This is a genomic window from Streptomyces sp. NPDC107562 (assembly GCF_055657325.1).
Genome location: NZ_JBVKBE010000007.1, coordinates 332,732 through 380,141 on the forward strand (window position 1 = coordinate 332,732; position 47,410 = coordinate 380,141).

Sequence of the window (47,410 nt, forward strand, 5' to 3'; positions counted from 1 at the left end):
ATCAGGGGGGAGCCCTGGAGCTTCACGCCCCAGCGGGCGCGCACCATGGGGCCGATCTGCGGGACCGAGGCGCCGGTGGGGACGGCCGCCGCGAACAGCGCCCACAGGGGGGCGTCCGCGAGGGCGAGCGCCGTCAGGGTGAGGCCCGCCAGGGCGTGCACGAGCACGCCCGGGAGCAGCACCGCGCGCTGTCCGAAACGGTCGGCCAGGCGCCCGGTCCAGGGCGCGAACAGAGCCAAGGAGACGCCGGTGACCGCCGCGGCGGCGCCTGCCGCGCCGTACGAGCCGGTGGTGTGCTGCACCAGCAGCACGATGGAGATCGTCAGCATCGCGAACGGCTGGCGTGCCGCGAAGCCGGGGAGCAGGAACGTCCAGGCGCCGCGGGTGCGCAGCAGTTGCCCGTAGCCGGGGCGGGAGGACTTCGACGAGGTGACCGTGGACGCCACGGCCCTTGCCTTTCTGCCGCCTGGTAGCGCGACCCTCTCGTGGGGGGCCGGGGTGCCGAGAGCTGTCCTCTTGCGCTGACTGCGGTAGATACCGGCGCGCACTGCGTCGAGGAGCGTTTCCGGCCGCCATACGGTCGCGCCAGCTCTGCGTCAGGCAGAGTTGGTTCGATCTGGGTGACACCTGCATCGTACAGGGGTGGACGGCTGGTGCGCCTGTGAAAGCGAGCACCATCGGCCCGTCGACCTGCGATCAGCTTGCCCCGTTCGTTCCCAGCCAGCCGGCCAGCTTGCCCCCGCGCCCGACCGCGCGCAGCCGCCGCTCGGCCGCGTCCCGGACCGGGTCGGTGGCCACCACCAGCAGTTCGTCGCCCCGGCGCAGCACGGTGGTCGGCAGTGGCACGAACGACGTGCCCTCCCGGACGACGAGGGTGACCGCGGCCCCGGCCGGGAGCCGCAGCTCGTTGATCTCGACGCCGTGCATCTTCGACCCGCGCGGGATGCTGACGGAGAGCAGGTGCCCGCGCAGCTGTTCCAGGGGCGCGGACTCGATGCCCAGGTCGGCGGCGGCCTCCGCGCCCTCGCGCAGGCGCAGGGCGCGCGCCAGCCAGGGCAGTGTCGGCCCCTGGATCAGGGTGTAGACCACGACCAGTACGAACACGATGTTGAAGATGCGACGGCTGCCGTCGACGCCGTTCACCATGGGGATGGTGGCCAGGATGATGGGCACGGCGCCGCGCAGTCCGGCCCAGGACATGAGCGCCTGTTCCGGCCATGGCACCCGGAACGGCACGAGGCACAGGACGACGCTCAAGGGGCGCGCCACCATGGTGAGCACCAGCCCGATGACGAGGGCGGGCAGGATGTCGTCGCCGAGCTCGTGCGGGGTGACCAGCAGGCCGAGCAGGACGAACATGCCGATCTGGGCGATCCAGCCGAGGCCTTCGGCGAACCCGCGCGTGGCCGGCCAGTGCGGCAGGCGGGCGTTACCCATCACCATCGAGGCGAGGTAGACGGCGAGGAAGCCGCTGCCGTGCGCCAGGGCGCCGGCCGCGTAGGCGGCGACCGCGATCGCCATCACGGCGATCGGGTACAGGCCGGAGGCGGGCAGGGCCACGTGCCGCAGCCCCCAGGAGCCCAGCCAGCCCACCGCGAGGCCGATGGCGGCGCCGATGGCGAGTTCCAGCAGTATCTTGCCGACCAGCACGTACCAGTGCTCGAACGGTCCGGCCGTGGAGAACGAGACGACCAGGATGACCACGGGGGCGTCGTTGAAGCCGGACTCGGCCTCCAGCGTGCCGGTCACCCGCGGGGGCAGCGGGATCTTGCGCAGTACCGAGAAGACCGCCGCCGCGTCGGTGGAGGAGACCACCGCCCCGATGATGAGCGCCTGCCGCCAGTCCAGTCCGACCAGGTGGTGCGCGGCCACCGCGGTGACCCCGACGCTCGCCGCGACGCCGACCAGCGCCAGTGCGGTGGCGGCGGGCAGGGCGGGCTTGATCTCCTTCCACTTCGTGCTGAGACCGCCCTCGGCCAGGATCACGACCAGGGCCGCGTACCCGATGACCTGGGTCAGGGCGGCGTTGTTGAAGTGGATGTCGCCGATCCCGTCCTGGCCCATGAGCACGCCGATGCCCAGGTACACGAGCAGGCTGGGGAGCCCGCTGCGCGAGGAGATCCGGACCGCGGCCACGGCGACGAGCAGGACGAGCGAGCAGACGAGCAGGAGTTCGTTGAGGTCGTGGATGTTCAGCGGCCGGTTCCTTCCCCTCACGCAGGTACTTCGTTACCTTACCTAACTCTTGACGATTCCTTGACGCTCGCCCGAGCGAGATCGAACGTCGGTCCGCGCTGGTTCCCCACTCCGCGTCAAGGGCCGCCGGGCCCTGCGCCTATGGTTGCTCCAGCACTCCAGGACCGCCTGCCGCTCGCGTTAGGACAGCAAGGACAGCGATGCCCCCCAACACCACCGCCTCAACGGGTCAGCAGCCCGGCAAGTCCGGCAGGAAGAAGGGGCGAAAAGCCCGACTGTTCGTACTCGTCCTGGTGCTGGCCGTCCTCGGCGGCGTCGCCTACGGCGCGTACTGGTCCATCAGCACGGTGCGTGCCTCCTTCCCGCAGACCAAGGGCTCGATCACATTGCAGGGCCTGACCGCGCCCGTCGACGTGAAGCGCGACGGCAACGGCATCCCGCAGATCTATGCCTCCTCCGACGACGACCTGTTCATGGCCCAGGGCTATGTCCAGGCCCAGGACCGTTTCTACGAGATGGACGTCCGCCGGCACATGACATCCGGGCGCCTGTCGGAGATGTTCGGCAAGAGCCAGGTCGACAACGACGAGTTCCTGCGCACGCTGGGCTGGCAGCGGACCGCGCAGAAGGAGTACGACACCAAGCTGTCCGACGCCACCAAGAAGTACCTCCAGGCGTACGCCGCCGGGGTCAACGCCTACCTGGAGGGCAAGGACGCCGAGGACATCTCCCTGGAGTACGCCGCGCTCGGCTTCAGCAACGACTACAAGCCCGGGAAGTGGACCCCGGTCGACTCGGTGGCGTGGCTGAAGGCGATGGCCTGGGACCTGCGCGGCAACATGCAGGACGAGATCGACCGCTCCTTGATGACCAGTCGCCTGGGCCCGAAGCAGGTCGAGGACCTGTATCCGCGCTACCCGTACGACCGGAACCGGGTCGTCGTCCAGCAGGGCCGCTACGACGATGTCTCCGGGACGTTCGACGGCGGCGCGGACGGCGGCGCCGAGGAGGGCACGGGCGACGGCTCCACGGACGGCACGTCAGAAGTCCCCGCGGGCGACACCGGGACGTCCGCGGACGCCTCGGGGCTGCAGAGCCAGCTCGCGGGCCTCTACGACGAACTGGAGGACCTGCCCGAGGCCGTCGGTGTCAACGGCAACGGCATCGGCTCCAACTCGTGGGTCGTCGGCGGCGAGCACACCATCACCGGCAAACCGCTGCTCGCCAACGACCCGCACCTGTCGGCGTCGCTGCCGTCCGTCTGGTACCAGATGGGCCTGCACTGCCGCACGGTCTCCGACAAGTGCCAGTACGACGTCTCCGGCTACACCTTCGCGGGCATGCCGGGCGTGATAATCGGTCACAACCAGGACATCTCCTGGGGCATGACCAACTCCGGTGCCGACGTCACCGACCTCTACCTGGAGAAGCTCACCGGGGACGGCTACCTCTACGACGGCAAGGTGAAGCCGTTCACCACGTACGAGGAGACCATCCAGGTCGCCGGCGGCACCCCCAAGAAGATCGTGGTCCGCGAGACCAACAGCGGCCCCCTGCTGTCCGACCGCGACGACGAGCTCGTGAAGGTCGGCCGCAAGGCCACCGTCGACACCGCGGCCCCCGACCGCGGCGACGGCTACGGCATCTCACTGCGCTGGACCGCGCTGGAGCCGGGCAGGACCATGGACGCCCTGTTCGCTCTGAACAAGGCCGCCGACTGGGACGACTTCCGCGCCGCCTCGGCCCTGTTCGAGGTGCCCTCGCAGAACCTCGTCTACGCCGACACCGAGAACCACATCGGCTACACCCTGCCGGGGAGGATCCCCACGCGCGCCAAGGGCCACGACGGCTGGGTCCCGGCGCCCGGCTGGGACTCGCGCTACCGCTGGACCGGCTACGTCGAGCAGGACGAACTGCCCCACGAGTACGACCCGGACCGCGGCTACATCGTCACGGCCAACCAGGCGGTCGTCGGCGAGGACTACCCGTACACGCTGACCACGGACTGGGGCTACGGCACCCGCAGCCAGCGGATCACCGACCTCATCGAGTCCAAGCTCAAGGGTGGCGGCAAGGTCTCCACCGAGGACATGCGGCAGATGCAGATGGACAGCAGCAGCGAGATCGCCAAGCTGCTCGTCCCGCAGCTGCTGAAGATCGACGTCGGCAACAAGGACGTGCGTGACGCCCAGAAGCTCCTGGAGGGCTGGGACTACACCCAGGACGCCGACTCGGCGGCCGCCGCCTACTTCAACTCGGTCTGGCGCAACGTCCTCAAGCTCGCGTTCGGCAACAAGCTGCCCAAGGAGCTGCGCGTCCAGGGCCAGTGCCTGTGGGTCGAACCGGTCGACACCACCGGCCCGGTGGACGACGACCGGCGGGTGCGCGAGTGCGGACAGCGCGACGCGGACCAGGCCCAGCCGGACGGCGGCGACCGCTGGTTCGAGGTGGTGCGCACCCTCATGGCCGACGAGGACAGCGAGTGGTGGACGACCCCCAAGTCGGGCACCCGCCCCGGCGCCGACGACCGTGACGGCCTGTTCAAGCGCGCCATGATCGACGCCCGCTGGGAGCTGACCGCCAAGCTCGGCAAGGACATCGACAGCTGGAGCTGGGGCCGGCTGCACCGGCTGTTCCTGAAGAACCAGACCATGGGCACCAGCGGCCCCGGCTTCCTGCAGTACGCCCTCAACCGCGGCCCCTGGGAGCTCGGCGGCGGCGAGGCGACGGTCAACGCGACCGGCTGGAACGCCGCGGGCGGCTACGGCGTCGTCTGGGTGCCGTCGATGCGGATGGTGGTCAACCTCGACGACTTCGACAAGTCGAGGTGGATCAACCTCAGCGGCGCCTCCGGGCACGCCTACAACGCCCACTACACCGACCAGACGGGCAAGTGGGCCAAGGGCGAGCTGCTGGACTGGTCGTTCACGAAGCAGGCGGTCGACTCGCACACGGACGACACCCTCGTCCTGAAGCCCTGACCTCCTGCCGGCGACGTCGAAGGGCCCTCCACGCGCGCGTGGAGGGCCCTTCGGGCGTCCGGGGTGTCTCAGCTTCCGGGGCGTGAGAAGCGGCGCACGCCCGAGGGCGTCACCACCGCGTGCACGGGCCGGTCGTGCGGCTCGGCGGGGACGCGCGCCAGGACCTCCGCGTCGTACAGCAGCACCACCAGCGCCGGACGGCCGCCCGCGCGCTCCAGCCGCGCCAGGACGCGGTCGTAGGACCCGCCGCCGCGCCCCAGCCGCATCCCGCGCGCGTCCACCGCCAGTCCCGGCAGCAGCACCGCGTCGGCGTCCGTCACCGCGTCCGGGCCGAGGCGCTCGCCGGCGGGCTCCAGGAGCGCCATCCTGCTCCCGTGGCGTACGCGTGTCAGGGCGTCCTCCCCGGCGTAGACACCCCAGTCGAGGTCGTTGTCGGGCAGCAGCACCGGAAGCAGGACGCGCACGCCCCGCGCGCGCAGCGCGTCCAGGAGCGCGAGCGTGCCGGGTTCGGCGCCCACGGACACGTACGCCGCCACCGTGCGCGCGTGCGCCAGCTCCCCCAGTTCGCGCGCGTTCCGCGCCAGCGCGGCCGCCGCATCCTGCACGTCACCTGCGGTCAACCTGTTCCTCACCGCGAGGAGCTCTGCGCGCAATGTGCGCTTGTCAGGCTCGCTCGTGTGTCCGAGGTGACTCATGGGTGACTCCCGTTCCGTAAACAAAGTGCTCATATGAGTGCGTACTGACCGGAGCGGCGGATTCCCCGCAAAGTCACCGGATATGGTGGCGAGCATGACTCAGGCGCAACCACGGATCAGCAAGGCTGTCATTCCCGCAGCAGGCCTCGGCACCCGGTTCCTGCCGGCCACCAAGGCCACTCCCAAGGAGATGCTGCCGGTGGTCGACAAGCCGGCGATCCAGTATGTGGTCGAGGAGGCCGTGGCGGCCGGTCTCGACGATGTCCTCATGATCACCGGCCGCAACAAGCGCCCTCTCGAGGACCACTTCGACCGCAACTACGAGCTCGAGTCGGCCCTCGGGAAGAAGGGCGACGCCGCGCGGCTGGCCAAGGTCCAGGAGTCGAGCGACCTCGCGACCATGCACTACGTCCGCCAGGGCGACCCCAAGGGTCTCGGCCACGCCGTCCTGTGCGCGGCCCCCCACGTGGGCGACGCGCCCTTCGCGGTGCTCCTCGGCGACGACCTCATCGACCCGCGCGACCCCCTCCTGCAGCGCATGATCGAGGTCCAGGAGCAGCACGGCGGCAGCGTGATCGCGCTGATGGAGGTGGCGCCCGAGCAGATCCACCTCTACGGCTGCGCGGCCGTCGAGGCCACCGTCGACGCCGACGTGGTGAAGGTCAGCGACCTGGTGGAGAAGCCGGACGCCGCAGACGCCCCCTCGAACTACGCGATCATCGGCCGCTACGTCCTCGACCCGCGTATCTTCGGCGTCCTGCGCGAGACCGAGCCCGGCCGCGGCGGTGAGATCCAGATCACGGACGCCCTCCAGCAGCTCGCCGCCGACGAGAAGGTGGGCGGCCCGGTGCACGGCGTCGTCTTCAAGGGCCGCCGCTATGACACCGGTGACCGCGGCGACTACCTGCGTGCCATTGTCCGACTCGCGTGCGAACGTGAGGACCTGGGCCCGGACTTCCGGACCTGGCTTCGCAGTTACGTCACCGAGGAGATGTAGCCCCTTGAGCACCGCCGCGCCCCGTGCCACCGGCCAGGACCACCTGTGGTCGGTGGACGAACACCTGGAGGACATCCTCGAGACCGTCCGCCCCCTAGAACCCATCGAGCTGCAACTGCTCGACGCCCAGGGGTGCGTCCTGGTCGAGGACGTCACGGTGCCGGTCTCCCTGCCCCCGTTCGACAACAGCTCCATGGACGGGTACGCGGTACGGGTCGCGGATGTCGCGGGCGCGAGCGAGGAGTTCCCGGCGGTCCTGGAGGTCGTGGGGGACGTCGCCGCGGGCCAGGCGGACCTGTCGAGCGTGGGGCCGGGCCAGGCCGCCCGCATCATGACCGGCGCCCCGCTGCCGCCCGGCGCGGAGACGGTGGTGCCCGTGGAGTGGACCGACGGGGGCCTCGGTGAGGGCCCCGTCAGCGGCATGAGGGCGCGCGGCCTCGGACCCGAGGACGCCTCCGGGCAGGTGCGTGTGCACCGGCCCGCCGCAGCACGCGCGCATGTGCGCGCGAAGGGCAGCGACGTGAAGGCCGGCGACCGTGCCCTGGACGCGGGCACCGTCCTCGGCCCGCCGCAGATCGCGCTGCTGGCCGCGATCGGCCGCGGCACCGTGCGCGTGCGCCCGCGCCCGCGCGTGGTCGTCCTCTCCACCGGCAGCGAGCTGGTCCCGCCCGGCGAGGGCCTGGGCGACGGCCAGATCTACGACTCCAACAGCTTCGCCCTCACCGCGGCCGCCCGTGACGCCGGCGCCATCGCCTACCGGGTGGGCGCCGTCGCCGACGACGTCGAGACGCTGCGCACCACGATCGAGGACCAGCTCGTCCGCGCCGACCTGATGGTCACCACCGGCGGCGTGAGCGTCGGGGCCTACGACGTCGTCAAGGAGGCCCTGTCGCACGTCGGCGACGAGGACGAACCCGGCAGCGGCATCGAGTTCCGCAAGCTCGCGATGCAGCCCGGCAAGCCCCAGGGCTTCGGCTCCATCGGCCCCGACCACACCCCGCTGCTCGCTCTGCCGGGCAACCCGGTGTCGTCGTACGTCTCCTTCGAACTGTTCGTCCGTCCCGCGATCCGGACCCTCATGGGGCTGCCCGAGGTGCACCGCCCGCGGACCCGGGCGACCCTGACGGCCGACAAGGCCCTCACCTCGCCGAAGGGGCGCCGGCAGTTCCTGCGCGGCAGCTACGCCGAGGGCCGGGTGACGCCGGTCGGCGGCGCCGGCTCCCACCTGGTCGCCGCCCTCGCGCACGCCGACGCCCTGATCGTCGTACCCGAGGACACGGAGTCCGTGGCGCCGGGCGCCGAGGTCGAGGTGGTCCTGCTCGGCTGACCGCCCCAGGTTGGCGGTACCGTGTCGCGCACAACAGGTCCGTGCGCCGCACCGCGACGGGCCCGGACCGGGAGCGCCACACCATGACCGTGCCTTCCCGGGGGGAGACCCCCGGACCGCCTGCGCAGGACCATCTGACGCACCTCGACGACGCGGGCGCCGCCCGCATGGTCGACGTCTCGGACAAGGACGTCACCGCGCGCACCGCGCGCGCGAGCGGGCGGGTCCTCGTCTCGCCCCGTGTGATCGAGCTGCTGCGCGGTGCAGGGGTCCCCAAGGGCGACGCGCTCGCCACCGCGCGGATCGCGGGGATCATGGGCGCCAAACGGACGCCGGACCTGATCCCGCTGTGCCACCCGTTGTCGGTGTCGGGTGTGACACTGGATCTGTCGGTCGCGGACGACGCCGTGGAGATCCACGCGACGGTGCGCACGACGGACCGCACGGGCGTCGAGATGGAGGCGCTCACCGCGGTCTCCGTCGCCGCGCTGACCGTGATCGACATGGTGAAGGCGGTCGACAAGGGAGCGGTCATCACGGACGTGCGGGTGGAGGAGAAGACGGGCGGCAAGTCGGGCGACTGGAGCAGGGCATGACGGACGACTCGACACTCGGCGGCGCGCCGCCGACGGCGTACGCCGCTCTGGTGGTGACGGCGTCCAACCGGGCGGCCGCCGGGGTCTACGAGGACAAGGGCGGCCCGCTGATCGCCGCCGCCCTCAAGGGTCTCGGGTTCGCCGTCGACGGACCGCGGGTCGTCCCCGACGGGGATCCGGTGCAGGCCGCGCTGCGGGCGGGCGTCGAAGCCGGCTACGACGTGATCGTCACCACCGGCGGCACCGGCGTCTCGCCCACCGACCGCACCCCGGAGGCCACCCGCGCCGTACTCGACCGGGAGGTGCCGGGCATCGCGGAGGCGATCCGGGCCCACGGACGGGACAAGGTGCCCACCGCCGCGCTCTCCCGGGGTCTGGCCGGGGTCGCGGGCGGGACCCTGGTCGTCAACCTGCCCGGTTCGTCCGGCGGGGTGCGCGACGGACTCGCCGTACTGGAACCCCTGCTGGTCCACGCCGTCGACCAGATCCGCGGCGGTGACCACCCCAGACCCTCCGATGGGGGTGCGAGCTGAACAGCCCGTCCTGGCCCGTCGTACTGGTGGACGGCGAGGTCGTCCTCCGGCCGATAAAGCTGCGCGACCAGCGGGCCTGGCGCGAGGTCAACCGGCGCAACCGCGACTGGCTGCGTCCCTGGGAGGCGACCATCCCGCCGCCCACGCCCGCCGGCCCGATCACCCACCGGCCGACGTACCGCCAGATGGTCCGCCATCTGCGGTCCGAGGCGAACGCGGGGCGGATGCTGCCGTTCGTCATCGAGTACCAGGGGCGTCTCGTCGGGCAGTTGACGGTCGCCGGGATCACCTGGGGCTCCATGTGCTCGGGACACGTCGGCTACTGGGTGGACGAGTCGGTGGCCGGCCGTGGCGTGATGCCGACGGCCGTGGCGCTCGCCGTCGACCACTGTTTCCGGACCGTCGGCCTGCACCGCATCGAGGTGTGCATTCGCCCGGAGAACGGGCCCAGCCGCCGGGTGGTGGAGAAACTCGGATTCCGCGAGGAGGGGCTCCGGCCCCGTTATCTCCACATCGACGGTGCCTGGCGGGATCATCTGGTCTTCGCGCTCACCGCGGAGGAAGTCCCCGAGGGGCTGCTCGCGCGCTGGCGACGCGCCCGCGCGCGGAACGCCCCGGGGAACGCGCGGGACCTGCCCCGGAACTCGCAGAACGCGCCCGGGAATCCCGCCTGACCCTGAAATTGAATAAGTGTTCGAAAATGATCGGTTGGTGACCGGTCCGGAGGCATTGAATTCGCGGGTGCGCCAGCCTGGTGATCGCATCGGTCACAAAAAAAGCTCGAAATATCAGCCAGATCGTGCGACACACCGGCTCAATTGGCAGATGGCCTCACACAAACCCCTCTACCGTGTGAGGCGTGAGCAGCAGCGGCCTCATCTACGCAGTCATTGTCGGGGCCTGGGCCGCCTACTTGGTGCCGATGTGGCTCCGTAGGCAGGACGAGCTGAACGAGGCCCGTCCGACGGAACGCTTCAGCACGGCCATCCGGTTGCTGTCCGGACGGGCGGGCATGGAGCGCCGATACGCCAAGGACCTGCGGGCGCGCTCCACCGACGAGGGGGAGCCCGGCTTCGACGACCCGGACGCGGTCACCGACTCGGTGGACGTCCGGGCCTTCGCCATGCCCCCGACCCGCCCGCAGACGGGCGCGGTCGTCGAGGCGGCGAAAGCCGTGCCGGCGTCCGGGTCCCGCGAGGCCGGCACCGCCCCGGCCCGTGCGGACGTTTCCGCGTCCGAGCCCCCGCGGGGGCAGATCCCGCCGGCCCGTCGCGCACCCGGTGCGGAGGCGGCCGCGGCACGCGCCCGGCGCACGAAGGTGCTGGCGCGCCGCAGGCGCACCACCATCATGCTCTTCCTCGCCTTCACGCTCGGCGCGGTCGTCGCGGCGGTCGGCGGCCTGACGTTCCTGTGGGCGCCCGGGGTGCCCGCCGTGCTGCTCAGCGGGTACATCGTGTACCTGCGGGCGCAGGAGCGCCGTCGGTTCGCGTACCAGATGGACCGGCGCCAGGCGGAGGCCGCGGCGCAGCGGCTCCGTGAGCGGACGCGGCAGCCGCGCCGGCACGCGGTGGCCGAGACGGAGGCCGACGAGCCCGAGGAGGGGCACGAACCGGAGACCGACGCCGGGCTCTCGGCGCTGGCCGCGGACCGGCGGGCGCTGGTGGAGCAGACCGACCACGCCGAGTGGGTCGACCAGCAGCGGGAGCGGCAGCGCCGGCCCGGGCACGGTGAGAGCTGGGATCCCGTGCCGGTGCCGTTGCCGACGTACGTGACGGCGCCGGTCGCGCCGCGCGCCACCCCGGAGGTGGATCTCGGGGCCCTGGACGCCTGGAGCTCGGCGCGGTCGGGTCCGGCGGCGCAGGGGCAGGAGGCCCCCGTGGGCTCGCCGGAGCGCGCCTCCGGGACACCTGCCGCCTCCGCCGCCTCCCCGGCCGACGCCGGGGAGCAGGGGCGGTCGCGGGCGGCGGACGGCGCGGCGGACGGCGCGTCCGACAAGGCGGACGGTGAGGGGCGCGGGGACGCGCGGCGCCGGGCGGCCTCGGCGCGGCGGGCACGCGAGCGTGGTCGTACGCCGCTGTTCGACCAGTACGAGGAGGGGGAGCGGCCGCGGGCGGCCAACGAGTAGCCCGCACCGCCGCGGCCCCGGGTCCTGCGGGAACGGATTTCCAAGCACCCCGATCGGGGTGCTAAAGTTTCACTCGTTGCAAGGGCCTGTGGCGCAGTCTGGTAGCGCACCTCGTTCGCATCGAGGGGGTCTGGGGTTCAAATCCCCACAGGTCCACGCAGCATAGAGCCCCGTCGGGAATCCCGACGGGGCTCTAGCGCGTCTCCCGCGTCCGCGAGGGCCCGGTGACGGGCCCTCAAGTGGCGCGCGTCACAGGGGCTTCGCGAAGCAGCGGCTCGACTCGTGGAAGCGGTAGTAGCCGAACTTGGTGCACGGCTCGTAGCCGCTGGAGCTGTACAGGGCGATGGCCTCGGGCTGTTCGGTGCCGGTCTCCAGGACCATCCGGACGCGGCCGGCGGCGCGGGCATCCTCCTCCAGCGCGGTGAGCATCCGCCGGGCGAGGCCGCGGCCGCGCAGCTCCCTGATCACGTACATCCGCTTCAGTTCCGCGTCGCCGTTCTCGTTGCCCTCGGCGTTCTTGTCCTGGCTGCGCCAGCCGCCGGTGGCGACGGGGCGGTCGGACTCGTCGTAGGCGATCAGGTACACGCCGTTCGGCGGCCGGAAGTCCGACGGGTCGAGAACGGTGGCGTCGCCACCGTCGCCGTAGCGCTCGTGGTACTCGGCCTGGACCTCGTCGTTGAGCTTCACGGCGTCGGGATGGTCGAAGGGGACGCGGCGTATATTCATGCTGCGGATCGTACACCTATGCAGAGAGTGGGAATCTGGACTTCGTCCAGTGTGCCGGTAGGGTGCGGCCCGTGCTCACTGTGACCTCTGTGAATGTGAACGGGCTGCGGGCCGCGGCGAAGAAGGGCTTCGTGGAATGGCTCGCCGCGACCCAGGCGGATGTGCTGTGCCTGCAGGAGGTGCGCGCCGAGCCGCAGCAACTGCCCGAGCACGTGAGGGCGCCGGAGGGCTGGCACGTGACGCACGCGCCCGCGGCGGCCAAGGGGCGCGCGGGGGTCTCCCTGTACACCCGGCGTGAGCCGGACGCGGTGCGCGTCGGGTTCGGGTCGAGCGAGTTCGACGCCGGCGGGCGGTACGTCGAGGCCGACCTGCCCGGTGTGACGGTCGCCTCCCTCTACCTCCCCTCGGGCGAGGTGGGCACCGAGCGCCAGGACGAGAAGGCGCGCTTCATGGGTGAGTTCCTCGCCTATCTCAAGGACCTGAGGGAACGGGCCGCCGCCGACGGGCGCGAGGTGGTCGTCTGCGGCGACTGGAACATCGCCCACCAGCGGGCGGACCTGAAGAACTGGCGCGGCAACACCAGGAACTCCGGCTTCCTGCCGGAGGAACGCGACTGGCTCACCTCGGTGTTCGACCCCGGCGCCGGCGCCGGCGGCTACGTCGACGTCGTGCGCGCCCTGCATCCGGACGTCGAGGGGCCGTACACCTGGTGGTCGTACCGGGGGCGGGCGTTCGACAACGATTCGGGATGGCGCATCGACCTCCAGGTGGCCACGCCCGGGCTCGCCCGCCGGGCGCTCAAGGCGTACGTGGAGCGCGCGGCCACCCATGGCGAGCGCTGGTCGGACCACGCGCCGGTGACGGTGGTCTACGACCGGTAGGGGCCGTCGGTCACAGGCCCTGGCGCGTGCCGCGCATGCGGCGGTCCAGGGCCAGGGAGAGTTCCGCCTCCACCACGCTGCGGGCCAGGGGGCGCAGGCGGGGCAGGTCCTCCTCCGGGGCGTGCCGCAGGACCAGGGCGGCGAAGAGTTCGGCAAGGGCGTCGGCGTGGGCGCGTACCTGCTTGCCCGCCCGGAGGACCTCGGCCAGCGGGATGCCCTCGCGGACCAGGGCCGAGGAGACGTCGAGCAGGCGGCGGCTGATGTGGACCAGTTCGTCGCCGTCGGTGCCCAGGTAGCCGAGGTCCATCGCGGCGGCCAGGTTCTCGGGGGTGACCTCGCCCTCGAAGCGGGCGGCGAGTTCCTCGGGGGTGAGGCGGACCGGCTCCTCCTCGGTGGGGGCGCCGATGCCGACGCCGAAGAGGTCGGCGACGTCGCGGCCCTGGTCGAAGGCTTCGGCGAGTTCCGCGATGCCGTTCAGGGTGTGGCCGCGTTCCAGCAGCGCGCCGATCGTGCGCAGCCGGGCCAGGTGGTGGTCGTCGTACCAGGCGATGCGGCCCTCGCGGCGGGGCGGCTGGATCAGCTTGCGTTCGCGGTAGAAGCGCAGGGTGCGCACCGTGATGCCGGCCAGCCGGGCCAGCTCCTCCATGCGGTACTCACGCTTCTCGGTCACGTCCGCACCCTACGGTGTACCGCCGGTAACTTTCCTCGTGCCGCCCCCTACCCATCAGTACGCCGCTCCTCTACTCTCCCGATTGTGCCAGTGAACACTGGCATGGTCGCAGAGTCACGGAACGGCATGGAGGGGCGTCGGTATGTCCGAGCACGAACATGTACGGGTGGCGGTGGTCGGGTCGGGATTCGGCGGGCTCGGGGCCGCCGTGCGGCTGCGCCGCGAGGGGATCACCGACTTCGTCGTCCTGGAACGCGCCGGCAGCGTCGGCGGCACCTGGCGGGACAACAGCTACCCCGGGTGCGCCTGCGACGTGCCCTCCCATCTGTACTCGTTCTCCTTCGCGCCCAACCCCGAGTGGCCGCGCACCTTCTCCGGGCAGGAGCACATCCGCGCCTACCTGGAGCACGTCGCGGACGTCTTCGGGCTGCGCCCGCACCTGCGCTTCGACGCCGAGGTCGAGCGGATGGCCTGGGACGGTGACGCGCTCAGGTGGGTGATCGAGACCGCCTCCGGCACCCTCACCGCCGACCTCGTCGTCTCCGCCACCGGACCGCTGTCCGACCCGAAGGTTCCCGACGTCCCCGGCCTCGACACCTTCCCCGGCAAGGTCTTCCACTCCGCCCGCTGGGACCACGACGCCGACCTGCGCGGCAAGCGCGTCGCCATGGTCGGCACCGGCGCCTCCGCCATCCAGATCGTGCCCGCCCTCCAGCCCGAGGTCGGCCGGCTCACCCTCTTCCAGCGCACCGCGCCCTGGGTCATGCCCCGCATGGACCGCGCGATCAGCGGTGCCGAGCGCAGGCTGCACCGCGCGCTGCCGCTGACGGCCCGGCTCCGCCGCGGACTGCTGTGGGGCATCCGGGAGTTGCAGGTCCAGGCCTTCACCAAGCACCCGGGCGAGCTGGGTTTCGTGGAGCGGCTGGCCAAGCAGAACATGGCCCGCGCCATCAAGGACCCGGCCCTGCGCGCCAGGCTCACCCCGGACTACCGCATCGGCTGCAAGCGGATCCTGCTGTCCAGCGAGTACTATCCGGCGCTCGCCCGGCCGAACGTGGACGTCGTCGCGAGCGGGCTGAGCGAGGTCCGCGGCTCGACGGTCGTCGCGGTCGACGGCACCGAGGCCGAGGTCGACGCGATCGTCTTCGGCACCGGCTTCCACGTGACGGACATGCCGATCGCCGAGCGGGTCGTCGGGGCGGAGGGCCGCACGCTCGCCGAGGTCTGGAAGGGCGGCATGGAGGCCCTGCGCGGCGCCTCGGCCGCCGGGTTCCCGAACTGGATGACGATCATCGGGCCCAACACCGGACTCGGCAACTCCTCCATGATCCTCATGATCGAGTCCCAGCTGAACTACCTGGCCGACTACGTGCGGCAGTTGGAGGTGCTCGGCGGGCGGGTGGCCCTCGACGCCCGCCCCGAGGCCGTGAACGCCTGGAACCTGAGCGTGCAGGAGCGGATGAAGCGCACGGTGTGGAACACCGGCGGCTGCAACAGCTGGTACCTGGACGCCTCCGGCCGCAACACGACCATCTGGCCCGGTACGACGAGCGAGTTCCGGCGCGCGACACGGCGCGTGGACCTCGCCGAGTACGAGGTGCTGCGCCCGGCCGCCGACCGGCCCACCGGCGAGGTCACGGGGAAGGCCGTCGGCGACGCCACCGGCGAGGCCGTCCGGGAGGCCCTCGCATGAGCCGCCTCCTGCATGTCACCGCCGGCCTCTACGCGCCCCCCGTCCCGGCCCGCGTACTGACGGTCACCTCCGCCGACGGCGCGACCCTGCACGTCGAGGTGCACGGACCCGACCACGCGCCGGCCGTCGTCCTCGTCCACGGCTGGACCTGCTCCACCGCGTTCTGGGCCGCGCAGATCCGGTCCCTGGCCGCGGACCACCGGGTCATCGCCTACGACCAGCGCGGTCACGGCCGCAGCCCCGCGAGCCGGATGTGCAGCCCGCAGGCCCTCGCCGACGACCTGGAGGCCGTGCTCGCCGCGACCCTCGTGCCCGGGGAGCGGGCGGTGATCGCCGGGCACTCCATGGGCGGCATGACGGTGCTGGCGGCGGCCGGGCGGGAACGCTTCCGGGCCCACGCGGCGGCCGTCCTGCTGTGCAGCACGGGCAGTTCGCGCCTGGTCGCCGAGTCGACCGTCCTGCCGATGCGGGCGGGTCGGCTGCGGACGTGGCTGACCGGGCACATCCTCGGCTCCCGCGCGCCTCTCGGCCCGGTCACGGGGCCGGCGCGCAGGATCCTCAAGTACGCCACCATGGGCGCCGGTTCCGCCCCGCACATGGTGGAGGCGTGCGCCCGGATCGTGCACGCCTGCCCGCGCACCGTGCGCCACTCCTGGTCGCGGGTGCTGGACCTGCTCGACCTCGACCACGGCGTACGGGAGTTGCAGGTCCCCACCGAGGTCGTCGTCGGCACGGGCGACCGGCTCACACCGCCGGTGCACGCCCGCGCGCTGGTCGCCGCGCTGCCACGGTGCGTCGGACTCACCGAGCTGCCCGGGCTCGGACACATGACACCGGTCGAGGCTCCCGAGCTGATCACCGGCAGGATTCGCGAACTCGTCACCACGTACGCGCCGGGGGAACCGGTCAAGGAGGGCGCATGAGCAGGGTCAGCCTGGAGGGACAGGTCGCGGTCGTCACCGGGGCCGCGCGGGGCGTCGGGGAGCTGCTCGCCCGCAAGCTGTCGGCGCGCGGCGCCAAGGTGGCGCTGGTCGGCCTGGAGCCGGACGCGCTGAAGCAGGTCTCCGCGCGGCTGCACAGCGAGAGCGAGCACTGGTACGCCGACGTCACCGACCACGAGGCCATGGCGAAGGTCGCCCAGGAGGTCAAGGCGCGTTTCGGCAAGGTCGACCTCGTCGTCGCCAACGCGGGCGTCGCGAGCGGCGGGCCCTTCACCGACTCCGATCCGCAGGCCTGGCGGCGGGTCATCGAGGTCAATCTGATCGGGTCCGCGGTGACCGCCCGCGCCTTCCTGCCGGTGCTCACCGAGAGCCGGGGCTATCTGCTCCAGATCGCCTCCCTCGCCGCGATCACGCCGGCGCCGATGATGACCGCGTACTGCGCGTCCAAGTCGGGCGTGGAGGCGTACGCGCACAGTCTGCGCGCCGAGGTGGGCCACCAGGGCGTGAAGGTCGGGGTCGCGTATCTGTCCTGGACCGACACCGACATGGTGCGCGGGGCCGATCAGGACGACGTCATGCGGGAGTTGAGGCAGCGGCTGCCGTGGCCGTCGAACAAGACCTATCCGCTCGGGCCGGCCGTGGACCGGATCGTGGCCGGCATCGAGCACCGGTCGAGCCATGTGTACGGGCAGTGGTGGCTGCGCGGGATGCAGGGGGTGCGCGGGTACTTGCCGGCGCTCATCGCCACCGTGGGGCAGCGCGAGATGCGGCGGTTCGCGCCGCGGCTGCGCGGGATGCGCACGGGACTCGTGGGCGCGGGCGGCGAGGCCGACGAGCAGGCGCGGGCTACGCAGCGTAGTTGATCGAAATGCGTGCGTAGTCCTGCCGTGCAAATCTGGTCGAGGCCCCATCCCCCACCCACTACGGGAGTGAATCTCATGGGCATGAAGGACCAGTTCCAGGACAAGGCCGAGCGCATGCGGCAGCAGGCCAAGGAGCGCGCCGGGCAGGAGCGGGACGAGACGCGTGAGCGTCCCTCCGACCCGATGCGTGAGCGCGGCCGCCGCGACTCGGACTCGGAGCGGGAGCGGCAGGAGGCCGAGGACCGCTTCGCGCAGGACTACGACGCCTGAGTGTGCGTAACGGCTTCACCCAGTGACGCAGGGTGCCCTCTTCTTCCGGAGGGCACCCTGTGTTCGTGTGCGCGGGTGCGGGTCACGGCCGGGGCGGCAGCTTCGGGCGGGATCTGTCCGGCACGTGACGGTAGTCGGGCGGTGTCGCCGCGGGCTCCGTCGTCAGCAGGTGCACGGCGAGTTGCACCGCGTCGTCGAGCTGGGCGTAGCGGCCCTCCGCCCAGTCGAGGGGGGTGCGCAGGGCCTCCACGTCGGGGCTGACGCCGTGGTTCTCGACGGACCAGCCGTAGGCGTCGAACCAGGCGGCGTTCATCGGCACGGTGATGATCGTGCCGTCGCCCAGCCGGTGCCGGCCGGTCATGCCGACGACACCGCCCCAGGTGCGTTGCCCCACCACGGGGCCCAGCTTGAGGAGTTTGAAGGCGGCCGTGATCATGTCGCCGTCGGAGGACGTCGCCTCGTCCGCCAGCGCCACCACCGGTCCGCGCGGCGCGTTCGAGGTGTACGACACCGGCTGGGCGTCGCGCGTGAGGTCCCAGCCCAGGATCGTGCGGGTCAGCTTCTCGATGACCAACTCGCTGATGTGGCCGCCGGCGTTGCCCCGCACGTCCACGATCAACGCGGGACGGGACACCTCCATGCGCAGATCGCGGTTGAACTGGGCCCAGCCCGAGCCGCCCATGTCGGGGATGTGCAGATAGCCGCAGTGCCCGCCGCTCAACTCCCGCACCACCTCACGGCGTTTGGCCACCCAGTCCTGGTAGCGCAGCGGACGCTCGTCGAGGAGCGGGACGACGGCGACCCGGCGGGAGCGCCCCTCGCCCTCGGCCGGGGTGAAGGTCAGCTCGACCGTCGTGCCGCCCGCGCCCGCGAGGAGCGGGTACGGGCCGGACAGCGGGTCGACCGGGCGGCCGTCCACATGGGTCAGGATCGCGCCCTCGCGGATGCCGGAACCGGCCAGCGGGGAGCGGGCCTTGGAGTCGGAGGAGTCGCCGGGCAGGATGCGGGCGACGGTCCAGCCGCCCTCGCGCTGGACGAAGTTGGCGCCGAGCAGGCCCTGGCGGCGCTGGTAGTGGGGCGGGCCCTCGTTGCGGCGGGCGGCGGTGACGTAGGCGTGGGAGGTGCCCAGTTCGCCGAGGAGTTCGCGCAGCAGGTCGGCGAACTCGTCCGGGGAGGCCACCCGCTCCACCAGCGGCCGGTACTGGTCCAGCACCGCGTCCCAGTCGATCCCGCACATCCCCGGCTCCCAGAAGTAGGCCCGGATCAGCCGGCCCGCCTCCTCGTACGACTGGCGCCACTCGGCGGCCGGGTCGACCTCGTGCAGGATGCGGCGCAGGTCGATCCAGGTCGTCGTGTCGCTGTCGCCGGACTCGGTGGACGGCACCGCGCGCAGGTCGCCCTCGTCGACCACGACGAGACGGGTGCCGTCGCCGCTGACGGTGAACCAGTCGAGGTGCTCGACCAGTTCGGACTTCTTCGCCTTGACGATGTTGAAGTACTCCAGCGTGGGACGGCCGCTGGTGTCGTCCGGGTTGACGAACGTCTCGCCGAGCGCGCCCGAGATCGGCCAGCGCAGCCAGACCAGCCCGCCGCCCGCGACCGGGTACAGCCCCGAGTACTTGGAGGCGGCGACCGGGAAGGGCGTCACCCGGCTCTCCAGGCCCTCGACCTCGACCATCACCGCGCCGCCCTCCCCGCCCTCGGCGCCGGCCTCGTCCTCGACCGGGTCCATCCCCCCGGCGGCCGGGCGCCCGTCCGGGCTCAGCGCGAAGGGGGAGGGGGTGGCCGAGGTCAGCGGGACCAGGTACGGGCGGCAGCCCAGCGGGAAGGACAGGTCGCCGGTGTGGACGTCGTAGACCGGGTCGAAGCCGCGCCAGGAGAGGAAGGCGAGATAGCGGCCGTCGCGGGTGAAGACCGGGTTCTCGTCCTCGAAGCGGCCGTTGGTGAGGTCGACGACGAAACGGTCCTTGATCCGGGCCAGTTTGATCTGGCGCAGGGACCGGCCGACGCCCGGGTGCGACCAGGTGAGCCACGAGCCGTCCGGTGAGAAGGCTAGGTCGCGCACCGGGCCGTTGATCGACCGGATCAGCTCGGTCACCGCGCCTCCCCCGGACTCCTCCGTCGCGTCGAGCAGGAGCAGCCGCCCGTCGTGCGAGGCGAGGGCGAGCCGCTCGCCGTCCGGATCGGAGACCATCTCCAGCACCCGGCCCAGCTCCCCTTGCGCCAGCCGTCGCGGCGCGCGGTCGCCGGTGGCGCGCGGCAGATAGGCGATCTCGATCGCGTCCTCGCCCTCCGCGTCCGTGACGTAGGCGACCTGGCCGCCCGAGCCGAGCATCTCCGGCAGCCGCACCCGGACGCCCGGGGTGTCGGTGAGGGTGCGGGCGGGGCCGTCGCGGTGGGTGAGCCAGTACAGGCTGCCCCGGACGACGACGGCGCTCGCGCGCCCGGTCTCGTCGACCGAGATGCCGTCCACGTGGTGTGCGGCGGGCACCTGGTAGGTACGGCGGCCCGCGCGCGGACCGCTCAGGCGGACGTCGAGCCGGCGGGGCGCGGAGTCGGCGGCGAGGTCGTCGACGAGCCACAGGTCCCCGCCGCACTGGTACACGACGCGGGTGCCGTCGCCGGCGGCGTGCCGGGCGTAGAAGGCGTCGTGGTCGGTGTGCCGGCGCAGGTCGGAGCCGTCGTAGGCGCAGGAGTAGAGGTTGCCGACGCCCTCGTGGTCGGAGAGGAAGGCGATCCGGCCGCCGACGAACATCGGGGAGTGCAGATGGCCCTCCAGGTCGGCGAGCAGTCGGGTGCCGTGCAGCCACAGGCGGCCCATGGCGCCGCCGCGGTAGCGCTTCCAGGAGGCCGGTTCGTGGGGTGGCGTGCCGGTGAGCAGGAGGGTGCGGCGCTCGCCGTCGATGTCGGCGACCTGGAGGTCCGTGACCGGACCCCAGGGCAGTTTGCGGCCCGGGCAGCCGTCCGTGGAGACCTTGTAGGCCCAGGTGAAGTGCGAGAACGGCTCTCCGTGCGAGGCGACGGCGAGGATGTCGCCGTCCGGGGTCCAGCCGCACACCTGGGTGTCCGGGCTGCCCCAGTAGCTGAGCCGGCGGCCGCTGCCGCCCTGCGTCGGCACCAGGTACAGCTCGGGCACCAGACTGTGCCAGCTCGTGCAGGCGATCCGGCTGCCGTCCGGGGAGAAGCGCGGATGGCCGATCTTGGTGCGGTCGACGGTGAGCCGCCAGGCGCGACCCGGCCCGTCGAGAGGGGCGAGCCAGAGGTCGTCCTCGGCGACGAAGCACAGCAGGTCACCGCTGAGGTGGGGCAGACGCAGATAGGTCACCTCCCCATGCTTCGCCCCGAGGACGGACCGGAGCAAGTCGTATGAAAACCCCCCTCGGGACGCGTGGTGGGGGAGCGTGACGGGCGACACGTACGAAACGGTTTCGTTTCTTAGTGGGCTGCGCTACATTCGTCATGTACGAGTACGAGACGGTGTCGTACGGAGATCCGCGAGCGGGAAGGGTGAGTCACATGGCCGAGGTCGCAACGACGCGTCGCAGCCGGATCACACCCGAGCGCGAGGCCGAGCTGTACGCGGCCGTGCTCGACCTGCTCCGGGAAGTCGGCTACGACGCGCTCACCATGGACGCGGTGGCCGCCCGTACGAAGTCCAGCAAGGCGACGCTCTACCGCCAGTGGGGCGGCAAGGCCGAGCTGGTGGCCAAGGCGATCCGGTACAACAAGCCGGGTGGCATCGCCGACGTCGACACCGGCACCCTGCGGGGCGACTTCCATGCCCTGCTGGAGCACGAGGACGACTGCACCATGGAGCAGAACGCCGCGCTGATGCGGGGTCTGGCCATGGCGGCGCACACCAACCCGGATCTGCTGAAGGCGTTCAGGGAACTGCTGGTGGAGCCCGAGACGCAGGAGTTCCGCAGCATGGTCCAGCGGGCGATCGACCGGGGCGAGGTCCGGGCCGACAACCCCGCGCTGGAGTACGTCGTGCACATGATGCTCGGCGCCTTCGCCACCCGTGCGCTGATCGAGGACCTCCCGCCGACGCGGGACTTCCTCACCTCGTACATCGACGCCGTGGTGCTCCCCGCCCTCGGCGTCCCCACCCTCTGAGCACCTCCTCGCCCCCGTAGCAGCACCCGTACCCGCACCACCACCTGTACCTGACGCGCCCGCTCACGTCGTCGGGACGATCACCCCTGCCTCCCCGCCGGGTGATCACCCCTGCCCTGAAACACCCCCACGACCTGACCGGGAGTCCGCCCTCGTGGCCACGTTCCTCTACAAACTCGGCCGGCTCGCCTTCCGGCGACGGCATTTCGTCGCCCTGATCTGGGTGGCGCTGCTGACCCTCGCCGGTGTCGGCGCGGCCAGCGCGCCCACCGCCGGCACCACGTCCTTCTCGATCCCCGGCACCGAGGCCCAGAAGGCCTTCGACCTGCTGGAGGAACGCTTCCCCGGGATGAGCGCGGACGGGGCGACCGCACGGGTCGTCTTCAAGGCGCCGCCCGGCGAGAAGATGACCGCCGTCGGCCACAAGGCGACCGTCAAGGAGACCGTCCGGGAACTGTCCGACGGCTCCGAGGTCGTCGCCGTCGCCGACCCGTACGTCGCGAAGTCGGTCAGCCGGGACGGCACGATCGCCTACGCGCAGGTCACCTACAAGGTCTCCGGCATGGAGCTGGCGGAGACCTCCCGCGAGGCCCTCGAAGAGGCCGCGCAGGACGCGCGGGACGCCGGGCTGACCGTCGAGGTCGGCGGCGACGCGCTCCAGACCACGCCCGAGACCGGTTCGACGGAGATCATCGGCATCGCCGTCGCGGCGGTCGTCCTGGTCATCACCTTCGGGTCGCTGCTCGCGGCCGGGCTTCCGCTGCTGACGGCGATCATCGGCGTCGGCATCGGCGTCGCGACGATCACCGCGCTGGCGAGCACGCTGGACCTCGGCTCGACGACGTCGACGCTGGCCACCATGATCGGCCTCGCGGTCGGCATCGACTACGCGCTGTTCATCGTCTCCCGCTACCGGGCGGAACTGGCCGAGGGCCGCGAACGTGAGGAGGCGGCCGGACGGGCGGTCGGCACGGCCGGTTCCGCGGTCGTCTTCGCGGGCCTGACGGTCGTGATCGCGCTGGTGGGTCTGGCCGTCGTCAACATCCCGATGCTGACGAAGATGGGTGTCGCGGCGGCGGGCACCGTGGCCGTCGCCGTGCTGATCGCGCTGACGATGATTCCGGCGCTGCTCGGCTTCGCGGGCCGCAAGGTGCGTCCGACGGGGGAGAAGAGCAAGCTGCTGGGCGGCGGCCGCGCCTCGGCCGCGGGCAAGCAGAACCGCCCCAACATGGGCACTCGCTGGGCGAGTTTCGTCGTACGCCGTCCCGTCGCCGTGCTGCTGCTGGGGGTGCTCGGCCTCGGTGCCGCCGCCGTCCCGGCGACCTCGCTCGAACTCGGCCTGCCCGACGACGGCTCGCAGCCGACCTCGACCACGCAGCGCCGGGCGTACGACCTGCTCTCGGACGGCTTCGGTCCCGGCTTCAACGGCCCGCTGATGGTCGTGGTCGACGGCAAGTCGAGCGACGACGCCGAGGGTGCGTTCGACGAGGTCGCCGACGAGATCAAGGGCCTGCGGAACGTCGTCACGGTGACTCCGCCGGCGCCCAACAAGGCCGGTGACACGGCGACGATCACCGTGATCCCCGACTCCAAGCCGTCGTCGGTGACGACCGAGGAACTGGTGCACTCCCTGCGCGACGCGGGCACCGCGATCAAGGCGGACACCGGGGCGGAGGTGCTCGTCACCGGCGCGACGGCGATGAACATCGACGTCTCCCAGAAACTGAACGACGCGCTGGTCCCGTATCTGATCCTGGTGGTCGGCCTGGCGTTCCTCCTGCTGATCGTGGTCTTCCGCTCGATCCTGGTCCCGCTGAAGGCGGCGCTCGGCTTCCTCCTGAGCGTGATGGCGGCGCTCGGCGCCGTCGTGGCGGTCTTCCAGTGGGGCTGGTTCGCCGGACTGATGGGCGTCGAGGAGACCGGACCGGTCATGTCGATGATGCCGATCTTCATGGTCGGCGTGGTCTTCGGACTGGCGATGGACTACGAGGTGTTCCTCGTGACCCGGATGCGGGAGGCGTACGTCCACGGGGAGAAGCCCGGCCAGGCGGTCGTGACCGGGTTCCGGCACGGCGCGCGGGTAGTCACGGCGGCGGCCGTCATCATGATGGCGGTCTTCGCGGGCTTCATCGGCTCCAGCGAGGCCATGGTCAAGATGATCGGCTTCGGCCTGGCGATCGCGGTCTTCTTCGACGCCTTCGTCGTCCGCATGGCGATCGTCCCGGCGGTCCTGGCGCTGCTCGGCAAGAAGGCCTGGTGGCTGCCCAGGTGGCTGGACCGCGCGCTGCCCAACGTCGACGTCGAGGGCGAGGGCCTGCGCACGAGGACGGACCGCGACGACGAGGACCGCCAACTGATCCACGCCTGACGCCCCTTGAACCCAGGCCGGTGAGTCCCCACGCCCACGGGGCTCACCGGCCTCTCACGTCGGTCGGTGGCGCAGGTCCGGTGGGGGGAACCCGGTCGCGTGTGGTCATGTCCGGCCGCTAGCGTGCCGGGCATGACCACTTCGGAATCAGGAGTTCACCCCCGGTTCGGTGCCGCGCTCGACGCGCTGGGGCTCGGGGAGGTGCGGGGGCGGGTCCGGCGTTTTCCGGAGGCGACGCGGACCGCCGCCGAGGCCGCCGCCGCCCTCGGGTGCGAGCTGAGCGAGATCTGCAAGTCGCTCGTCTTCGGTGCCGACGGGGTGCCGGTGCTGGTGCTGATGGACGGGGCCTCCCGCGTCGACGTGCAGTTGGTGCGCCGGGAGCTCGGCGTCGGCGAGGTCACGCGGGTCGGCGCCGACGTCGTACGGGAGACCACGGGGTACGCCATCGGCGGGGTGCCGCCGTTCGGGCATCTGACCAGGACGAGGGTCCTCGCCGACCGGTCGCTGCTCGACCACGACGTCGTGTGGGCGGCGGCCGGGACGCCGTACACCGTCTTCCCGATGGAGCCCAAGGCCCTGATCGCCCACGCCGGCGGCACCCTGGTGGACGTCCGCGAGCGCGCTGCGTGACGCCGCTGGTCACCACGGCCGTACTGCTCGCCGCCGTCGCGCACGCCAGCTGGAACGCCATCGCCCACCGCATCACCGACAAACTCGTCGGGTTCACGCTGATCTCGGGCGGCGGACTGCTCATCGGACTCGCGCTGCTGCCCTTCGTCGCGGTGCCGGCGGCGCGGGCCTGGCCGTATCTGCTGCTGTCGTCCGCGGTGCACATCGCGTACTACGCACTGCTGATGAAGTCCTTCCGGCTCGGTGACTTCGGGCAGGCCTATCCGATCGCGCGCGGCAGCGCGCCACTCGTCGTCACCGTGCTGGCCGCGGTCTTCGCGCACGAGATTCCCGACGGCTGGGTGGTGGCCGGGATCGCGCTGAGCTGTGCGGGACTGACCGGCGCCGCGCTGTGGGGATTGCGCGGACGGCGGACCGACCGGCCCGCGATCGGGGCGGCGCTGGCGACCGGGCTGACCATCGCCGTGTACACGGTGGTGGACGGTCTCGGCGTACGGGCCGCGGGCTCGGCGTTCGGGTACGTGGCCTGGCTGATGGTGGTGCAGGGCGCCGTGATCCCGGCGTACGCGCTGTGCGTCTGGCGTGCCGGGACCGTGGCGCGCCTGCGGCCCTTCCTCGGACTGGGGCTGCTGGGCGCCGCCCTGTCCGTGGGCGCCTACGGCCTGATCCTGTGGGCGCAGACCCGCGCCCCCCTCGCGCCCGTCGCCGCCCTGCGCGAGTCGTCGGTCATCGTGGGCGCGGCCATCGGTGCCGTGGTCTTCAAGGAGCGGTTCGGGGCGGCCCGGATCGCGGCCGCGGGGCTGCTGGTCGTGGGGATGGGACTCATGCTGGCGTGAGCACGCCGGCATCCCCGGCGCGCCGCGGGCTCGGCACGGGGACGACCGGCCTAGGCCGCCGTGAGGCGGTCCGGTACGGGGTCCCTCGGTGTCGGGCGGGTGATGCCGGACAGGTCGTGGGCCGCGACGCTGTTGCGGTCCGTCACCGCGTGGCCGAACGCGTGGTGCGGCCACAGACCGCCCGCGACCCGGCGACCGCGCGCCACCCAGGCGCGTGCCGCGGCGTCCCGGGGCGTGTAGTGGTTCAGGGCGTATCCGGCCGCGTGCAGGCGCAGCAGGCTGAAGCCGCCCGGATAGTCCTTGACCGCGCTGACCTCCTGGAACGTGACGTGCGGCGCCTCGTCCAGGACCGTGCGCTTGTTGCGGTGGGTATGGCCGGCGTGATGCAGGAAGACACCCCGCGCGGCGGCGTAGGCCGCCAGGACCGCGCGGGCCTGGGCGCGGGCCAGCCGCTGTCCCGCGCTCACCGGGAACAGGGAGTGCCGCACGGTCAGCGGATGGTGGCCGAAGACGAGCGTCGGCTGTTCCCGCGTCTCGCGCAGCAGGGCCCGCAGCCACGCCAACTGCTCCGCCCCCATCCCGCCCGCGTCGCCGCCGGTGCCCGTCTTCTCGTAGGTGTCGAGCCCGATGATCCGCAGGCCGCCCACCTCCCGGGCGAAGAAGGTGGCCTCGCCGGTCGTGGAGCCGAAGGCCCGGTGGAAGGCGTCGCCGCCGGGGCCCGCCCGGTCGTGGTTGCCCCGTACGACGAAGTAGTCCCGCCCGTGGGTGCCGAAGCCGTCCAGGATGCGCCGCGCCGTCGCCAGGTCGCGCGGCGCGCCGCCCGCCGAGATGTCCCCGGCGGCCAGCAACAGGTCCGCCCCGCGTCGCAGGGCCTCCGCGACCACGGCGCGGCTCATGACCTCCGGGTACGGGTCGTGCCCCGGCGTCTGGGAGACACCGCGCAGGAGCGGGAGCCCGGCCACCAGGCCCGCCGTCGTCTCGCCCAGGTGCAGGTCGTTGCAGAGCGCGATCGAGAGCAGGTGGCGGCCCGGCGGCGGCTGGGGCGTGGTGAAGGAGTACGGGCCCGCGGGCGTGCCCAGGCCGTGCGGCGAGGTGCCCACCGCGTTCCCGCCGGCCAGGTGCAGCGGGGTCGCGGAGGCGGGGACGCCCCGGGAACGGGCCTGGTAGTAGTACGTCCGGCCCGGCTCCAGGTCCGTCAGCTCGACCTGGTGGTGAGCGGTCGGCCGGTCCTCGCCGGCGACCCGGTCCAGGCGCGCCGGATGGGTGCCGTACACCACCTCGCCCTCGGTGGGCGCGGGGAGCATCTGCCCGAGCCCGTCGTCGGTGCCGGGCATTCCCGTGAACCAGGTGAGCACGGCGTGGTCCTCGGCCAGCGTGACCAGTTCCAGTTGCACCGCGGCGAGGGGGCCGCGGTGCCGGGTGCGCAGACCGTGCAGGACGACGGGGGCCAGCACGGCGGCGGAGCGCAGGACGTGGTGGGGGGCGGGGAGCGCGGAGAGGGACCCGAGGGCCGAGCGGACGGCTGGGGGAGCGGTCGGACAACAGCGCATACGGCCTTGGTGCCCGGCGGCAGTGAACGGCGGCCGTGGTCGCGGCGGCGTGACCGGGTCCGGAACACGACAGGAGCGACGGGAACGCGACAAGCCGGGCACTGCGGGAGCACCCTGGAAACAACCGGCAACGGCTGATCCTGGAGACAGGTGGTCCGGAGGTGATCGTCATGATGCACACCACGGTGGGATGGCATGTCGAGCTGGAGTTCCAGGAGGACGACACCCACACGAGGGCGGCGGCGCTGGTGCGGCTGCCCGACGGGACCGAGGTACGGGCCCACGGACACGCTGCCCGGCACCACACCGACTCCCATCAGCCGCGGGTGGGCGAGGAGATCGCCGGGGCGCGGGCGCTGAACGAACTGGCCATGCGGCTGCTCACCAAGGCGCACGACGAGATCGACTCGGCGTCGGGGCGCACGTCGCACCCGATCCACGTCTGATCCGCTTCCGATCCGCGTCCCGCGCGGCCCGACCGTCAGGCGCGTGGCGGCATCCGGAGCGGGTTGACTTCCGCGAAGGAGGGCTGTCACGCTCTTGGCGGCGGCTGATGTGTGCGCCCGAGCGCCCCCCTTGAGGGCCGGGACCTTCCGTCGGCCGACCCTTCTCTTTTTCCCTGTCTTTCCGACACCGCGCGGCAGGCCACCCGGCCTGCCGCGCGGTGTTTTCTCATGCCGCGCGAAGGAGAGGTCCGTGACCATCCCCACCCATCGGCCCCAGGAGAGCGTGCCCGCCCGAACCGGGCGGGCACGCCCGCTCGACGGGCTGCCGTCACTGACGGGACTGCGGTTCTACGCGGCGATGGCCGTGTTCCTGTACCACGTCACCAGCCCCCAGCTCAGCCCGTTCGCCGGGCGGACCGGGCACGACGCGGCCCGGCTGTTCGGGATCGCGGGCGGGCTCGGGGTGTCGTTCTTCTTCCTCCTCAGTGGGTTCATCCTGACCTGGTCGGCCCGCCCCACGGACACCTCCGGCCGGTTCCTGCGGCGCCGCCTGGTCAAGCTGTACCCCAACCACCTCGTCACCTTCGTGGTCTCGCTGCTGGTCTTCGCCGGCGCGACCACCACCGCCTGGCAGCACTGGCTGCCCAACCTGCTGCTGTTGCAGACCTGGTCCTGGGACCCCGCGGTGTCCTTCAGCGTCAACGCCCCCAGCTGGTCGCTGGGTTGTGAACTTCTCTTCTACCTGTGCTTCCCGCTGCTGCACCGGGCCGTGAAGGCGATCCGCCCGGCCCGGCTGTGGGGGTGGACGGCCGGCCTCGTGGCCGCCGTGATCGCCGTACCGGCCTTCGCCTACGCCGCGCTGCCGGGCGAGGTCCGCATCCCGGGCTGGCAGGTGAGCGAGGTGCAGAACTGGTTCGTGTACCAGCTGCCGCCGGTGCGGATGCTGGAGTTCGTGGTCGGCATGCTGCTGGCCCGGCTCGTGCTGACCGACCGCTGGGTGGGCGTGCGACTGTGGCAGGCGGTGCTGCTGTGCGTCGCCGCGTACGCCGTGGCGCTCGAGGTGCCCTATCTGTACGCCCTCTCCGCGGTCTGGGTGATCCCGCTCGGCCTGCTCATCCCGGCCGCGGCGGTCGCCGACGTGCGCGGGCGGCGCTCGCCCTTCCGGGGCCGGGTGATGACCTGGCTCGGCGAGGTGTCGTTCGCGTTCTACCTGCTCCAGGCGGCCGTCCTGATCGGCGGCACCAAGTACCTGGCCGGGCACGCCCCTTACAGCCTCGCCGAGGCGGTCGGGCTGTGCCTGCTGGCCTGGGCCGTCACCACCGTCCTCGCCTATCTGCTCCACGCGCTGGTGGAGCGCCCCGCGATGAGGCACCTCAGCCGGCCTCGCCCGAAGCAGGCGGCGACGGCCCCGGCGGAGCGGACTCCCAGCCTCCGTTGACATCGGACGCGTGCACATGTCACGCTTCTTCGCGGAGCCCTTTTGCCCTGAAACAGCATGACAAAGGCGACATCCACCGGTGGTCACCGGTCTCGGATGTCGCCTTTTCCGTGTGTTCCTCGCCGGGCCGGTCGGCCCCGCCGGGCTCCCCCCTCGCATGAGACCCAACCCCTCACCAAGGATGTGTGGACATGCCCGAGAACATGACCCCCGACCAGATCCCGCACGCCGCGCGCATCATGGACTACTTCCTCGCAGGCTCCGAGAACCTCCCCGTGGACCGTGCCGCGGCGGACGGCATCGTGAAGCTGCTGCCCGGCGGCCCGTTGGGGGCGCGCGCCAACCGGCGCTTCCTCAACCGGGCGGTGCGCACCGCCACCCGGCGTGGCATCGGCCAGTTCCTGGACATCGGCAGCGGCATCCCCGCCGCGGCCGCCACGCACGAGGTAGCACCCGAGGCCAAGGTCGTCTACGTCGACAACGACCCGGTCGTCGGTGACATCTCGCGCCGGCTGCTGGGGGAGACGTCGGACGGCAGGACCGCCTACGTCGACGCGGACTTCCGCGACCCGCAGTCGGTGCTGTCCGCCCCCGCGACCAAGGAACTGCTCGACTTCTCCCGGCCGGTGGCCGTGCTGCTGGGCGCGCTGCTGCACTTCGTCGTCGACTCCGAAGACCCCTACGGCACCGTCGAGCGCTACAAGGAGGCGCTGGCCCCCGGCAGCCTCCTCATCCTCACCCACTCCAGCCCCGACTACGTCTCCGCGCCGGTGCGGGCCGCGGTCGACGAGTTGTACACGAACCTGCGGGTGGACCTCGCCTCACGCTCCCGTGCGGAGATCACCCGGTTCGTTGCCACGGAGGGCTGGACCGTGCTGGAGCCGGGTGTGGTGTCCGTCAACGAGTGGGAGACGGACGAGGAGCGGGCCGACGACGCGGACTACCAGACCAACCGCGAGGACACCGCCGGCTTCGCCGCCGTCGCCGTGAAGGACTGACGCACCCCGACGCACCCGGACGCGGCCGGCCCGGCCTCCCGTGGGCCGGCCCCGTCGTGCGAGCCGGGTCGGAAAGTGTGAGGGTTTGGAATCTTTTTGTTTATCTGACACTGGGCTTGCGTTCCGCTGCACTGCCGAGGCGTATCAAGGACCCATGCAGGAGGTGTAACGGGTTGCTTCGAGAAGCGGCGGTCGGATGGCAGGCAAACAAAAACGCTCCGAGAGGACCGTCGAGCGACTGGTGGTCGCGGCGGCCGAGCAGTTCGCTCAGCACGGCTACGTACGGGCCACGCTCGCCGACATCAGCCAGCACGCCGGAGTGACCAAGGGAGCGCTGTTCTTCCACTTCTCCACCAAGGACGAGGTGGCCATGGCCGTGCAGGAGCGCGGCCGGGAGGTCATGGAGCGGGCGGTGCTCCAGTTGGAGGCGACCGGCGGCACGTATCTCCAGCTCGTCGTCGATCTGACCTACGAGCTGGGCCGGTTGCTGCGCGAGAACGTCTTCGTGCGGGCGTCGGTGCGGATCGCCCGGGAACGGGAACCGGGGGAGGCCAGCGGCATCGTTGTCGGCCGTGCGCTGCCCGCCGACGACGGCACCGCGGACTTCTACGGGCAGTGGCTGGGGCGGCTGGGCGGCCTGCTCGACCAGGCCCGCCGGGCCGGAGAACTCGGGCACACCGTGGCGGAGTCGTCCGCGCGCACGCCGGTGGCGGCGGCGGTCTCCGGTCTGGAGACGCTGACCTGGCTGGGGGTGCCGGCGGACGAGTGCGAGACGTGGCTCGCCGATCTGTGGGAACTGACCCTGCCCGCGCTCGCGTCGGAGAACGGGCTGCGGGCGGTGCGGACCACGGCCCCGTCCGTGCTGTGAGGCCCGGGACCCATTCGTCGAGGACCGCCTCGTCACAGACCTGAGTCGACGCCATGTCGCCGCTGCGGTCCCCCCTATTGGCACGTGTACACGCCTGGCATGCACCTACCGGTCAGTCGGTCGGCTGCGCGACCCGCTCCCGCTCCAGCCCGCGCCCCTGCAACAGCCCGTGTCCCTGCTCCGCCGGGTGCCCGTCGACCGGCGGCGCGAGCCCCAGTTCCGCACGGCACTTGGGGGATCCGGCGGGCAGGAAGCCGTCGAGCCGCTCGGCCGGGACGATGCCCGGGAGCAGGTAGCGGAACATGTCGGTGACCCGCTCGTGCAGGTCCTCGCGGCCGGTACGGACGTACGAGGTCAGCTGGAGGCCGGTGAACGAGCCGCACACGAACGTCGCCAGGTCGGTCACGTTGATCTGCGGGAAGAGGTCGCCGCGGCCCTGGGCGGGCGCCAGGCAGTCCCGCACGATGCTGATCCACGAGTTGTAGGGCGTGGGGTCGGGGTCGACGAACGAACCGAACTCCACCACCAGCCGTATCCCCGCGCGCAGCCGGACGTCGGTGCGCAGTCCGTGCGCCAGCCGGTGCCCCATGTCGATCACCGTCTGCACGCCCGGCATCAACTCGCCGGCGATCAGATCGGTCGACTGGAACTGCTCGTCGACCAACGCGCGGGCGAGGGCCTCCTTGGAGGCGAAGTGAAAGTAGAGGGCGCCCTTCGTGACGCCCGCCTGTTGCGCGACGTCGCTCAGGCTCGTACCGCCGAACCCGGTCGCGTCGAATGCCGTCGCGGCTCCGTCGAGGATCGCCTGCCGGGTGATCTCGGCCCGTTCCTGCCTGGCTCTGGCCAACTTGCCCACCTCCTGTCCGTCGGCATCCGGTGGCGGTCGCCCACCCCCGCCGGTGCCGCCGTGAGTCCCTTGGTAAAAGACTGCCATGTCCGACAGAAAAAAAACCAGTCAGCTAGTACGCTTACGGCAGCGGCGTTGCCATGCACGACGGCGGCCCATGTAAGCCCTGTCCTGTTCCGCTCGCGGAAGGCCACGTTCCTTTCGCGCCTCAGGAGGCACACGATGAGTGCACTTGTGCAAGCCGACCGACAGGAATTTTTAACCCTCGAAAACGGGGAGGTCGACCTCTTTGAGCGCACGGTGCCGCGCTGGCTCGTGCATCGTGCCGCGGTCTCGGAGGTCCTCATCACAGGGGTGAGACCGCACAGACGGGACGTGTACCGCGTGGGAGCCCAATGGGCGCGCGGGCACAGTTACTACGGCCCGGTGGCGGGGCGCTGGCACGATCCCATGGTGCTAGGAGAATCGATACGCCAGGCTGGGCTGCTCCTGGCCCACCAGGCGCTCGGCATCGCTCAGGGCCATCAGTTCCTGACCAAGCACACCTCCTTCGAGATCACCGAGGAGGGGGCACGGCTGGCGGGGGCGCCGGCCAACGTGGTCCTCGAAGTGACGCTCAAGGACATCCGCTGCCGGCGGGAACACGTCGCGTCGTTCGCCTGCGACGTGCTCGCGCACCGGGACGGCACGCTCATCGGGCACGGGTACGCCGCGAGCGACTGCGTGGCGCCCGCGGTGTACCGCAGGCTGCGCGGCGAGCGGGCCGAGGCGCGTCCGGCGTGCACGCTCGTCCCGGCGGTCCGGCCCGAACTCGTGGGTCGGAGCAGGGAGTTCGACGTCGTTCTGGGCGTGCCGGGCGGGGAGGCCGGCAGCGACCAGGGTTTCGACGTCCTGCTGGGCGCGCCGGGCGGGGAGGCCGGCGACGACCGGAGTGCGGTGCATCTGCTGCGCGTCGACCACACCCACCCGGTGCTGTTCGACCACCCGGTGGACCACGTGCCGGGCATGCTCGTCATGGAGGCCGCCCGGCAGGCGGCCCTGGCCCGCCTCGGGCTGCCGCAGGGGCTGCTGGTCGGCTGCGACGCCTCGTTCCACCGGTACGTCGAGCTGGACACGCCCTGCGTGGTCTCGGCGTCCGTGCCGACGGTGGACGAACTGGGCCGTCGCAGCCTGACGGTGGAGTTCCACCAGTCCGGCAGCGTGGCCGGCGTCTGCACGGTCACCATCCTGGACACGGCGGCACAGCACGCCTGAACACCTGAGGGGCGCCCCCCTCCTCGCGGCCCGCGGGGAGGGGGGCACGGCCATGTGCGGCGCGGGGCGGGGGAGGGGCGAGCCCAGCTGCGCCGGGGGCCGGCCGGTGCGCGGGGTGGTCTTCGGGGGGCGAGGGCGTCTGTGGGGGTGACTGCCCGCGTGTGGGGCCGCGGCTGGGCGGGGGCGTTCGTGGGCGGTGGCCGGCATGGGCGGGCGTGTCCGTGCGGCGCCGCGGGGCCGCCGCTCCGGGCGAACGCCGGGGCGTGGACCGGGCGGCGGGGACGTACGGGTGGGCCTGGGGTGGCCCCGGGTCGTGCCGTGCTGGATCGCCGAGGAGTGGCCCGCCACGCGGAAGGTGAACGCCGGCGGTGGGCCGTGGACCGGGCGGGGGGGCTGTGCGGGAGGGCCTGCGGTGATCCTTGCCCGTGCCGCCCCGGACCCACCGAGGAGTGGCCCGCCACGCGGGAGGTGAACGCCGGGCGGTGGGGCGTCGGGGGGGCTCAGCCTCCCGTCTTCTCCGGTGTCCGGCGGGCCGGGGTCAGGGGCTTCGGGGGGATCACCAGGCGGTAGCCGATGCCGCGCACCGTCTCGATCCAGTCGCGGTTGCCCAGCTTGCTGCGCAGGGAGCCGACGTGGACGTCGAGGGTGCGGGTGGAGCCGAACCAGTTCTCGTCCCAGACCTGGGCCATGATGTCCTGCCGCCGGTGCACGGTGCCGGGTTCCTCCATGAGCATCGCCAGCAGGTCGAACTCCCGCCGGGTGACCGGGATCTCCTCGCCGTTCAGGGCGACCGTCCGGGTGCGCAGGTCCAGCCCCAGGGGACCGGCGCTGAGTGTGTCGGCGGCGGACGTCAGACCCGGGGCGGGCCCGTCCACGGCCCGCGGCTCCTCGCCGTGGCCCTCGTGCCAGGGGCAGTTGCCCGCGCGCCGGAACAGGGCCTGGATGCGGGCGCTCAACTCGTAGGAGCCCACCGGCTTGTACGCGAAGGCGTCGGCACCCATGTGGAACGCCATCACCCGGTCCAGTTCCTCGGCCCGGTCGCTCATCGCGAGGATCGGCACGCAGGAGCGCTCCCGGATCCGCCGGCACACCTCGTGCCCGGCGAGGTCCGGAAGGCTGAGTTCGAGCAGGACGAGCGACACGTCGTCCAGCAGGTCCAGCGCGTCGGCCCCGGTCGCGGCGCGCAGCGCCATGAACCCGTGGACGGTCAGGGCCTGCGCGAGCGATTCGGCCACACCGTCATCGTCATCGACGATCAGAACGGTCCTCATCGGTGTCTCCCAGCGCCGTGGCCCGCCCGCCTCGGAGGTGTCCGCCGCGGGTCTGAAGGGTGGTCTAAAAAAACTGGTCGCACGGTATCTTCTGCTATGTTTATCAAACGGATCGGCCAGTCTTCAAGCCTTGCCGGAGGCCCCCGGCCCCGGCCCGACGGCGGAACCAGCCCCTCCGGGGCCGCCACCGGGCGCACCACCGGCCCAGGGCCCTGCCAGGCGACGAATTCAGGCCGTCTCACACTGTCCTGACGGTCCGTTCACACAACTGCAGATGCTTGTCCAAACCCTGAACGGACCTGCGTTGAAGCGCGTCGGGGCGGCCGCGAGCATGGAGGAAGTCTCAGGAGAACCCAGAGATTCGGGGGATCGGATGTACGAGGTTCGGCAACTCGCCGACGACCACAGGAGCAGGGAGTGCGTGCCCCTGTGCGGTCGGATCTGCGCCAAGTGCGTGGACCGGCTGCACCGGGAGTTACGCACGCTGCTCGAACTCTACGAAGAGAGCGATCAGGCCCTCACCCGGGCCACGCCCCACCTGCGCGAGCGGGTGAGCGGCAGCCGGAGCACCGTGGGCATCGTGCTGGACGACAACGCGGTGGCGCTGCGGGCCCAGGTCGGCGACGTACTCGCCCAGTGGGCCAGGCTGGTGGTGGACGAGCGGCGGGACCGCGCACCGCGGCTCCGGGAGCCCCGGCCGGCCGGACTGGTGCGGTTTCTGCGGCAGCAGTTGCCGTGGCTGGCCGGCCACCCCGCGGCCGTCGACTTCGACGAGGAGGTCGCCGAACTGCTCGCCGCCCTCGGCAAGCTGTTCGGTCCCGGCCAGGTGCGCAGGTTCCCGCTCGGCTCCTGCCTGGAGCCCGGGTGCGACGGCTCGCTGCACGGCGTGATGTCCCAGGGCGGCGGCCGGGTGCCCAGCCATGTCACCTGCGACGCCGGGCACGCCCTGCCACCGCACCTGTGGATGCGCGTGGCCGACCGGCTGAAGGACGAAGCCGCGTGACGGAGGAGGAGAGCCGGAGACGACGGAGGGTCTCGACGGAACTGGCCGCCCTTGCCATGGGGGTGTCCGAGGCCACCATCCGCAAGTGGGCGAGCCGCCGGAAGATCACCCGGTACGGCGGCCCGCAGCGGGCGGAGTACGACCTGGACGAACTGTTCCGGCTGACCCGCCGCGACGATTCCCAGTAATTCCCGATCTTCGGCAACGGCGCCGTGGAATAACACCTTCACCATTATCTGCCGACCATCATGACGGGCCCGTCAGGACCATCATGAAGAAAAAACGCGGATCCGTGCGGGGATCCCGTTGAGCAGCCCCCGCGGCCTTCCCCCAGGCCGCGGGGGCTGCTTTTTCCGTTCACCGGCGATTCATCAAGTGGCTTCCGAAAACTCGGAGTTGACGAAGCTCGGGCCAAGGTGTCACACTTTTTCCGGCGCCTTCATGCCCTGACTCGAAATCCGTATCCACGTCGGTGTTCCCGACCTGGATGCGGATTTTTTGTTTCCCCGACGTTTCCCCGACTAGAGGAAGTGTGGTCGATGCCTGTTTCTACCTGGACGCCCGTCGGTCGCTGGACGGGTACGGTCACGCACGACGGCGAGGTGGACGACTACACGGTCACCTTCGCCCCGGACGGTTCACTCTCGGTCACGACGAAGAAGAGCACCGGCACCGGCTCGTGGACCGTCACCAGCGACACCGAACTGGAGTTCTCCCTGCGCGAGGACTTCAACCTCGACGTCACCCAGATCAGCCCCAACGGTCACCACGCCGCGTACATACAGATCGACATCAGCGCCCGCCGCGACGGTGACACGCTCACCGGCGAGGGCAAGGCCGTCGTGCACGGTCCGGACGACGCCGTGATCTACGGCACGGACGCCACCACCCAAGCTCGCCGGGTGTCATGACCCGCCTTCAGGCGGCGGACCCGGCCGCCCTGGCCGCCGAGGTCGCCCGGCTCGCCGACCTCGTCGAGCTGCAGAAGCTCGCCGGCCGCTATCTGGCCAGCCTCGACGAGGGCGAGTTCGACGCGGCCTGGGCCACGTCCCTGTTCACCGAGGACATCGAGATGACGTTCCCGGTGGGCAGCCACCACGGGATCACCGGTGTCGGCGGATTCACCACCGCGATCATGGCGCGCTGGGGCCGCACGCATCACCACGGTTCCGACAGCTCGGTGGACCTCGACGGCGACCGGGCCGCACTCAGCTGGAGCCTGATCGCGTCCCATGTGCACCACGGCTCGCCGCTGCCGCCGGACCCCTCCGAGTACTTCCAGCTCGGCGGCCGGTTCACCGGCACGGCCCGGCGCCTGCCCGACGGCTGGCGATTCGACCGGCTGCGGCTGCGCATCTCGTGGACCACGGGTGCCGTGCCCCGGGGCGTGACCCAGGTCGACGTCAAGACCCTCGACACCCGGGGGAACACCGTCGCGGCCGCGTCAGCGGGTTCAGCGACCCCGGCGACGTGAGCACCTCAGCAACTCCAGCAATTCACCAACTTCAGCAACTTCAGCAACTTCAGCGACATCAGCGATGAAGGAGAACTGACGCATGCCCACCACGCTCACCGCCGAGCAGCAGCGCGAGGTCATCGAGAAGGTCTTCCACGAGGGCCTGGACCTCGGCGACCTCTCGGCCGCCGACCGCTATCTGACCGCGGACTTCCGCAACAACGGCAGCCACGACGACTCCATGCGCGGTCCGGAGGCGTTCAAGCACACCATCAAGATCCAGCAGTCGGCGTTCAGCGACATCCGCTACGAGATCCTCGACTTCATCTCGATGGGCGACAAGGCCGCGATCCGCTGGGTGATGCACGGCAAGCACACCGGCCCGTTCATCGGTATCCCGGCGACCGGGCTGCAGGTGCAGCACCAGGCGATCATCTGGTTCCGCTTCGAGGGCGACCGGATCGCCGAGCGCTGGGGCATCGTCGACAACTTCACCCTGGAGCGTTTCCTGAAGTCCGGCGGCAAGCCGGTCGGCCCCCTGACGCCGGCCGGCGCGAACGGCGGTCCCGGCGCGGGCAAGCCGGCCGCCTGACCCACGCCCCGGATCCGGACGGGCGCCCGCCGTGGTGTGACGGCGCGGCGCCCGTCCGGCGTTCAGAGGCGACCGACAGCTCAGAGGGAGGGAAGATCCGTGCCGATCGACAGGAAAGTCGCCCGCTTCAACCGGAAGTTCGCCAACCATCTGGTGGGCCCGCTGTTCAGCCGGCTGCCGGGGTTCGGAAAGGTGCACCACCGCGGCCGCAGGTCGGGACGCGAGTTCGCCACGCCGGTGAAGCTGTTCCGGCGCGGCGAGGACATCATCATCACGCTGCCGTACGGGCCGGGCTCCGACTGGGTCAAGAACGTGCTGGCGGCGGGCGGTTGCGAGATCACCACCCGGGGGCGGCGCGTCCAGGTCACCCGTCCGGTGGTCTTCACCGACGACGGCACCACCAAGATGCCGGCCCTGACCCGCCGCATCCTCTCCAGGGTCGACGCGAAGGAGTTCCTGGCGCTGACCCCGGTGCCCGCGCCGCGCTCGGCGGTCCGGCGATGAGCGCGTCCGGCCTGGTGACGCGTCCCGTGCGGGTCACGCTGCTGGTCGGCTCGGCCCGGGAGGGGCGGCTCGCGCCGGACGTCGCGGGCTGGTTCGCCCGGGTGGCCGCCCGCCGCGACGACCTGGTGCTGGACGTCGTCGACGTGGCCGAGCACCTGCTGCCCGCGAGCCTCGACGCGGACGATCCCGCGGCGGAGGCCCTGCGCCCTCGGCTGACCGGGGCCGAGGCCTACGTCGTGGTCGTGCCGGAGTACAACCGCAGTGTGCCCGGCCCGCTGAAGACGCTGATCGACAGCTTCCAGGCCGAGTGGCAGGCCAAGCCGGTCGGCTTCGTCGGCTACGGGCTCGGCTCGGCCGGCGGGGTGCGCGCGATCGAGCATCTGCGGCAGATCTTCGCCGAGTTCCACTGCGTGGGGATGAAGGACATCGTCACCTTCCCCCGGATCCTCGAACACTACGACGCCGAAGGCCGCTTCCCCGCCGATCCCGAGGGCGCGGAATCCGCGGTCAAGCTCATGCTCGACCAGCTGCTGTGGTGGGCCCGCGCACTGCGTGAGGCGAAGGCGGCACGCCCGTACGCCTCCTGACGCGACGTCAGTGACGCCGGACACCCGCGCGCTTTTCCTTCCCAAACCCTCCACAGGAGACGTGTGATGGCCGCTGTTCCCGATCCCCTCCCCGATCTGCTGACGGCCGTGCCCGCGGTGATCCTGGCCTGCCGGGCCGGCGCCCAGCTCGTGCGGCGGCTCGGGCAGCCGCCCGTGGTGGGCGAGATCGTTGTGGGGATCCTGTTCGGTCCCTCGCTGCTGGGCTGGCTGTGGCCCGACGCGCAGGCCTGGCTCTTCCCGCAGTCCGTGCTGCCGTACATCGGTGTGCTGGGCAACATCGGGCTGCTCGCCTTCATGTTCCTCGTCGGGCTGGAACTGGATCTGAAGGCGCTGCGCGGCCACAGCCGCACGGCGGTGGCCGTGTCCCAGGCCAGCATCGCGGTGCCGTTGCTGCTGGGCACCCTGCTGGCTCTCGGCATGTACGACACCTTCGCGCCCGCGGGCACCGACAAACTGGCGTTCGTGCTGTTCATCGCGGTGTCGATGAGCATCACCGCCTTCCCCGTCCTCGCCCGCATCCTCACCGACCGGGGCCTGTACCGGACCCGGGTGGGGGCGCTGGCCATGGCCTGCGCGGCGGTGGACGACGTGACCGCCTGGTGCCTGCTCGCGGCCGTGGTCGCCGTGACGAAGAGCAGTTCGCCGACGGAGGCGCTCGTCACCGCCGGGTACGCCCTGGCGTTCACGCTGGCCATGTTCTACCTCGTGCGTCCGGTGCTGCGCCGGTGGGCGGGGCGGGCCGAGCGCAAGTACGCCGACGGGGTGCTGCTGGTCGTGCTGTTCAGCGGGTTGTGCCTGAGCGCGTACGCCACCGAGGAGATCGGTGTGCACGCGTTGTTCGGCGCGTTCCTGTTCGGCGTGATCACCCCTCGGGGCCGGCGGAAGATCGAGGCCACCGCCGCCCGGCTGCGGGCGTTCACCGTGCCGGTGCTGCTGCCGCTCTTCTTCGTCTCCACCGGCCTGCGGACCGACGTGTCGCTGCTGGGCGGGGACCCGGAGCTGTGGCTGTGGGCGGGCGCCGTGCTCGCCGTCGCCGTCGTCGGCAAGTGGGGCGGCGGCTCGGTCGCGGCCCGGCTCGCGGGACAGCGCTGGCGGGACGCGATGTCCATCGGCGCGCTGATGAACTGCCGCGGCCTGACCGAACTGGTCGTGCTGAACATCGGCCTCGGACTCGGGGTCATCGGCCCCGACCTGTTCACGATCCTCGTGCTGATGGCGCTGGTCACGACGGCCGCGACCTCGCCGGCGCTGAGCCGGATCCGCCGCGGCATGGAGGACATGGATCCGGCCCGGGATCCGTCCGGAACCGGCCAAGAAGAGCCGGTGCTGGAGTCCGCAGGAACCCGCTGAAACCGCCTCCGGCCTGCTCGTTCGACCACTACTTGGCTGGTAGATGGTTGGCTAGTTGCTAGTTGGCACATTGATAGATAACCAAGTTGACGATACTCTCGCGATACGGCAACGCAGCAGTGAGGCACTGAGGGAGACAGTGATGAGCCAGCAGTTCAAGAACCTCGACATGACGATGATGTTCGCCATCCACGACGCCCTCCGGCGCGAGCTGGAGCGGATCGCGCGGATCACGGCCCGGGTCGACGAGGACCCCCGCCATGTGCTGAGCACCGCGGTCGGATGGGAGCTGTTCAAGAAGTTCCTCACCATCCACCACACGTCCGAGGACGTCACCGTGTGGCCCGTGATGCAGCAGGCCCTGGCCGGCAGGCCCGACGAGCTGGCCCTGCTGGACGCGATGGAGGCCGAGCACGCCGTCATCGACCCGCTGCTCGCCGACATCGACGCGGCGCTCGCCGACCGCGACTCCGGCCTGGAGCGCCTCGGCGGCCTGACCGACACCCTCTGCACGCAGCTCGGCGGTCACCTAGACCACGAGGAGCGGGACGCGCTCCAGCTGATGGACATCACCATGAGCGCGGAGCAGTGGGCGGCCTTCAGCGCCGAGCAGCGCACCCGCGTCGGCGACGACTCGCGGTACTACCTGCCCTGGCTGCTCGACGACATGACCGCCGCCAAGCTCACCGGAATCCTCGGCAAGATGCCCGAGCCGCTGCGCAACGCCTACGAGACCGAATGGCGCGCCGCCTACGAGGCGCTGGACATCTGGGGCACCAAGGCCGGCTCGGCCGCCCGCTGACCCGAGAACCCCGTGTCCGGGGGTCTCCGCTTCCGCGCCCCCGGACCCCCGCGGTACCCACCCCCCTCAACCAGAGACATCGGAGAGAGCTCATGTCGCTGCAAGACCGCACCCAGGCCGTCCCCAGGGCCGCGGCACCGCCGCAGAAGGACGGCAAGCTCGGCCTCGCGCTGCTGGTCATCGCCGCAGCACAGCTGATGCTCGTCCTGGACAACACGATCGTGGCGGTCGCCCTGCCGAGCATGCAGAGCGCCCTCGGCCTCAGCGAGGCCGGCCTCGGCTGGGTCGTCACCGCCTACGCCCTCGCCTTCGGCGGACTGCTGCTGGCCGGTGGCCGCGCGGGTGACCTGTTCGGCCGCCGGCTGGTCTTCCGGATCGGCCTGGTCATCTTCACCGCCGCCTCGCTGCTCGGCGGCCTGGCCACCACCGGCGGGCTGCTGATCGCCGCCCGGCTGCTCCAGGGTCTGGGCGCCGCGATCGCCGCGCCCACCGCGCTGTCCCTGCTGGCCACCACCTTCCCGGCGGGCCCGGCCCGCAACAAGGCGCTCGGCGTCTACGGCGCGATGGGCGGCCTCGGCTCCGTCGTCGGCCTGCTGCTCGGCGGCGCCCTGACCGAGTACCTGAACTGGCGCTGGGTGATGTTCGTCAACATCCCGATCGCCCTCGCCGTCCTGGTCGGCACCGGCGTCCTCGTCGAGGGCGGCCGCGAGCGCGGCAAGGTCGACGTCCCGGGTGCCTTCGCCGCCACCTTCGGCTTCGGCGCCCTGGTCTACGGCATCACCCGCGCCGGTGAGGAAGGCCTCGACGACACCACCACGCTGATCTCCCTCGGCGTCGCACTCGTCCTGCTGGTCGCCTTCGTCGCGATCCAGCGCACCGCGCGGGCGCCGATGATCCCCGGCGGTGTGCTGGCCGACAAGGGCCGCGTCGGCGCCAACGTGGTGATGTTCCTGGTCGGCGCGGGCATGCTCGCCACCTTCTACTTCCTGACCCTCTACATGCAGCTGGTCAAGGGCTACGACCCGATGATCACCGGCGTCGCCTACCTGCCGTACGCGGTGGGCATGCTGCTCGCCGCCGGCGGCATCGGCCCGCAGCTGCTTGCCCGGCTGTCCGAGCGCACCGTGATCTCCGTCGGTCTGACCGTCGGCATCCTCGGCATGGTCTGGTTCAGCCTGCTGGCCCCGGACCAGAACCCCTGGGTCGCGCTGCTGCCCGCGCAGCTGGTCTCCGGTCTCGGCCTCGGCATGGTCTTCGTCGCCGTCACCATCATCAGCGTCCGCGGGGTCGCGCCGCAGGAGACCGGTGCCGCGTCCGGCCTGGTCAACACCGCCCAGCAGATCGGTGGCGCGATCGGCCTCGCCGCGCTGGCCGCGGCGGCGACCGTGATCACGCAGAACGAGTCCGAGCCCACCACGTCCGACGCCCTGACCACCGGCTACTCGTACGGCTTCCTGCTCGGTGGCGCTCTCTACCTGCTGGCCCTGCTGACGGCGCTGCTCACCGCGCCGAAGTCGGCACCCCAGCCGCAGCAGGACGGGGCCCAGCCCCCCGTCGCGCTGTGACCCACCCCGGCGGCCCCGCCCCTTCCCCCGCGGCGGGGCCGCCGGTCCTCTCCCCCCACACCACAAGCCCGGAAAGAGGCGCCGAGATGCCCCAGCCCGCGCGGAACACCCAGGTCGAGCAGCCCACGTCGCACAGCGGTCCGGGGAGCAGCGGTCCGGAGAGCGGAGGTCCGCGGAACAGCGGCCCGGAGAACCGTTCCCTCGCCGTGTGGGAGCTCGCCGACCTCGTCACCCCCATGGCCGTGCGCGTGGCCGCCACCTACCGGGTCGCCGACCACATCGCGGCCGGCCGGACCACCGCCGAGGACATCGCCCGTGCCGAGCACCTGCACGCCGGGGCGCTGGAGCGGGTCCTGCGGCACCTGGTCACCGTCGGGGTCCTCACCGTGAGCGGCCCGGCGTACGGACTGTCCGGCCTCGGGGAGCAGCTGCGCACCGACCACCCCGGCGGCCAGCACCGCCTCGTCGACCTCGACGGCGCCCTCGGCCGCGGCGACCTCAGCCTCGTCGAGCTGGCCCACGTGGTGCGCACCGGCGAGCCCGCGTACCCCGTCCGCTACGGCGTGCCGTACTGGGACGACCTGGCCGCCGACCGGGCGCTGGCGGAGTCCTTCGACTCGATCATGGCGGACAACCTCGCCCGGGACGTGCCCTCGATCGCGGCGGCCTACGACTGGTCCGCGCTGGGCCACGTCCACGACCTCGGCGGAGGCAGCGGTGTCCTGCTCGGCGGGCTGCTCACCGCCCACCCGGCGCTGCGGGGCACGGTCGTGGACCTCAAGGCCACCGCCAACGGGGCGGCGGACCGTTTCCGGGCGCTCGGCCTGGAGGACCGGGCCGACGTCGTCGACGGCAGCTTCTTCGACGAGCTGCCCGCCGGCGGCGGGGGCTACGTCCTTTCCTCCGTCCTGCACAACTGGTCCGACGAGGACGCCCTGCGCATCCTGCGCCGCTGCGCCGACGCCGTCGCCGGCGGCGACGGCCGGGTGCTGGTCGTCGAGGAGACCGGCGAGCAGCCCGAGACGGCCATGGACCTGAGGATGCTCGCCTACTTCGCCGGCGTGGAGCGTGGCGTCGACGAACTCACCCGTCTCGCCGGCCGGGCGGGCCTGAAGCTGACCGGCGTGTTCGAGGCCGGCAGCCAGGCCGCGGGTGTCCGGTCCGTGCTCGAACTGGCCCCGCGGCACGTCACCCCCTGAATTTTCCGGACCGCGGTGCACCCGAGGGGACGGCGGGTGCACCGCACTTATACTCGGGCAGGAGGTGCTGTTTTGCGGCGTGCACGCGACGAGGTCCAGGAACCGGTGAACCCGGTGGGTGCGGTCACTCCCCTCACCAGGACGGAGGAGACCGCGGAGGTCCCGGGACCCCTCCCGGAGTCGCTCGCCGGCTATGTCAGCTACCTCCTGCGCCGGGTCCACGCGCAGTTCTCCGCGACCCCCGACGGCACCGGCACCGACTCCCGCGACTTCCTCGTCCTCGACGCCCTCACCGGCCAGGACTGGGCCTCCCAGCTCGACCTCGCCGAACGGCTCGGCATCAACCGCACGATCATGGTCCAGGTCATCGACCGCCTGGAGGACCGCGGCGAGGTCCGGCGCACCCGCAACCCCGACAACCGGCGCCAGTACGTCCTGTCCCTGACCGACCGCGGCCGCACCGCCCTCGGCTCCATGCGCCGGGCCGTCGCCGAGCGGGACGCGCAGCTGACCGCCGTCCTCGGCCCCGAGGAGCGCGCACGGCTCGACGAACTGCTGGCCCGGCTGCTGCCCGAGTCGGCGCAGCCGCTGGTGCGGGGCACCGAGTACCTGGTGGCGCAGGCCCATTTCCGGCTGCGCCGGCACGGTGACGACAAGCTCACCGGCACCGGTCTGCGGGTCCGCCACTACGGCCCCCTGTCCGCCCTCGTCGCCTCCGGCCCGTGTTCCCAGCAGCAGCTCGCCCAGTTCCTCGCCGTCACCGGGCCGGCCGCCTCGCAGCTCGTCGACGAACTCGTCAAGCAGGGGCTGGTCCGCCGCGGCCGCGACGCCCACGACCGGCGGCGGTACGCCTTGGAGGTCACCGACGACGGCCGGAGGTCACTCGCCGTCGTCACCGCCGCCGTGCACGAACTCGCCCACGACGTGGCCGAGATGCTCGGTCCCGGCGGCGAGGACGAACTGCGGGCCCTGCTGCTCCGCCTGCTGGAGGCGGGCGAGCATGTGGCCGGCCGTCGTGATTCCAGCGGTGATGTCAGCAGTGCTACCGGCGGCGAATCCGGCGGTGCGTCGGACAGTGAATCCGGCGGTGAATCCGGCGGTGAATCCGGCGGGTATTCCGGAAGCGATCTCTCCGAAAACTCCAAGTCGACCGTTCCGGCCAGGGGTTGACCCTTTGGCCAGAACCTGTCACGCTTAATTCAGCGGTTACCTCACGCCTTTTTCCACGGCTCTTCATTCTATGAATGAAGGGCCTTTTTTCATGCGGTGTTCCGCCTCGAAGAAGGAGACAGTTCATGGTCACGAAGATGACCGAAGGCGCGACGGAATCGGCACGCATACCCGAGGAGATGACGTTCGACGTCGTCGTCCTGGGTTCGGGCCTGGCCGGCTCCGTGACCGGCGCGATCCTGGCCAAGCACGGCGCGCGGGTCCTGCTGGTCGACGCGACCGCCCACCCGCGCTTCGCCGTCGGCGAGTCCATGACCCCGCAGCTTGTTGAGTGGATCCACATCCTCTCCGAGCGCCACGACATCCCCGAACTGAAGAGCCTGTCCAGCGTCCAGGCCTCCACCCGTGACATCGGCCCGACCTTCGGCACCAAGGCGCACTTCGGCTTCATCAAGCACGAGGTGGGCCAGGAACCCGACCCGCGGGCCGCCACCCAGCTGGCGCTGCCCAAGATCTTCCACCAGAACAGCCACATGCACCGCCAGGACAGCGACTCGTTCATGTTCCACGTAGCGATCAAGTACGGCTGCACCCCTCGGCAGAACTGGCGTGCGAGCGAGGTCGACTTCGACGACGACGGTGTGACCGTGACCGGGAAGAGCGCCGCGCCGGGCGCCCAGCCCGAGCAGTACCGGGCCAAGTACCTGGTGGACGCCTCCGGTTTCCGCTCGCCGCTCGCCGACAAGTTCGACCTGCGCGAGAAGCCGGCCCGGTTCAAGCACCACAGCCGCTCGATGTTCACGCACTACGTCGGCATCAAGCGGTTCGACGACGTCAGCGGCCACCCCAAGGACCTGCGCCCGCCGGCCGACTGGCACACCGGCACCCTGCACCACATGATCGAGCGCGGCTGGTTCTGGATCATCCCGTTCGACAACCACGAGAAGTCCCGCAACCCGCTGTGCAGCGTGGGCCTGACCGTGGACGAGCGCACCTACCCCAAGCCCAAGGACCTCACCCCGGAGCAGGAGTTCCAGCTCTGGCTCGACAAGTACCCGGCGGTCAAGCGCCAGTTCGACGGTGCGACCCGGGTGCGCGAGTGGGTGTCCACGGACCGGCTCCAGTACTCCTCGAAGCAGACCATCGGCGACCGCTGGTGCCTGATGTCGCACGCGGCCGGCTTCATCGACGCGCTGTACTCCCGTGGGCTGTCCAACACCTTCGAGGTGGTCGACGCGCTGACCTCCCGGCTGCTGGTCGCGCTCAAGGACGGCGACTTCTCCGCCGAGCGCTTCGAGTACGTCGAGCGTCTGGAACAGGGGCTGCTCCAGTACAACGACGAACTGGTCAACAGCTCCTTCATCGCCTTCTCCCACTTCCGCCTGTGGAACGCGGTGTTCCGGGTCTGGGGCTCCTTCATCACCCCGGGCACCATGCGGCTCACCCGGGCCCGGCTGAACCATGCCCGCGACGGCCGCAAGCAGCACTTCGAGGAACTGGAGCAGGTGCCGTACCCGGGTCTGTGGTGGCCGCAGTCCGACTCCTTCAAGCGGATCCTCGACACCACCGCCGAGGCCTGCGAGAAGTACGAGGCGGGCGCGATCACCGGCGACGAGGCCGCCGACATCATCTTCGAGACCCTGCGGAACTCGCCCATCGTCAACCCGGTCTTCGGCTGGAAGGACGAGAAGCAGCGCTTCATCTACCCCTCGGTGCCGACGATGGCCCGCTTCCTGTTCTGGGCGTCGGTGCAGGCCCCGTCGGAGATGAACGACGTCGGCCGGGAGTTCCTGCTCGGCATCGTCAAGGCCGGCTCCAAGGTTCGCAAGCTCCTCTGATCCGCGCGGCACACCCACGACACCCCCCATGGAAGGGATGAGCATGTCCGCAGCAGCGCGGTCGCTGACCCGCACCCCCGAGCGACAGCCCATCGAGCCGCTGAGTCTGCGCCGCGTGTGCGGCCTGTTCACGACCGGCGTCACGGTGGTCTCCACCGGGCCGAGCGGCCGGGCCGAGGGCACCACCGTGAACTCCTTCACCTCGGTCTCGCTGGATCCCCCGCTGGTGCTGTTCTGTCTGCACAAGCAGTCCCGGCTGCACGACCTGCTCCAGGAGAGCGGCGGCTTCACCGTCAACTTCCTGTCCGGGCAGCAGCAGCCGCTGGCACGCTACTTCGCCGAGAAGCGGCCCGACGCGTTCTCGGCGGTCCCGCACCACTTCACCACGGACGGACTGCCCGCGCTCAGCGAGGCGCTGGCCTACATCGCCTGCACCACCGTCGACGTGCACGCGGCAGGCGACCACGACATCGTCATCGGCGAAGTCGTGGAGCTGGGCGCTGCCCGGGACGGCCAGGAACCGTTGATCTTCTTCGACGGGTCGCTGGGTCCCCTGGAGACGGCGGCCGGCCGGTTCAGCCGGGCCGGCGAGCCGCCGGCAGCGGCCCGGGTGTCCTGACATGCGCCGGGTGCTCATCGCCAACCGTGGCGAGATCGCCGTCCGGGTGGCCCGGGCCTGCCGGGACGCCGGTGTCGCGAGCGTGGCCGTATACGCCGACCCGGACCGCGACGCCCTCCATGTCCGCGCCGCGGACCAGGCGTTCGCCCTGGGCGGTGACACCCCGGCCACCAGCTACCTCGACTTCGGCAAGGTGCTCGCGGCGGCCCGTGAGTCGGGAGCGGACGCCGTCCATCCGGGCTACGGGTTCCTGTCGGAGAACGCGGAGTTCGCGCAGGCGGTGCTGGACGCGGGGCTGGTCTGGATCGGGCCGCCGCCGCAGGCCATCCGCGATCTGGGTGACAAGGTCGCGGCCCGGCACATCGCGCAGCGTGCCGGTGCCCCGCTGGTGGCGGGGACGCCGGACCCGGTCTCGGGTGCCGACGAGGTCGTGGCGTTCGCGAAGGAGCACGGGCTGCCGATCGCGATCAAGGCCGCGTTCGGCGGCGGCGGCCGCGGTCTGAAGGTCGCCCGGACCCTGGAGGAGGTGCCCGAGCTGTACGACTCGGCGGTCCGTGAGGCCGTCGCCGCGTTCGGCCGGGGCGAGTG

The 47,410-nt window shown here is 71.6% G+C and carries 45 protein-coding genes and 1 tRNA gene (1 of these 46 only partly in view); 37 read left to right on the plus strand and 9 right to left on the minus strand.

Annotated elements, in window-relative coordinates:
- Both ACZ7LV_RS21825 and ACZ7LV_RS21830 read right to left on the minus strand, forming a co-directional pair.
- On the minus strand, positions 1 to 446 hold the 5' portion of the coding sequence (locus tag ACZ7LV_RS21825) for an MFS transporter (protein WP_471941418.1). Its footprint begins 829 nt before the window's first position; the window shows 446 of its 1,275 coding nt (coding positions 1-446); it begins with the start codon at positions 444 to 446; the stop codon falls past the left edge of the window.
- Positions 447 to 696: 250 nt separating this feature from the next.
- Positions 697 to 2,217: a potassium/proton antiporter gene (locus tag ACZ7LV_RS21830; RefSeq protein WP_471941420.1), complete on the minus strand. Its 1,521-nt coding sequence runs from the start codon at positions 2,215 to 2,217 to the stop codon at positions 697 to 699.
- 179 nt (positions 2,218 to 2,396) lie between these two features.
- Between ACZ7LV_RS21830 and ACZ7LV_RS21835 the strand changes: the two genes are divergently transcribed.
- Positions 2,397 to 5,177, plus strand: coding sequence for a penicillin acylase family protein (locus tag ACZ7LV_RS21835; RefSeq protein ID WP_471941421.1), 2,781 nt, complete (start codon positions 2,397 to 2,399; stop codon positions 5,175 to 5,177).
- Positions 5,178 to 5,245: 68 nt separating this feature from the next.
- Here ACZ7LV_RS21835 and ACZ7LV_RS21840 read toward each other — a convergent pair whose 3' ends face one another.
- Entirely contained in the window at positions 5,246 to 5,872 is a 627-nt protein-coding gene (locus tag ACZ7LV_RS21840) for a 5-formyltetrahydrofolate cyclo-ligase (RefSeq protein ID WP_471941422.1), read from the minus strand.
- A gap of 94 nt (positions 5,873 to 5,966) precedes the next feature.
- Here ACZ7LV_RS21840 and galU point away from each other — a divergent pair, with 94 nt between their 5' ends.
- The 7 genes from galU (at position 5,967) to ACZ7LV_RS21875 (ending at position 11,606) form a co-directional block, all read left to right on the plus strand.
- The gene (gene galU, locus ACZ7LV_RS21845) at positions 5,967 to 6,869 is read left to right on the plus strand and encodes a UTP--glucose-1-phosphate uridylyltransferase GalU (protein ID WP_401681790.1); all 903 of its coding nucleotides are present in this window, start codon (positions 5,967 to 5,969) and stop codon (positions 6,867 to 6,869) included.
- Positions 6,870 to 6,873: 4 nt separating this feature from the next.
- Positions 6,874 to 8,196 (plus strand): molybdotransferase-like divisome protein Glp, encoded by a 1,323-nt coding sequence (gene glp, locus ACZ7LV_RS21850; protein WP_471941424.1) that lies wholly within the window; start codon positions 6,874 to 6,876, stop codon positions 8,194 to 8,196.
- An 83-nt stretch (positions 8,197 to 8,279) separates the two neighbouring features.
- Positions 8,280 to 8,792 (plus strand): cyclic pyranopterin monophosphate synthase MoaC, encoded by a 513-nt coding sequence (moaC, locus tag ACZ7LV_RS21855; protein ID WP_471941426.1) that lies wholly within the window; start codon positions 8,280 to 8,282, stop codon positions 8,790 to 8,792.
- Positions 8,789 to 9,325 carry a MogA/MoaB family molybdenum cofactor biosynthesis protein gene (locus tag ACZ7LV_RS21860; RefSeq protein WP_471941427.1) on the plus strand — a complete coding sequence of 179 codons (537 nt, stop codon included), beginning with the start codon at positions 8,789 to 8,791 and terminating at the stop codon, positions 9,323 to 9,325. Before moaC ends, ACZ7LV_RS21860 begins: the two co-directional genes overlap by 4 nt.
- Complete coding sequence (locus ACZ7LV_RS21865) at positions 9,322 to 9,999, plus strand: GNAT family N-acetyltransferase (protein ID WP_401682109.1); 678 nt, start codon at positions 9,322 to 9,324, stop codon at positions 9,997 to 9,999. The genes ACZ7LV_RS21860 and ACZ7LV_RS21865 overlap by 4 nt, the downstream gene beginning before the upstream one ends.
- A 185-nt stretch (positions 10,000 to 10,184) precedes the next feature.
- Positions 10,185 to 11,450, plus strand: coding sequence for a divisome protein SepX/GlpR (sepX, locus tag ACZ7LV_RS21870; protein WP_471941429.1), 1,266 nt, complete (start codon positions 10,185 to 10,187; stop codon positions 11,448 to 11,450).
- Between the two features lie 82 nt (positions 11,451 to 11,532).
- Positions 11,533 to 11,606: transfer RNA gene (locus ACZ7LV_RS21875), tRNA-Ala, on the plus strand.
- A gap of 93 nt (positions 11,607 to 11,699) precedes the next feature.
- On the opposite strand, the gene ACZ7LV_RS21880 is transcribed toward ACZ7LV_RS21875, so the two are convergent.
- Positions 11,700 to 12,176: a GNAT family N-acetyltransferase gene (locus tag ACZ7LV_RS21880; protein WP_471941430.1), complete on the minus strand. Its 477-nt coding sequence runs from the start codon at positions 12,174 to 12,176 to the stop codon at positions 11,700 to 11,702.
- Between the two features lie 71 nt (positions 12,177 to 12,247).
- On the opposite strand from ACZ7LV_RS21880, the gene ACZ7LV_RS21885 reads away from it, so the two are divergent.
- On the plus strand, positions 12,248 to 13,057 hold the full coding sequence (locus ACZ7LV_RS21885) for an exodeoxyribonuclease III (RefSeq protein ID WP_471941431.1): 810 nt from the start codon (positions 12,248 to 12,250) through the stop codon (positions 13,055 to 13,057).
- A 10-nt stretch (positions 13,058 to 13,067) separates the two neighbouring features.
- Here ACZ7LV_RS21885 and ACZ7LV_RS21890 read toward each other — a convergent pair whose 3' ends face one another.
- Positions 13,068 to 13,727 (minus strand): MerR family transcriptional regulator, encoded by a 660-nt coding sequence (locus ACZ7LV_RS21890; protein ID WP_471941432.1) that lies wholly within the window; start codon positions 13,725 to 13,727, stop codon positions 13,068 to 13,070.
- A 142-nt stretch (positions 13,728 to 13,869) separates the two neighbouring features.
- Between ACZ7LV_RS21890 and ACZ7LV_RS21895 the strand changes: the two genes are divergently transcribed.
- From ACZ7LV_RS21895 to ACZ7LV_RS21910, 4 genes are all read left to right on the plus strand, one after another.
- Positions 13,870 to 15,420 (plus strand): flavin-containing monooxygenase, encoded by a 1,551-nt coding sequence (locus tag ACZ7LV_RS21895; RefSeq protein WP_471941434.1) that lies wholly within the window; start codon positions 13,870 to 13,872, stop codon positions 15,418 to 15,420.
- The gene (locus ACZ7LV_RS21900) at positions 15,417 to 16,343 is read left to right on the plus strand and encodes an alpha/beta fold hydrolase (protein ID WP_471941435.1); all 927 of its coding nucleotides are present in this window, start codon (positions 15,417 to 15,419) and stop codon (positions 16,341 to 16,343) included. Before ACZ7LV_RS21895 ends, ACZ7LV_RS21900 begins: the two co-directional genes overlap by 4 nt.
- Positions 16,340 to 17,224 carry an SDR family oxidoreductase gene (locus ACZ7LV_RS21905; protein ID WP_471941437.1) on the plus strand — a complete coding sequence of 295 codons (885 nt, stop codon included), beginning with the start codon at positions 16,340 to 16,342 and terminating at the stop codon, positions 17,222 to 17,224. Before ACZ7LV_RS21900 ends, ACZ7LV_RS21905 begins: the two co-directional genes overlap by 4 nt.
- Positions 17,225 to 17,305: 81 nt before the next feature.
- Positions 17,306 to 17,494, plus strand: coding sequence for a hypothetical protein (locus ACZ7LV_RS21910; protein ID WP_471941438.1), 189 nt, complete (start codon positions 17,306 to 17,308; stop codon positions 17,492 to 17,494).
- An 82-nt stretch (positions 17,495 to 17,576) separates the two neighbouring features.
- Here ACZ7LV_RS21910 and ACZ7LV_RS21915 read toward each other — a convergent pair whose 3' ends face one another.
- Positions 17,577 to 20,819 (minus strand): S41 family peptidase, encoded by a 3,243-nt coding sequence (locus tag ACZ7LV_RS21915; protein WP_471941439.1) that lies wholly within the window; start codon positions 20,817 to 20,819, stop codon positions 17,577 to 17,579.
- A gap of 191 nt (positions 20,820 to 21,010) precedes the next feature.
- Between ACZ7LV_RS21915 and ACZ7LV_RS21920 the strand changes: the two genes are divergently transcribed.
- The 4 genes from ACZ7LV_RS21920 (at position 21,011) to ACZ7LV_RS21935 (ending at position 25,444) form a co-directional block, all read left to right on the plus strand.
- Positions 21,011 to 21,610 (plus strand): TetR/AcrR family transcriptional regulator, encoded by a 600-nt coding sequence (locus ACZ7LV_RS21920; RefSeq protein WP_471941441.1) that lies wholly within the window; start codon positions 21,011 to 21,013, stop codon positions 21,608 to 21,610.
- A 154-nt stretch (positions 21,611 to 21,764) separates the two neighbouring features.
- Entirely contained in the window at positions 21,765 to 23,978 is a 2,214-nt protein-coding gene (locus ACZ7LV_RS21925; RefSeq protein WP_471941442.1) for an MMPL family transporter, read from the plus strand.
- A 132-nt stretch (positions 23,979 to 24,110) separates the two neighbouring features.
- A complete protein-coding gene (locus ACZ7LV_RS21930) occupies positions 24,111 to 24,608 on the plus strand; it encodes a YbaK/EbsC family protein (protein ID WP_471941444.1) in 498 nt (165 codons plus the stop codon).
- On the plus strand, positions 24,605 to 25,444 hold the full coding sequence (locus tag ACZ7LV_RS21935) for an EamA family transporter (RefSeq protein ID WP_471941446.1): 840 nt from the start codon (positions 24,605 to 24,607) through the stop codon (positions 25,442 to 25,444). Before ACZ7LV_RS21930 ends, ACZ7LV_RS21935 begins: the two co-directional genes overlap by 4 nt.
- A gap of 50 nt (positions 25,445 to 25,494) precedes the next feature.
- Here ACZ7LV_RS21935 and ACZ7LV_RS21940 read toward each other — a convergent pair whose 3' ends face one another.
- Positions 25,495 to 26,994: a purple acid phosphatase family protein gene (locus ACZ7LV_RS21940; RefSeq protein ID WP_471941448.1), complete on the minus strand. Its 1,500-nt coding sequence runs from the start codon at positions 26,992 to 26,994 to the stop codon at positions 25,495 to 25,497.
- Positions 26,995 to 27,164: 170 nt separating this feature from the next.
- Here ACZ7LV_RS21940 and ACZ7LV_RS21945 point away from each other — a divergent pair, with 170 nt between their 5' ends.
- The 4 genes from ACZ7LV_RS21945 to ACZ7LV_RS21960 all read left to right on the plus strand — a co-directional run bounded on the left by ACZ7LV_RS21945 (position 27,165) and on the right by ACZ7LV_RS21960 (position 30,744).
- Positions 27,165 to 27,440: a DUF1876 domain-containing protein gene (locus ACZ7LV_RS21945; RefSeq protein ID WP_471941449.1), complete on the plus strand. Its 276-nt coding sequence runs from the start codon at positions 27,165 to 27,167 to the stop codon at positions 27,438 to 27,440.
- Positions 27,441 to 27,690: 250 nt separating this feature from the next.
- Complete coding sequence (locus ACZ7LV_RS21950) at positions 27,691 to 28,878, plus strand: acyltransferase family protein (RefSeq protein ID WP_471941450.1); 1,188 nt, start codon at positions 27,691 to 27,693, stop codon at positions 28,876 to 28,878.
- Positions 28,879 to 29,069: 191 nt separating this feature from the next.
- Entirely contained in the window at positions 29,070 to 29,876 is an 807-nt protein-coding gene (locus ACZ7LV_RS21955) for an SAM-dependent methyltransferase (RefSeq protein ID WP_471941451.1), read from the plus strand.
- Positions 29,877 to 30,072: 196 nt separating this feature from the next.
- On the plus strand, positions 30,073 to 30,744 hold the full coding sequence (locus tag ACZ7LV_RS21960; RefSeq protein WP_471941453.1) for a ScbR family autoregulator-binding transcription factor: 672 nt from the start codon (positions 30,073 to 30,075) through the stop codon (positions 30,742 to 30,744).
- A gap of 112 nt (positions 30,745 to 30,856) precedes the next feature.
- Here ACZ7LV_RS21960 and ACZ7LV_RS21965 read toward each other — a convergent pair whose 3' ends face one another.
- On the minus strand, positions 30,857 to 31,591 hold the full coding sequence (locus ACZ7LV_RS21965; RefSeq protein ID WP_471941454.1) for a ScbR family autoregulator-binding transcription factor: 735 nt from the start codon (positions 31,589 to 31,591) through the stop codon (positions 30,857 to 30,859).
- Between the two features lie 354 nt (positions 31,592 to 31,945).
- Here ACZ7LV_RS21965 and ACZ7LV_RS21970 point away from each other — a divergent pair, with 354 nt between their 5' ends.
- On the plus strand, positions 31,946 to 32,845 hold the full coding sequence (locus ACZ7LV_RS21970) for a ScbA/BarX family gamma-butyrolactone biosynthesis protein (RefSeq protein ID WP_471941455.1): 900 nt from the start codon (positions 31,946 to 31,948) through the stop codon (positions 32,843 to 32,845).
- A gap of 500 nt (positions 32,846 to 33,345) precedes the next feature.
- Here ACZ7LV_RS21970 and ACZ7LV_RS21975 read toward each other — a convergent pair whose 3' ends face one another.
- The gene (locus ACZ7LV_RS21975) at positions 33,346 to 34,116 is read right to left on the minus strand and encodes a response regulator transcription factor (RefSeq protein WP_471941456.1); all 771 of its coding nucleotides are present in this window, start codon (positions 34,114 to 34,116) and stop codon (positions 33,346 to 33,348) included.
- A gap of 373 nt (positions 34,117 to 34,489) precedes the next feature.
- Between ACZ7LV_RS21975 and ACZ7LV_RS21980 the strand changes: the two genes are divergently transcribed.
- The 15 genes from ACZ7LV_RS21980 to ACZ7LV_RS22050 form a co-directional block, all read left to right on the plus strand.
- A complete protein-coding gene (locus ACZ7LV_RS21980; protein ID WP_471941458.1) occupies positions 34,490 to 35,119 on the plus strand; it encodes a Rossmann-fold NAD(P)-binding domain-containing protein in 630 nt (209 codons plus the stop codon).
- A complete protein-coding gene (locus ACZ7LV_RS21985; protein WP_401681716.1) occupies positions 35,116 to 35,307 on the plus strand; it encodes a hypothetical protein in 192 nt (63 codons plus the stop codon). The genes ACZ7LV_RS21980 and ACZ7LV_RS21985 overlap by 4 nt, the downstream gene beginning before the upstream one ends.
- A 351-nt stretch (positions 35,308 to 35,658) precedes the next feature.
- Positions 35,659 to 36,030, plus strand: coding sequence for a dehydrogenase (locus tag ACZ7LV_RS21990; RefSeq protein WP_471941459.1), 372 nt, complete (start codon positions 35,659 to 35,661; stop codon positions 36,028 to 36,030).
- Positions 36,027 to 36,593, plus strand: coding sequence for a nuclear transport factor 2 family protein (locus ACZ7LV_RS21995; RefSeq protein WP_471941460.1), 567 nt, complete (start codon positions 36,027 to 36,029; stop codon positions 36,591 to 36,593). The genes ACZ7LV_RS21990 and ACZ7LV_RS21995 overlap by 4 nt, the downstream gene beginning before the upstream one ends.
- An 82-nt stretch (positions 36,594 to 36,675) precedes the next feature.
- The gene (locus ACZ7LV_RS22000; protein WP_141311887.1) at positions 36,676 to 37,167 is read left to right on the plus strand and encodes an ester cyclase; all 492 of its coding nucleotides are present in this window, start codon (positions 36,676 to 36,678) and stop codon (positions 37,165 to 37,167) included.
- Positions 37,168 to 37,266: 99 nt separating this feature from the next.
- Positions 37,267 to 37,671: a nitroreductase family deazaflavin-dependent oxidoreductase gene (locus ACZ7LV_RS22005; RefSeq protein ID WP_471941462.1), complete on the plus strand. Its 405-nt coding sequence runs from the start codon at positions 37,267 to 37,269 to the stop codon at positions 37,669 to 37,671.
- On the plus strand, positions 37,668 to 38,258 hold the full coding sequence (locus ACZ7LV_RS22010) for an NADPH-dependent FMN reductase (RefSeq protein ID WP_471941463.1): 591 nt from the start codon (positions 37,668 to 37,670) through the stop codon (positions 38,256 to 38,258). The genes ACZ7LV_RS22005 and ACZ7LV_RS22010 overlap by 4 nt, the downstream gene beginning before the upstream one ends.
- Before the next feature lie 66 nt (positions 38,259 to 38,324).
- Positions 38,325 to 39,629 (plus strand): cation:proton antiporter, encoded by a 1,305-nt coding sequence (locus tag ACZ7LV_RS22015; RefSeq protein WP_471941465.1) that lies wholly within the window; start codon positions 38,325 to 38,327, stop codon positions 39,627 to 39,629.
- Positions 39,630 to 39,771: 142 nt separating this feature from the next.
- Positions 39,772 to 40,431, plus strand: coding sequence for a hemerythrin domain-containing protein (locus ACZ7LV_RS22020; RefSeq protein ID WP_471941467.1), 660 nt, complete (start codon positions 39,772 to 39,774; stop codon positions 40,429 to 40,431).
- A 92-nt stretch (positions 40,432 to 40,523) separates the two neighbouring features.
- Complete coding sequence (locus ACZ7LV_RS22025; protein ID WP_471941468.1) at positions 40,524 to 41,996, plus strand: MFS transporter; 1,473 nt, start codon at positions 40,524 to 40,526, stop codon at positions 41,994 to 41,996.
- 86 nt (positions 41,997 to 42,082) lie between these two features.
- Positions 42,083 to 43,195: a methyltransferase gene (locus ACZ7LV_RS22030; protein WP_471941469.1), complete on the plus strand. Its 1,113-nt coding sequence runs from the start codon at positions 42,083 to 42,085 to the stop codon at positions 43,193 to 43,195.
- Positions 43,196 to 43,267: 72 nt separating this feature from the next.
- Positions 43,268 to 44,365 (plus strand): MarR family winged helix-turn-helix transcriptional regulator, encoded by a 1,098-nt coding sequence (locus ACZ7LV_RS22035; protein ID WP_471941470.1) that lies wholly within the window; start codon positions 43,268 to 43,270, stop codon positions 44,363 to 44,365.
- Positions 44,366 to 44,490: 125 nt separating this feature from the next.
- Entirely contained in the window at positions 44,491 to 46,203 is a 1,713-nt protein-coding gene (locus ACZ7LV_RS22040) for an NAD(P)/FAD-dependent oxidoreductase (RefSeq protein WP_471941471.1), read from the plus strand.
- Between the two features lie 43 nt (positions 46,204 to 46,246).
- Entirely contained in the window at positions 46,247 to 46,822 is a 576-nt protein-coding gene (locus ACZ7LV_RS22045; protein ID WP_471941473.1) for a flavin reductase family protein, read from the plus strand.
- Between the two features lies 1 nt (position 46,823).
- On the plus strand, positions 46,824 to 47,410 hold a 587-nt coding region (locus ACZ7LV_RS22050; protein WP_471941474.1), incomplete at its 3' end, for a biotin carboxylase N-terminal domain-containing protein.

Bases quoted from the DNA above. Each gene is read 5' to 3' on its own strand.
- ACZ7LV_RS22025 (WP_471941468.1), top strand. From the start codon at position 40,524: ATGTCGCTGCAAGACCGCACCCAGGCCGTCCCCAGGGCCGCGGCACCG.
- ACZ7LV_RS21955 (WP_471941451.1), top strand. From the start codon at position 29,070: ATGCCCGAGAACATGACCCCCGACCAGATCCCGCACGCCGCGCGCATC.
- ACZ7LV_RS21995 (WP_471941460.1), top strand. From the start codon at position 36,027: ATGACCCGCCTTCAGGCGGCGGACCCGGCCGCCCTGGCCGCCGAGGTC.
- ACZ7LV_RS21980 (WP_471941458.1), top strand. From the start codon at position 34,490: ATGTACGAGGTTCGGCAACTCGCCGACGACCACAGGAGCAGGGAGTGC.
- ACZ7LV_RS21920 (WP_471941441.1), top strand. From the start codon at position 21,011: ATGGCCGAGGTCGCAACGACGCGTCGCAGCCGGATCACACCCGAGCGC.
- ACZ7LV_RS21990 (WP_471941459.1), top strand. From the start codon at position 35,659: ATGCCTGTTTCTACCTGGACGCCCGTCGGTCGCTGGACGGGTACGGTC.
- ACZ7LV_RS21930 (WP_471941444.1), top strand. From the start codon at position 24,111: ATGACCACTTCGGAATCAGGAGTTCACCCCCGGTTCGGTGCCGCGCTC.
- ACZ7LV_RS21840 (WP_471941422.1), bottom strand. From the start codon at position 5,872: ATGAGTCACCTCGGACACACGAGCGAGCCTGACAAGCGCACATTGCGC.
- ACZ7LV_RS22030 (WP_471941469.1), top strand. From the start codon at position 42,083: ATGCCCCAGCCCGCGCGGAACACCCAGGTCGAGCAGCCCACGTCGCAC.
- ACZ7LV_RS21895 (WP_471941434.1), top strand. From the start codon at position 13,870: ATGTCCGAGCACGAACATGTACGGGTGGCGGTGGTCGGGTCGGGATTC.
- ACZ7LV_RS22045 (WP_471941473.1), top strand. From the start codon at position 46,247: ATGTCCGCAGCAGCGCGGTCGCTGACCCGCACCCCCGAGCGACAGCCC.
- ACZ7LV_RS21910 (WP_471941438.1), top strand. From the start codon at position 17,306: ATGAAGGACCAGTTCCAGGACAAGGCCGAGCGCATGCGGCAGCAGGCC.
- ACZ7LV_RS22015 (WP_471941465.1), top strand. From the start codon at position 38,325: ATGGCCGCTGTTCCCGATCCCCTCCCCGATCTGCTGACGGCCGTGCCC.
- moaC (WP_471941426.1), top strand. From the start codon at position 8,280: ATGACCGTGCCTTCCCGGGGGGAGACCCCCGGACCGCCTGCGCAGGAC.
- ACZ7LV_RS22010 (WP_471941463.1), top strand. From the start codon at position 37,668: ATGAGCGCGTCCGGCCTGGTGACGCGTCCCGTGCGGGTCACGCTGCTG.
- ACZ7LV_RS21940 (WP_471941448.1), bottom strand. From the start codon at position 26,994: ATGCGCTGTTGTCCGACCGCTCCCCCAGCCGTCCGCTCGGCCCTCGGG.
- ACZ7LV_RS21900 (WP_471941435.1), top strand. From the start codon at position 15,417: ATGAGCCGCCTCCTGCATGTCACCGCCGGCCTCTACGCGCCCCCCGTC.
- ACZ7LV_RS22020 (WP_471941467.1), top strand. From the start codon at position 39,772: ATGAGCCAGCAGTTCAAGAACCTCGACATGACGATGATGTTCGCCATC.
- galU (WP_401681790.1), top strand. From the start codon at position 5,967: ATGACTCAGGCGCAACCACGGATCAGCAAGGCTGTCATTCCCGCAGCA.
- ACZ7LV_RS21835 (WP_471941421.1), top strand. From the start codon at position 2,397: ATGCCCCCCAACACCACCGCCTCAACGGGTCAGCAGCCCGGCAAGTCC.
- ACZ7LV_RS21945 (WP_471941449.1), top strand. From the start codon at position 27,165: ATGATGCACACCACGGTGGGATGGCATGTCGAGCTGGAGTTCCAGGAG.
- ACZ7LV_RS22000 (WP_141311887.1), top strand. From the start codon at position 36,676: ATGCCCACCACGCTCACCGCCGAGCAGCAGCGCGAGGTCATCGAGAAG.
- ACZ7LV_RS21860 (WP_471941427.1), top strand. From the start codon at position 8,789: ATGACGGACGACTCGACACTCGGCGGCGCGCCGCCGACGGCGTACGCC.
- ACZ7LV_RS21960 (WP_471941453.1), top strand. From the start codon at position 30,073: ATGGCAGGCAAACAAAAACGCTCCGAGAGGACCGTCGAGCGACTGGTG.
- ACZ7LV_RS22040 (WP_471941471.1), top strand. From the start codon at position 44,491: ATGGTCACGAAGATGACCGAAGGCGCGACGGAATCGGCACGCATACCC.
- ACZ7LV_RS21975 (WP_471941456.1), bottom strand. From the start codon at position 34,116: ATGAGGACCGTTCTGATCGTCGATGACGATGACGGTGTGGCCGAATCG.
- ACZ7LV_RS21880 (WP_471941430.1), bottom strand. From the start codon at position 12,176: ATGAATATACGCCGCGTCCCCTTCGACCATCCCGACGCCGTGAAGCTC.
- ACZ7LV_RS21905 (WP_471941437.1), top strand. From the start codon at position 16,340: ATGAGCAGGGTCAGCCTGGAGGGACAGGTCGCGGTCGTCACCGGGGCC.